This window comes from Streptomyces sp. NPDC107559, assembly GCF_055657365.1.
Genome location: NZ_JBVKBD010000025.1, coordinates 21,538 through 79,081 on the forward strand (window position 1 = coordinate 21,538; position 57,544 = coordinate 79,081).

Consider the following 57,544-nt stretch of genomic DNA (forward strand, 5'->3'; position numbering starts at 1 on the left):
CCCGGCCGGTTCTGGCGTCCGTACCGGGACCGGCCGGTTCTGGCGTCCGTACCGGGACCGGCCGGTTCTGGCGTCCGTACCGGGACCGGCCGGTTCTGGCGTCCGTACCGGGACCGGCCGGTTCCGCCGTCCGTACGGGGGCCGGGAGCTCTTATGCGCGTGTAACCGGCGACCCAGCACACTGGGCGCCATGCGTGTACTGCTGGCCGAGGACCACCGGGAACTGGCCGAGACCGTGGCCGCCGGGCTGCGCCGGGAGGGCATGGCCGTCGACCTCGCGCTCGACGGTTCGACCGCCCTGGAGCGTGCCGAGGTCAACGGCTACGACGTCGTCGTGCTCGACCGGGACCTGCCCGTGGTCCACGGCGACCAGGTGTGCCGGACGCTGGCGGCCGGCGGCGGACGGGCCCGGGTCCTGATGCTCACCGCGTCCGGCACCGTGGCCGACCGGGTCGCCGGGCTCGGACTCGGCGCCGACGACTATCTGCCCAAGCCGTTCGCCTTCGCCGAACTGGTCGCCCGGATCCGGGCGTTGGCCCGCCGTGCGCAGCCCGCCCTGCCGCCGGTGCTGGTCCGCGGCGAACTGCGGGTCGACCCGGCCCGGCGCGAGGCGAGCCGGGCCGGGTTCCGGCTGCCGCTCAGCCCCAAGGAGTTCGCCGTGCTCGAACTGCTGCTCTGCGCGCAGGGCGCGGCCGTGTCCACCGAGGAACTCCTGGAGCGGGCCTGGGACGAGGCCGCCGACCCCTTCAGCCAGACCGTCAAGGTGACCGTCAGCAGACTGCGCCGCAAGCTGGGGGAGCCACCGCTGATCGAGACGGTGGACCGGGCCGGGTACCGCATCCGATGACCGGCTCCGCCCAGTGGTTCGCGCGCAGCATCCGGTGGCGTCTGACGCTCCTCTACAGTGCGCTGTTCGTGGTGGCCGGCGCGCTGCTGCTGGCCTTCGTCTACTTCCTCGCCGCCCACTCCGAGTCCGGCGCCAGGACGGTCACCTCCGTGCAGGGCCCCGGCATCTCGGGCAGCGCCCTCGGCCCGGCGGCCCCGGGGGCTCCGGCGGCGACCATCAGCGCCGTCGCCGAGATCCTGCACGAGGGCCAGCTGCACGACCTCCTCGTCGAGGGTGCTGTCGCGCTCGCCGTGATGGCGCTGGCCTCGCTCGCGCTCGGCTGGCTGATGGCCGGCCGGGTGCTGGCTCCGCTGCGGACCATGACGGCCGCCGCCCGCCGGATCTCCGCCGACAACCTGCACGAGCGGCTCGCCGTACCCGGGCCCGACGACGAGCTGAAGGCCGTGGCGGACACCTTCGACGACGTACTCGCCCGGCTGGAGGGCGCGTTCGAGGCGCAGCGGCAGTTCGTCGCCAACGCCTCGCACGAACTGCGCACCCCGCTCACCCTCCAGCAGACCATCGTCGACGTGACCCTCGCCGACCCCGACGCCCGCGCCCCTGAGTTGCGGGCGGCGCTGCTGCGGGTGCGGGCGGCCGGGCAGGAGCAGGAACGGCTGATCGAGGCGCTGTTGACGCTGGCCCGCAGTCAGCGGGGCCTGGAACGACGGGAGTTCGTGGACCTGGCGGCGATCGTGCGGGAGCATCTGCCGCGCTCGGGCCCGCGCGTCGAGGCCCGTATCGAGGCCGCCCCCGTGCTCGGTGACCCGCAACTCGTCGAGCGGCTCGTGGTCAACCTCACCGAGAACGCCGTACGCCACAACCTTCCGGCGGGCGAGGGGGGTTGGGTCAGCGTGTGGACGGGGGTGGACGCGGCCGGCCGGGCCGGGCTGCGGATCGAGAACAGTGGTCCGGTGATCCCGGCCGACCGGGCCGAGGGACTGTTCCAGCCCTTCCGCCGGCTCGGTCCGGAGCGCGTCCACAGCCGGGACGGGCTGGGCCTCGGCCTGTCCATCGTGGCGGCCGTGGTCGGCGCGCACGGCGGCCGGGTGCTGGCCAGGACCCGGCCCCCGGGAGGTCTGGTGGTCGAGGTCGGCCTGCCCCGCTTTCCCGGTGCCCAGCCCGTCGCCGCGATCGGGCCGGGGGTGGCGGCGGCCCGCAGGGTCCGCTGACCGCCCGGCCCGGACGTGCGGGACGACCTGCGGCGTACTTGGTCGACAAGGTGTCGGGGCCGGGCCGCCGAGCTCGACGCAGCGTCGATTGTCCGGCCGTGCACGGGACGGGCATGCTGTCCCGCATGTCCCCCATGTCGCTGTCCCGCAGCACCTCGCCCGTCGCCCGTCGGACCCTCCTGCGCGCGCTGGGCGGCGGTGCGCTGCTGGGCGGACTCGCCGGCTGCGGTGTGCCCGCCGCGTACGTGGCGCCCGGCGACCGGGCGGCCGCCGACCGCTCCGCCTCCGACAAGAGACTGACCTGGGCGAACTGGCCGCTGTACATCGACACGGACGACGACGACACGACGCGGCGGCCCACGCTGGAGGCCTTCGGCAAGCACACGGGGATCTCCGTCGACTACGTCGAGGAGATCAACGACAACGACGAGTTCTTCGGGAAGATCAGCCCCGCGCTGATGAACCATCAGCCGACCGGCCGCGATCTGATCGTCGTCAGCGACTGGATGTGCGCGCGGTTCGTCCGGCTGGGCTGGGTGCAGAAGATGGACCGGGCCCGCCAGCCCCGGGTGGCGGAGCACCTCGACCCGCTGCTGCGCTCACCCGCCTTCGACCCCGGCCGCAGGTTCACGGTGCCGTGGCAGTCCGGCATCACCGGTATCGCGTACGACCGCCGCAGGCTGGGCCGGGAGATACGCCAGGTCTCCGACCTGTGGGCGGACGATCTGAAGGGCCGGGTCACCCTGCTGTCCGGACTCGACGAGTCGTTCGCGCTGTTGATGCAGGGCAACGGGGTCGACGTCACCCGCTGGACGGCCGACGACTTCCACACCGTCTGCGACCAGGTCGAGAAGTACGTCCACCAGGGCCGGATACGGCGCTTCACCGGCAACGACTACACCAAGGACCTGGTCAGCGGGGACGTGCTGGCCTGCCAGGCGTACTCGGGCGACGTCATCCAGCTCCAGGCCGACAACCCCGACATCCGCTTCGTCGTCCCCGAGTCGGGCGCCGAACTGTGGTCGGACTCCCTGATGATCCCCGACCTGGCCCGGCACAAGGCGAACGCCGAGCGGCTGATCGACTTCTACTACGATCCCGAGGTCGCCGCGGAGCTCGCGGCCTGGGTGAACTACGTCTGCCCGGTCCCGGCGGCCCAGGCCGTCCTGGCCGCCTCCGACGACGAGGACACCGCCGCCCTCGCGGAGAACCCGCTGATCTTCCCCGACGCGACCATGCGCGAGCGGCTCGCGATCGCCCGGGACATCACCTCCGCGGAGCGCGTGGAGTTCGCCAAGCGGTGGAACACGATCGTCGGCCTGTGACGGCGCCGGCCGCGGGGCCCTCGGCCGTGGAGTCCTCGGCCGTGGAGTCCTCGGCTGTGGAGTCCTCGCCCGTCGAGTCCTCGAACGCGGAGTCCTCGGGCGCGCAGTCCTAACGACCCGCCAGGTCCAGGGGGTGGGCGGCCGGGCCCGGGCGGGTGCGTGCCTGGGGCGGGTCGAGCGTGCCGTGTCCGGCCGTGCAGACGACCACGGCCTCCACCGGCCCGCCGCACTCGCGGTGCACGACCTCCAGGGGGCTCCCCTCCGGGTCGGCCGCATGGCGGTCGCCCCACTGCTTCAGGGCGATCATCGCGGGCCACAGCTCCCAGCCCTTGCGGGTGAGCCGGTACTCGTGGCGGGTGCGGCTGCCGGGCTCGCTGTAGGGGACGGTGTGCATGATCCCCGCGGCGACCAGCTTCCGCAGCCGGTCGGCCAGCACGCTCTCGGACAGACCGACGTGCCGGCGGAAGTCGTCGAAGCGCCGCACGCCGTTCATGGCGTCCCTGAGGACCAGCAGCGACCACTTCTCGCCGACCAGGTCGAGGGTCCGCTGGAGCGTGCAGTTGTCGGTGCTCGTCTCAAGCCACGTCATACGGCCATCGTAGGCAGACTTCGAGATTGACATCCAGAGAGGGGATTCTCGAACAACGCTTTTGAACATGTTCAATAAAGGCGTACGCTCTGGCCATGAGCGACAGAGCCGCCCTGGTGAAGGGCATTCGCGTGTGGCTGGTCATCTTCGTCGTCTGCCTGGTGCTCAGCGGCGCCACGGCCTTTCCCCTGGTGCACGAGCTCCGCTGGACCGAGGACCTGTTGCGGGCCCTGTCCGTGCCGGAGCACCTGCCCGCCCTGATGAGCTGGATCGAGCGGGTGCGGACCGGGCTGGACACCGCCGACGCCGAGTACCCCTTCCTGCTGTACGGCACGGACTGGCTGGCGTTCGCGCACCTCGTCATCGCGGTCGCCTTCTACGGCCCGTACCGCGACCCCGTACGCAACATCTGGGTCGTGGAGTTCGGGATGATCGCCTGCGCCGGGATCATCCCGCTCGCGCTGATCTGTGGCCCGGTGCGGGGGATCCCCTTCTGGTGGACGGTCGTCGACATGTCCTTCGGGGTGTTCGGCGTGATCCCGCTGTACGTCGTGCGCAGGCGGATCAAGCTCCTGGAAGCACTGACCCCCGCTCCCGCCCCCGTGCCGGCTACTTGAGCGCGGCCAGGGCGATCCGCAGGGACACCGGGTTCATCTCCTCGCCCTTGGCGTCCGTCGAGCCGACCGAGTAGACCACGGTCCGGCTCAGGTCGCGGGTCGCGGCGACGACCGTGCTGTAGCCGTACCGGGCACCGGACTTGAGCCAGTACTCCCGCCCCTGGTACTCGAACCGCTGGAGCCCGGCGCTGTACGAGGCACCCGGGACGCCGGACGGGACCGTGAACATCTCCGCCAGCTGCGGGCCGGGCACGATCCGGCCCCGGAACAGCGAGGTGATCAGCCGCTCCAGATCGGCGGTCGTGGAGATCATGTCCCCGGCCGCCCAGCGGTCCGCCTGGTTCCACTCCGTCACGTCGACGAACTCCGTCGTCCCGTCGGCCCGCCGCACCGCCTGGTAACCGTGGTTGTGCGGGCCGCGGATCCGGGGGTCGGTGCCGGGGAAGTACGTGTCCCGCATACCGGCGGGGCGCAGTACGAGCCGGGTGGCCTCCGAGGCGTACGAGTGTCCCGTCACCTTCTCGACCAGCAGGCCGAGCACCGTGTAGTTGATGTTGAGGTAGTCCTGTCCGTGCCCGGGGCGGAACTCCGGCCCCTTGGCCACCGCCGACCGCACGACCTGCCGTGGGGTCAGGGTGTCGAAGCGGTGCGCGTACTGCTCCTCGAAGGAGTCCCCCCAGCCGTCGCCCGCCCGGATGCCACTGGTGTGGTTCAGCAACTGCCGTACGGTGATCGGCTCGAAGGCGGAGGTGAACAGGCCGGGCAGATAGTGCTGGACGGGCGCGCCCAGGTCGATCCGGCCCTGCGCGGCCAGCTTCAGCACGACCGCCGCCGTCACCACCTTCGTCGTCGAACCGGCCCGGAAGCGGGCGTCCGGGTCCGCCGCCCGGCCGCTCGCCAGGTCGTGCACGCCCGCGCTGCCGCGCCAGGCGCCGTCGGTACCGCCGATCCGGACCAGCGCGGCGGTGGCGTCCGCGTCCGGCAGACCCGCGATCGCGGCGCGCAGTGCCTCGGCGTCCGGGCCGGGCGTGGCCTCGGCGGCGGACGCCCGGGTGGCCGGTGCCGGGGCGGCGAACGCCGGGGCGGCCAGCGGGCCGGCCGTCAGCGCGAGGACGACGGAGGCGGCGAGGGCGATGGTGCGGCGGTGAGCGCGCATCGGATGCTCCTGAGGAGGTCGAGGCCGGATCTGCGAGCGGTTCGCGATCATCCTCGTGCCGTGCGCGGGCCGCCGGATCGTCGTCGGGGAGGGCGTCCGCCCCTGGTTCGACCCGGTCGATTCACCTGCCGTGTAAGGGACTTGTCCGGGTGGATCCCCCTAGGGGACGGGCCGGGAGGCGGCGTGGGGGTGGTCCCGGCCGTCCCGTTGTTCCACGCCGTCCCGCAGCACACGGAGCGCGTCGATGCGGTTGGTGGTGATGGAGTCGACGCCCAGGTCGATCAGACGGCGCATCGAGCGGCGGGTGTCGGGGGTCCAGACGGAGAGCAGCCGGCCGCCGTGGTGGACCCGGGCGGCGAGCTCACGATCCACCAGGGTGAATCGGTAGTTGAGCCACCGCGGGCGTACGACGTCCAGCAGCGCGGGCCGCGGCGGCGCGAGGGAGGTCCAGGTCAGGGCGATCTCGGCGGCCTGGTCGGCGGCTCTGACGGCGAGCATCGCCTCGGCGTCCGCGCAGTAGTAGGCGCGGTCGCGCGCACCGCACCCACGCACGACGTCCAGGACAGCCTCGGCCGAGCGGCGGCCGCTCAGGCCCGGCAGGTCGATCATCACCCGCAGTCCGTCCGTCGCGGCCAGCGCCTCCGCGAGCGTCGGCACCCCGCCCGCGGTCAGTGCCCGCACCTCGTCCGCGGTCAGGGAGCGAAGCGGCCGGTCGTGTCCCCACAGCCGCTTCAGCGTCTCGTCGTGCAGCAGCACGGGGACGCCGTCGCGGGTGAGCCGTACGTCGAACTCCACCGCGTCCGCGCCCTGTTGGAGCGCGGAACGCAGCGAGTCGACCGTGTTCTCACGGAAGCGGTAGGGGTCGCCGCGGTGGGCCACGGCGGTCAGGGTCTGCATGGACCCCATTGTGCGCGAGTCAGCGCGCGAGCCACGCCGAGGTGTGGGCGTCGATCTCGGCGGCGATCCGGGCCTTGCCCGCCGCGTCCAGGAAGGACGCCTCGACGGCGTTCTTCGCCAGGTCGGCCACACCCCGCTCGTCGAGGTCGAGCAGCCGCGCGGCCACGGCGTACTCGTTGTTGAGGTCGGTGCCGAACATCGGCGGGTCGTCGGAGTTGATGGTGACCAGGACCCCGGCCCGGGTGAACTCCTTGATCGGGTGCTCGTCCAGCGTGCGGACCGCGCGGGTGGCGATGTTGGAGGTCGGGCACACCTCCAGCGCGATGCGGTGCTCGGCGAGATGGGCCAGCAGCCGGGGGTCCTGGGCGGAGCTGGTGCCGTGGCCGATGCGCTCGGCGCCCAGGTGGTTCAGGGCGTCCCACACCGTCTCGGGCCCGGTGGTCTCACCGGCGTGCGGTACGGAGTGCAGCCCGGCCGCGATCGCCTGGTCGAAGAAGGGCTTGAACTGCGGCCTCGGTACACCGATCTCCGGTCCGCCGAGCCCGAAGGACACCAGGCCCTCGGGCCGCAGCCGGTCGTCGGTGGCCAGCCGTACCGTCTCCTCGGCCGACTCCAGCCCCGCCTCGCCGGGGATGTCGAAGCACCAGCGCAGCACGGTCCCGAACTCGGCCTCGGCCGCCTTGCGGGCGTCCTCGATCGCGTCCATGAAGGCGGCCTCGTCGATACCGCGGCGGGTCGAGGAGAACGGGGTGATGGTCAGCTCGGCGTAGCGCACCTGCTGCCGGGCCAGGTCCCGGGCCACCTCGTAGGTCAGCAGCCGGACGTCCTCCGGGGTGCGGATCAGGTCGACGACGGACAGGTACACGTCGATGAAGTGGGCGAAGTCCGTGAACGTGAAGTAGTCGGCCAGGGCCTCGGGGTCGGTGGGGACCTTGGAGTCGGGGTGCCGGGCGGCGAGTTCGGAGACGATCCGGGGCGAGGCGGAACCGACGTGGTGCACGTGCAGCTCGGCCTTGGGCAGTCCGGCGATGAAGGCGTGCAGGTCGTGCGGGGCACGCGGGTCGCGTCCGGCGTCGGTGCGGATGGTCATGGGGTCCTCCCCGGGGCGGGCGTCCCGGACGCTGTGGCGCCGGGCGGGACGCGGGTGATCGGCTGATCGATGACTCGGGGATCATCGTAGGCCGGGCCCCCGCCGCGAGAGCGTGGGCCTTAGCATGACGGCACGTACAACAGAGGGGATCCCGCGCATGTCCGACGACGCGTCGACGCCGGAGACAGCGGAGAACGCGGCCGCACACGGCCCGGTTCCGGCCGGTGGCCCGGTTCCCCCGGTGTCCCTCGGCAAGCGGGCGGCGGACGGGCCGGTGGACGGGGTGCCCGCGGACGCCGCGCCGACGGACGGGGCGCCCACGGCTCCCGGGACCGCGGAAGCCGCCGGGACCGGTGCGGCGAACCCCTGGGCACCGCCGACGGCCCCGGCCGCGGGCGACGGACCCGGCCACACCGTCGCGACGCCCACCTGGCCCGCTCCCGCCCCGCCGGCCGGCCACGACCGGCAGACGGCCGTGACCATGCCCGACGCGGGCAACGTCACGGTGCCCGGCGCGCCGTTCGGCGGCCCGGGCGGAACGCACCCCGCAGTGCCCGGCGCCGGGACGGACCGGCAGTGGACCGGTCCGTTCGCCCCGCCCTCCCCGGCCGCTCCCTCCCCGGCCGGGCCCGGCGGTCCGGCCGGCGCCTATCCGCCGCCGTACCCCGGGGCGACGGCGGGCGGTCCGGCCGGTGCCCCCGGCAACCCCTTCGCACCTCCGGCCCAGGGCGGTGAGCCGGTCCCGCCGCCGCCCATCGCGCCGGACGGCCCCGGCCAGACGCCGTACGGCTACCCCGGCGGCTTCGGCTATCCGGCGCAGCCGGGCTACGGCGGCGCCCACGGACCGCAGGCCCCGGGCACTCCGGGCCTCCCCGGCTACTACGGCTGGCCCGGTATGCCGCCCATGGCGGACAACGGGATGGGCACCGCAGGTCTGGTGCTGGGCATCCTGTCGGCCATCGTGTTCTGCCTCTGGCCCATCGCCATCATCATGGGCGTCCTCGGACTGATCTTCGGCCTGATCGGCCGCAGGAAGGCCAACCGGGGCGAGGCCACGAACGGGGGCCAGGCCCTGGCCGGTGCCATCTGCGGTGGTGTGGGCATCTTCCTCGGCATCGGAATGATCGTCCTGATGTTCGTCGCCCCCTGATAACGCCCCCGATCCGCCCTTTGAGCCGGTCCCCTGATCCGGCTCTCTGGTCTCGCCCCCCATCCCGGCCGAGGCGGGGCGGGGGCCCTATGCCCTCGCGCCCGGTTCCGTGCTCCCCTGTGCCCGTATCCGATCCCGGGCCTCCATCAGCGCGAATCCCAGCAGGTTCGGCCCCCGCCACCGCCGCGGGTCCGCCGCCGCCTCGTCGTCCGCGGCGAGGCCGATGCCCCAGATCCGGTCGACCGGACTCGCCTCCACCAGGACCCGGTCGCCCGTGCCCAGCAGGAAGTGCCGCAGCCCGGGGTCGGAGCCGAACTTGTGGACGCTGCCCTCGACCACGATCCGGAACCGCTCGCGTTCCCACACCGTCTCGTCGAAGCCGCGCACCAGCCGCCCGGCCTTCTTCGCCTGTGCGGGGTGCCCGGCGGCCAGTACGAGCCGCTCCGCCTCCGGGTCGCCGAAGAGCCGTGCCTTGCCGGCCATCATCCAGTGCTCGGCGGTCGCGTAGGCGACGCCCTCGACCATGAACGGTGACGGCCACCACTGGCTCAGACAGCTCGCCCCGAGCCGGCCGTCGGGCCGGGGGCGGTGGCCCCAGAACCGCAGATATTTGATCCCCGCTCCCGCGTGGACCTCCCTGACCAGGGTCTCCCAAGAATCGATCTTCCCCATGCACGCGAGTCTGGCAGGTGCCACTGACACTCCGTCCTTCCTTTTCCGCGTCGACTCGACACCTGGTCGACAGATTCCGTCGCGTAACCAAAAGGCAACAACGGAATCACTTGTTGGAGTCCTTTTGCTCTGCCAGGATCGGCACTCAAATCGAGCTGGAGCTACGCCACCCGCCCCCCCGTACGACCGGTACGAGTGGGCCGACGGCGGAGGAGAGCGACATGCAGAACCCGGGCACAGCCAACGCCACCCCGGACCGGTTTCCCGCCCAGGAACGCCTGGCGGACGGTGCGCAGTTCATCGCCGGCCGTCTGACCAAGGGCACCTCCGGTCGCACCCACGCGGTCGTCGACCCCGCCACCGGTGAGGAGGTCTACACCTTCGAACTGGCCGGACCCGACGACGTGGACGCGGCCGTCGCCGCCGCGCGCGAGGCGTTCCCCGGCTGGTCCGGTGCCACGCCCGGCGAACGCTCCGAGGCGCTGCACCGCTTCGCCGCCGTGCTCGCCGAGCGCGCCGAGGACTTCGCGCGCGCCGAGTCGCTCCAGTGCGGCAAACCGCTCAAGCTGACCCGCGAGTTCGACGTCCCGGGGACCATCGACAACACGGCGTTCTTCGCCGGTGCCGCCCGGCATCTCCAGGGGCAGTCCGCGGGCGAGTACTCCGGCGACCACACGTCGTACGTCCGCCGTGAGGCGATCGGTGTGATCGGCTCCATCGCGCCCTGGAACTATCCGCTCCAGATGGCCGCCTGGAAGATCCTCCCGGCGATCGCCGCGGGCAACACCGTCGTGCTGAAGCCGGCCGAGCTCACCCCGCTGACCGCACTGCTCTTCGCCCAGGCGGCGACCGACGCCGGACTGCCGGACGGGGTCGTCAACATCGTCACCGGCACCGGCCTGGAGGCGGGCGAGCACCTCGTCGCGCACCCCGACGTGGCCATGACCTCCTTCACCGGTTCCACCGCCGTCGGCAAGCGGGTCGCCGAGATCGCGACCGCCACCGTCAAGCGGATCCACCTGGAGCTGGGCGGCAAGGCCCCCTTCGTCGTCTTCGACGACGCCGACCTCGAGGCCGCCGCCAACGGCGCCGTCGCGGGCGCGCTCATCAACACCGGCCAGGACTGCACGGCCGCCACGCGCGCGTACGTGCAGCGCCCGCTCTACGAGGCGTTCGTCGCGCGCACGGCCGAACTGATGGAGACCGTACGGCTCGGTGACCCGTTCGCCCCCGGCACCGACCTCGGTCCGCTGATCTCGCACGTCCAGCGCGACCGCGTCGCCGGATTCGTCGACCGGGCCCGCGCCTACGCGCGCGTGGTCACCGGCGGCGAGGCGCCCGCGGGGGACCTCGCGGACGGCGCGTACTATCGTCCCACCCTTGTCGCGGACGCCGTGCAGGACAGCGAGATCGTCCAGTCGGAGATCTTCGGTCCGGTACTGGTCGTTCTGCCGTTCGACAGTGATGATGAGGGCCTCCGGTTGGCCAACGACACCCCGTACGGCCTTGCCGCCTCCGCGTGGAGCCGGGACGTCTACCGGGCGAACCGGGCCACCCGTGAGATCAAGGCGGGCTGCGTGTGGGTCAACGACCACATTCCGATCATCAGTGAGATGCCGCACGGCGGATACAAGCAATCCGGCTTCGGCAAGGACATGTCCGCGTACTCGTTTGAGGAATACACCCAGGTCAAGCACGTCATGTTCGACAACACCGCGGTGGCCAGGAAGGACTGGCACCGCACCGTCTTCGGGGACCGGCCGTGACCGCCGCCCGGCGGTAGCCGGATGCGCGACGGCCGGACACCCGAGACGACCGGCCGTCGCCGAGTGAGAAACCAGGCCGCCTGACCCGCGGCCGCCCATCCTCCCGAAAGGGCACCACGCGCATGGAGCAGTACGAGCCCGACCGCCTGACCCCGGCCCAGACGGCCGCCATGCGGCGCAGCCTCCGCAACGGCAGGGCAGCCATGACCCGCCGTTCGCTGCTGCGCGCCTCCGCGGGCGGCGCGCTCGCGGTCGGCGGAATCGGGGCGCTGAGCGGCTGCGGGATCCCCGCGGCCGGCAAGACGCAGGGCGGCACCTCGGCAGAGGACCACTCGGCCACGGAGAAGACCCTCAACTTCTCCAACTGGACCGAGTACATCGACCTCGACGACAGCGGCAAGCACCACCCGACGCTGGAGACGTTCCTCAGGCGGACCGGAATCTCGGTGAAGTACACCGAGGACATCAACGACAACAACGAGTTCTTCGCGAAGATCAAGCCGCAGCTCGCCGCGGGCCAGGAAACCGGCCGCGACCTGATCGTCCTCACCGACTGGCTGGCCGCACGCGTGATCCGCCTGGGCTGGGTGCAGAAACTCGACCCGTCCCACCTGCCGCACGCCTACACCAACCTGTCGCCGCAGTTCCGCAACCCCGACTGGGACCCGGGACGCGCCTACTCGTACCCGTGGCAGGGCATCCCCACCATCGTCGCCTTCAACAAGAAGGCCCTCGACGGCATCGAGGTGAAGTCGGTCTCCGACCTCCTCGACAACCCCAAGCTCAAGGGCCGCGTCTCGTTCCTGTCCGAGATGCGCGACACCATGGGCATGACCCTGCTGGACATGGGCAAGGACCCGGCGAAGTTCACCGACGACGACTTCGACGCCGCCATAGCCCGGCTCCAGAAGGCCGTCGACAACGGCCAGATCCGCCGCTTCACCGGCAACGACTACACCTCCGACCTCACCAAGGGCGACATCGCGGCCTGTGTCGCCTGGGCCGGCGACATCGTCCAGCTCAAGAACGACAGCCCGGACGTCGACTTCGTCATCCCCGACAGCGGCTACATGACGTCGACCGACAACCTGCTGGTGCCCAACAAGGCGCGTCACAAGACGAACGCCGAGCGGCTGATCGACTTCTACTACGAGCCGGAGCAGGCCGCCGAGCTCGCCGCGTACATCAACTACGCGACGCCGGTCGAAGGCGTGAAGCCCTACCTTGCCAAGATCGACCAGGACGCGGCGAACAACCCGCTGATCGTCCCCGACAAGGACATGCAGGCCAGGTCCCACTCCTTCCGCGCGCTGAGCCAGAAGGAAGAGACGGCCTACGAAGAGAAGTTCGCGAAGCTCACAGGGGCGTGACGATGATGACGACAGAGAACAGCGGCGACGTCCGCCTCACCGGGATCAGCAAGACCTACGGCTCCTTCACCGCCGTGCACCCGCTCGACCTGACCGTGCCTCAGGGCTCCTTCTTCGCCCTGCTCGGCGCCTCGGGCTGCGGCAAGACCACCACCCTGCGCATGATCGCCGGTCTGGAGGAACCTTCCTCCGGCACCGTGCACCTCGGCGACGAGGAGGTGACGCACCTGCCGCCGTACAAGCGGCCGGTGAACACCGTCTTCCAGTCGTACGCCCTCTTCCCGCACCTGGACATCTTCGAGAACGTCGCCTTCGGCCTGCGCCGGCGCGGGATCAAGAGCGTCAAGAAGCAGGTCGAGGAGATGCTCGACCTCGTCCAGCTCGGCGAGCAGGCGCGCAAGAAACCCCACCAGCTCTCCGGCGGCCAGCAGCAGCGCGTCGCCGTGGCCCGCGCGCTGATCAACCACCCCAAGGTGCTGCTGCTCGACGAGCCGCTCGGCGCCCTCGACCTCAAGCTGCGCCGCCAGATGCAGCTGGAGCTCAAGCGCATCCAGACCGAGGTGGGCATCACCTTCGTCCACGTCACCCACGACCAGGAGGAGGCCATGACCATGGCCGACACGGTCGCGGTGATGAACGCGGGCCGGGTCGAGCAGCTCGGCTCGCCCGCCGACCTCTACGAGAACCCGCAGACGACGTTCGTCGCGAACTTCCTCGGCACCTCCAACCTCATCGAGGCCGAGGTCGACGCCAAGACCGGCGCCGAGATCGTCCTGAAGGCCGGCGGCGGCAGGCTCGTCCTGCCCGAGGCGCGCTGTTCCGCGCCCACGACGACCGGCGGCAAGGTGCTCGTCGGGGTCCGCCCGGAGAAGATCTCCCTCACCCACGCCGACGAGGCGGACAAGATACCCGACGGCCGCAACCGCGTCACCGGCAGGATCGCGCAGTCCAGCTTCATCGGGGTCTCCACGCAGTACGTGATCGACAGCCCCGTCTGCCCCGAGTTCGAGGTCTACGTCCAGAACATCGACCGCGACTCCCGGCTCGCGCCCGGTGCCGAGGTCGTCCTGCACTGGAGCCCGGAGCACACCTTCGGCCTCGACGCCGACCAGGACATCGACGCGGGCGTCGAGACGGCCGAGGAGGAGGCCGCCTGATGACCACCACCGTCACCGAGGCCGAAGCGCCACCCCTCGCGCCGCCGGCCGACCGGAAGCCGCCGAAGCAGCGGGGCCGCCTCGTCCCGTACTGGCTGCTGCTGCCCGGACTCCTGTGGCTCCTTGTCTTCTTCGCGCTGCCGATGATCTACCAGGGCTCCACCTCCGTGCAGACGGGCTCCCTGGAAGAGGGCTACAAGGTCACCTGGCACTTCGCGACCTACTGGGACGCGCTGAGCGAGTACTGGCCGCAGTTCCTGCGGTCGGTCTTCTACGCGGGCGCCGCCACCGTGCTGTGCCTGGTGCTGGGCTACCCGCTGGCGTACCTGATCGCCTTCCGCGCGGGCCGCTGGCGCAACCTGATCATGATCCTGGTGATCGCGCCGTTCTTCACCAGCTTCCTGATCCGCACCCTCGCCTGGAAGACGATCCTCGCGGACGGCGGCCCGGTCGTCGGCGCCCTGAACACGCTGCACGTCCTGGACGTCACCAGCTGGCTCGGCTGGACGGCCGGCGACCGCGTCCTGGCCACCCCGCTGGCGGTGGTGTGCGGTCTGACGTACAACTTCCTGCCGTTCATGATCCTGCCGCTCTACACCTCGCTGGAGCGCATCGACGGACGGCTGCACGAGGCGGCGGGCGACCTGTACGCCAGGCCGGTCACGACCTTCCGCAAGGTCACCTTCCCGCTGTCGATGCCCGGGGTGGTCTCCGGCACGCTGCTGACCTTCATCCCGGCGGCCGGCGACTACGTCAACGCCGAACTGCTCGGCTCCACCGACACCCGCATGATCGGAAACGTCATCCAGACGCAGTTCCTGCGCATTCTCGACTATCCGACGGCCGCGGCGCTGTCCTTCATCCTCATGGCCGCGATTCTCCTCATGGTCACTTTCTACATCCGCAGGTCCGGGACGGAGGATCTGGTCTAAATGCCCTTCGTCAACTGGCTCAAGCGCCATCTCGTGGTCATCGCGGGACTGCTGACGCTCTCCTATCTGCTGCTGCCGAACATCGTCGTCACGGTGTTCTCCTTCAACAAACCGAAGGGCCGCTTCAACTACCAGTGGCAGCAGTTCTCCACGGACGCCTGGAAGGATCCGTGCGGCGTCGCCGACATGTGCGGCTCGCTGTCGCTCAGCCTCCAGATCGCCTTCTGGGCGACGGTCGGCGCCACCGTCCTGGGCACGATGATCGCCTTCGCGCTGGTCCGCTACCGCTTCCGCGCCCGCGGCGCGGTGAACTCGCTGATCTTCCTGCCGATGGCGATGCCCGAGGTCGTCATGGCCGCCTCGCTGCTCACCCTGTTCCTCAACATGGGCGCCCAGCTGGGCTTCTGGACGATCCTGATCGCCCACATCATGTTCTGCCTCAGCTTCGTCGTCACCGCGGTCAAGGCGCGCGTGATGTCGATGGACCCGCGTCTGGAGCAGGCGGCCCAGGACCTCTACGCCGGACCGGTGCAGACGTTCCTGCGGGTCACCCTGCCCATCGCGGCCCCCGGAATCGCCGCCGGCGCGCTGCTGTCCTTCGCGCTCTCCTTCGACGATTTCATCATCACCAATTTCAACGCGGGTTCGACCGTCACGTTCCCCATGTTCGTCTGGGGTTCGGCACAGCGCGGCACGCCCGTCCAGATCAATGTCATCGGTACGGCCATGTTCCTGCTCGCCGTACTGTTCGTCCTGGTTTCCATGCTCATCGGAAACCGCCGCGGCAGGCAAAAGGCATGAGCCTTTCGCGGTAATCCCGTTTCGATAGACCCTTCGTAGGGAGTTGAAATCATGGCCCCAAGCGCCATGACCCGGTGGACAAAGTCTCTTTCCGAAGCACAGCCGGTCCCGTACTGGCTCGAAGACCCCGGCAAGCCCCACCCCGAGCCCGCGCTCACCGGCCCCGAGACCTGCGACCTGCTGGTCGTGGGCGGCGGCTACAGCGGACTGTGGACCGCGCTGATCGCCAAGGAACGCGATCCGCACCGTGACGTGGTGCTGCTGGAAGGCCGTGAGGTGGGCTGGGCCGCCTCGGGCCGCAACGGCGGTTTCTGTGCCGCCTCCCTCACGCACGGCCTGCCCAACGGCCTCACCCGCTGGCCGGACGAGATCCACAAGCTGGAGGAGCTGGGCGCCCGCAACCTCGACGAGATCGAGAAGGCGGTCGCCCGCTACTCCCTCGACTGCGACTTCGAGCGCACCGGCGAGATCGACGTCGCCACCGAGACGTACCAGGCGTGGGAGCTGCGCGACTGGTACACGGAACTGGAGCGCAAGGGCCTCGCCGACGGCATCGAGTTCCTGGACGCCGACGCCGTGCGCGAGCAGGTCGCCTCGCCGACCTTCCAGGCCGGTCTGTGGGACCGCCGGGGCGTGGCCATGGTCGACCCGGCCAAGCTGGCCTGGGGCCTGAAGAAGGCCTGCCTGGAGTCGGGCGTACGGATCTACGAGCACACCCCCGCCCTGACCCTGAAGCCGTACGGCGCCGGCATGGCCGTGGGCACCCCGTACGGCGAGGTCCGCGCCCGTCGGGTGGCACTGGGTACGAACATCTTCCCGAGCCTGGTCAAGCGGGTACGGGCGTACACCGTGCCGGTCTACGACTACGCCCTGATGACCGAGCCGCTGACCGACGCCCAGCTGGCGTCGGTCGGCTGGAAGAACCGGCAGGGCCTCGGGGACTCGGCGAACCAGTTCCACTACTTCCGGCTGTCGGCGGACAACCGGATCCTGTGGGGCGGCTACGACGCGATCTATCCGTACGGCGGCCGGGTGCGCGCCGAGTACGAGGACCGGCCGGAGACGTACGCCAAGCTCGCCGGGCACTTCTTCACCTGCTTCCCGCAGCTGGAGGGCGTCCGCTTCACCCACGCGTGGGGCGGCGCGATCGACACCTGCTCGCGCTTCTCGGCCTTCTTCGGCACGGCCCACCAGGGGAAGGTCGCCTATGCGGCCGGCTTCACGGGGCTGGGCGTCGGCGCGACCCGGTTCGGTGCCGACGTGATGCTGGACCTGCTGGCGGGCGAGCGGACCGAGCGCACGGAACTGGCGATGGTGCGCAGGAAGCCGCTGCCCTTCCCGCCGGAGCCGTTCGCCTGGACCGGGATCGCGCTCACCAAGTGGTCGCTGGCACGGGCCGACGCGCACGCCGGCCGGCGCAACCTGTGGCTGAAGACGATGGACCGGCTGGGCCTCGGCTTCGACAGCTGACCGGCGGCGTGCCCGTCACCGGGCGCAGGTCGGCCGACGGGTGTGACCGGGTTCACTCCTTCGAGGAGCCGCAACCCGCGTAATGCCGACGGGGGACCTCCCTCTCCCTCGTGACGCGACAGCGTCCACGAGACACGGGGAGGTCCTCTCATGACCGGCGCGAAGACGGCCGTCGACTGGCTGGCATCCGTCGCACCCGACCCCGAGGCCTGCCGCTTCGAGTGGGAGCGCAACCCCCGAGGGATCGCGTTGCTGCCGGCCGGCAAGGCCTGGGACGTACTGATCCTGCCGGGCGAGCTGGGCCTTCCGACGCTCGACGTGCTCACCCGCATCCTCGACCAGCCGGGTCCGGTGCTGGCCGACTTCGGCGACGCGCGCGTCGGCTTCCTGGTGCCGCCCGGCACCGCGGCCCGCTGGCTCGGCACCGGCATCCGTACGGTCGGCGCCGGAAGCTGGATCGTCGTGCCGTATCCGGGCAGATCCACCGGCAAGGTCCGCTGGCTGGTCCCGCCGGACGGCACCGGCACCGTCACCGACCCGGCCCTCCTGGAACTGGCGATGCACGAGGCGGCGGCGGGCCTGGCGATGGAGGAGGGCGGTTAGGGCCGCCGCCGGGGGGTGTTGTTCAGGGGAGTGTTCCCCGAGGACAGCCGGAGGAGAAGGCGCCACAGCGCGAAGAGCAGCACCGTGCCCAGGCACCAGCCGGCCACGACGTCCAGCGGCCAGTGGTAGCCGCGCCGGACCAGGCCGTAGCCGACGCCGAGCACCAGGACGAGGCAGCCGCCGAGCAGCGCGCGGCGGGCCGGGCCGGGGCGCAGCAGGGGCAGGAGCAGCAGGGTCGCGGCACCGTAGGCGACGGCGGCGGTGACGGTGTGGCCGGAGGGGTAGTAGCCGACCGCGGGCGGCACGGCCGGGGTGCCCGGGCGGGCGGTCCACTCCTTGAGCGGGACGACGACCGCCGGGACCAGGATCATCAGCGCGGCCGCGGCCAGCGGCGGCAGCCACCAGCGGGGCGCTCCCGCGGCCCGGCCCGCCCGGGCGGCGTACACCGCGACCAGGGCCAGGACGGGCACAGCGACCGGGACGCCGCCGAGGTCGGAGAGCAGCTCGCCGAGGCGGTCGGGACGGACCAGGGCGTGGCTGACCCGTTCGTCCACGCGCAGCAGCGGTCCGTCGGCGAGGACCTGCCAGGTGATGAGGGCGAACAGGAGCGCGGGTACCCCGGGCACGAGCAGCAGGAGCGGGCGTGGTCGCCGCCCGGTCGGCGCCGTCGCGGCGACGGGCGCTTTCGCGACAGCGGACGGTGTCGTCACGGTCGGCGGCGTCGCGACAGTGGGCGGTGTCGTCACGGTCGGCGGCGTCGCGACAGTGGGCGGTGTCGTGACGGTCGGCGGTGTCGTGACGGTGGGCGGTCCTGCGGCGGTCGGCGGCGCGGGACCGCACTCGGGCTGCGGGTCCGGGCGGGTCGGCATGGACTCCACCCTGCCAGGTTCGAGCCGGAGCACGGGAACACCGCGGCTCCCGGACGACGCGAACCGCCCCGTTCGCCGGGGCGAGCGGGGCGGTTCGGTGGCGCGGTGACAGAGTGCAGGTCGGCCGCCCCGGAACAAGGGGGGGTGGTTCCGAGGCGGCCGTCCGGATCGGCAGGCCGCGCGCCCCGGGGGGTCTGGGGCGGGCGACTGTCCGATCGGTGAGGAAATCCGGGGCCGGGACCCCGGTTGTGTGCGCGAGGGCACGACCAGGTCGAAGCTGGGGAGGCCTCGGACCTGAGGTCACCCGCAGTCCCCTGCGGGTGAGGGTGTATCTCTCATCTGGAGAGAACCTACGGCAGCGGATCCCCCCGGGACAGCCGGAACCGGGTCCTGCCATCCACCTCGCACACGTTCTTCACACGCTCTGCCGTTCATCCCTCAGACGTGCGGGAAGTGGGCTCAGATGCGCGCGAAGGCCTGCTCGATGATGTCGAGACCCTCGTTGAGCAGGTCCTCGCCGATGACCAGCGGGGGCAGGAAGCGAAGCACGTTGCCGTAGGTGCCACAGGTCAGGACCAGCAGGCCCTCCTGGTGGCAGGCCTTGGCCAGCGCGGCGGCCGCCTCCGGGTGCGGCTCCTTGGTGGCCCGGTCCTTGACCAGCTCGATGGCGATCATCGCGCCACGGCCACGGACGTCGCCGATGATGTCGAACTTCTCGGCCATGGCGGTCAGGCGCGCCTTCATGACGGCCTCGATGTTCTTCGCCTTGGCGTTGAGGTCGAGCTCCTTCATCGTCTCGATGGCGCCGAGCGCACCCGCGCAGGCCACCGGGTTGCCGCCGTAGGTGCCGCCCAGGCCGCCCGCGTGCGCGGCGTCCATGATCTCGGCGCGGCCGGTGACGGCGGCGAGCGGCAGACCGCCCGCGATGCCCTTGGCGGTGGTGATCAGGTCCGGGACGATGCCCTCGTCCTCGCACGCGAACCACTGACCGGTGCGGCAGAAGCCGGACTGGATCTCGTCCGCGACGAAGACGATGCCGTTGTCCTTGGCGAACTTGCTGATGGCAGGCAGGAAGCCCTTGGCCGGCTCGATGAAGCCGCCCTCGCCGAGCACCGGCTCGATGATGATCGCGGCGACGTTCTCCGCCCCGATCTGCTTGCTGATCATGTCGATGGCCTGGGCGGAGGCCTCGGCGCCGGCGTTCTCCGGGCCGGTCAGCCAGCGGTAGCCGTACGCCACCGGCACCCGGTAGACCTCGGGCGCGAAGGGGCCGAAGCCGTGCTTGTACGGCATGTTCTTGGCCGTGAGCGCCATCGTCAGGTTCGTCCGGCCGTGGTAGCCGTGGTCGAACACGACGACCGCCTGGCGCTTGGTGTAGGCGCGGGCGATCTTCACGGCGTTCTCGACGGCCTCGGCGCCGCTGTTGAACAGCGCGGACTTCTTGGCGTGGTCACCCGGGGTGAGCTCGGCCAGGGCCTCGGCGACCGCCACGTAACCCTCGTAGGGCGTGACCATGAAACAGGTGTGGGTGAAGTCGGCGAGCTGCGCGGAGGCGCGGCGCACCACGGCCTCGGCGGAGGCGCCGACCGAGGTCACGGCGATGCCGGAGCCGAAGTCGATGAGACGGTTGCCGTCGACGTCCTCGATGATGCCGCCGCCCGCGCGGGCGGTGAAGACCGGGAGCGTGGAACCCACGCCGGCCGCGACCGCGGCCAGACGGCGGGCCTGAAGCTCCTGCGACTTCGGGCCGGGGATGGCGGTGACGACGCGGCGCTCCTGCGGAAGTGCGGTCATGGGGGGCTCCCTGAAGATCTTGCGAAACCGGAGAATCCGGGCGGGCGTTTTCGGACGCTTACCTCTTTTCTCGCAGGCTAGGACGGGGAGGGTGGGGTGGGCATGCTCCATGTGGGCGTTTTCCGCGGCGCCGGTTGTCCGCCGTGGACATAGAAGGCTCCCGGGGCATTGCCGCGGTCCGGCCGGGTAAGCGGTGAACTCCCCTTGCGGGGGCGTTAGATTGACTCGCTGATGGTGGACGGAGCGGCTGGTCAGGGGGCAACGGCGATGGACAGCGACGGGACGCAGGACGCGCGGGGCACGCATGCGAATCCCGTGCCGCGCCCGGCGGGACCGACGGAGGTGCCGGCCGTCCCGGCCAGGCCCACGGTGCCGCCACCGCCCGCGCGCGCCCCCGAACCGGGCGCGCGGACCCGGCCGGCCGTCGCCGACTGGCTGGACGCGCCCCGCCCGGACGCCCGGCCCGGCATCTGGCGGCTCGGCTACCGGCTGCCCAAGGCGGCCCGGGCCGCGCAGCGACTGGCCCCGGTCACCGTCGTCGGCGTGCTGGTCCCGCTGGTCGTCGCACTGCTGCTGTGGTCCCTGTGGCGCCGCGGCACGCTGCCGTACCAGTGGGCGCTGCTGCGGCTGTTCACCCCGGACGACTGGTGGTGGGGCGGCACCCTCGCGTCCCCCAAGGGCATGGACGGCGCCGAGGCCAGGGTGGTCTACGACGGCGTCTTCTTCGCCGTGCTCGTGTACGCCATGGGCCGGCTGGGCAGCTGGGGGGACATCGTCCGGCACCTGGTCACCCGGCGCGAGCAGCCCGTGCGCGCCCTGCTCGCGGCCCTGGGCGCGCTGGTCACGCTGAGCTTCGTCTTCCCGGGCGCCTTCGGTGTCGGCTGGGACGCCCTGCCCGTCGTGGACCCTTTGTTCTCCCTCGTCGTCCTGATCACCGGCGGCTACGACGTCTTCACCTCGGCGCTGACCACGGACGCGCTCTACGCCCTGATCACCCTGCTCGTCCTGTGGCCCTTCGTCAGGATCGGCGGCTGGTGGCCGCTGCTGCGGACCCGGCTCGCGGCCCGCGGCGGCACCAAGGCGGGCGCGACCCCGCAGCCGGCCCCGGACGAGTCCCGGGCGACCTGGCCCGAACTGCGCGCCGCCGGGCAGCGCGAGGCGGCGGACCTCCTCACCGCCGAGGTGCAGGCAGGCCGGATGAACGACGTGGACTGCGCCCGGGTCGCGCACGCCTGGACCCAGGCCAGGAGCCTGGCGCGGCTCACGACCTTCACCGACGCCGTGCTGCGCCAGGGCGCCGCCGCCCTCACCCACCCCTCCGGCGCCCGGGACCTGCCCGGCCGCACCGCCCGGCACGACCTGCTCGCGGGACAGGTGCGCATCGGACGGTGGGCGAGCGGCGACCGCACCCCGGCGGCGTACGGCGGGGCGGGCGCGGCCCTCGGCCCGGAGACCCTCGGCACCTCGCTCCTCGTCGTCGGCCCTTCGGGGTCCGGCAAGACCCGGCACGTGATCGCTCCCGTGGTCGAGTCCCTCGCCCTCCAGGCCCTGACCGGCCGGTGCGCGGTGGTCGCCGTCTGCGCGGCCGGGACGCCGCTCGGCCCGGACTCGGCGTTCGACGTCGTGGTGCGCGTCGGCAACCCCGCCTCCGTCCACGACCTGGATCCCTACGCCGAGTCCGACGATCCCGACGAGGCCGCCGGCCTCCTCGCCGAGGCCCTGGCCGGCGACCTGGACACCGTCGGCGCCCAGCGGGCCGCCACGACGCTGGCCCAGCTGCTCGGACCGTACCGGGCGGCGTACGGCGCGTTTCCGACCCTGCCCGTGCTGCGGGAACTGCTGGAGGGCGAGCCGACGGCGCTGGCGGCCCTGCGCGAGGCGCTGGCGGGCGAACGGCACCTCGCGATGCGCCGCGAGCTCGACGCCCGGCTCCGGCAGGCCGGCACCCCCGCCGACCCGGCCCCGGCCCTCGCCGACCGGCTCGCCCTGCTGGACCGGCCCGCCTTCGCCGACTTCTTCGGCGCGGGCGACGACACGATCCGCCCGTTCTCGCTGCGCGCGGTGGCCCACCATCCGCTGCGGGTCCGCGTCGACCTGCCCGAGCACGGGCACGAGGAGGCGGCCCGGCTGATCACCCGGCTCGTGCTGGCCCAGTTCGCCGCGGTCGTGCGCGACACCGGCCGGGCGCACTTCGCCGGGCTCGTCCTCGACGACGCGACCGGCGCGGTCACCGCCGGGTCCGTACGCCGTACGCAGGGGCTGCGCTCGCAGAACGCGGGCGTGGTGTTCGCGCTGCGCACCGTCGCCGACGTCCCCGAGGCCCTGCACGGGCCGCTGTACGGCGCGGTCGGCTGCCGGCTGGCCCTGTCCGGGGTGACGACCTGGGACGGCAGCAGGTTCGCCGCCGCCTGGGGCACCGAGTGGGTGGAGACGCGGGAGGTGGCCCAGCACACCGTCTTCGCGGACCAGCCGATGACCCGCGCCATCCACGCGCTGCGCAAGCTGGTCACGGGCAAGGCGGTGACCACGGAGGCGGTGACCGTGCGCAAGGTCGAACGGGAGCGCTGGTCGGCCTCCGAACTCGCGCACGGGGTGCCCCCGGGGCACGCGGTGCTGTCGCTCACCACCATCAAGGGCGATCACGCGCCGCCGCTGCTGGTGGATCTGGGGGACGGACGGGCGGCGCGGGGCCGCTGAGCCACATGTGTGAACGTACCGTCACACGATGACCGTACGGTGAGGCAGAATCGGCATAGGTTGTTCATACGCGGCGGCCAAAAGGCCGCGGTGACCACCGGAGCCGCCCGGACCCGTACGGACAGCGCCGGCCCGGACCCACAGACCTGAAGGCCTCATGCCCCCTACGCTCGCCTCGCTCGTCCACCACTCCGCACTCAAGCTGACCGTGCGGGCCGGGGAGGAGCGCCTGGACGTGCCGGTCCGGTGGGCGCACGTCAGCGAGCTCGCCGACCCCGTCCCGTACATGGAGGGCGGGGAGCTACTGCTGATCACCGCGCTGACCCTGGACGCGGAGGATCCGGAGGCGATGCTGCGGTACGTCAAGCGGCTCGTGGGCGCCGGGGTGGTGGGGCTCGGCTTCGCCGTCGGGGTCAACTACGACGACATCCCCAAGGCGCTGGTCGACGCGGCCGAGCAGGAGGGACTGCCGCTGCTGGAGGTGCCGCGCCGCACGCCGTTCCTGGCCATCAGCAAGGCGGTCTCCGCCGCGATCGCCGCCGACCAGTACCGGGCCGTGACCGCGGGCTTCGCCGCCCAGCGCGAACTGACCAGGCAGACCCTGAGCTCCGGCCCCGAGGGCCTGCTCGCCGCACTCGCCGCACAGGTCGACGGCTGGGCCGCGCTGTACGACGCCTCGGGCGCCGTCGTCGCCACCGCGCCGGAGTGGGCGCTGCGCCGGGCCGCGCGGCTCACCGCGGATGTCGAGCGGTTGCGCGAGCGGCCAGCCCCGGCCTCGTCGGTGGTCGGCGGCCCCGGCAACGAGGACCGCGTCGAACTCCACTCGCTCGGCACCGGCCGCCGCCCGCGGGCGGCGCTCGCCGTGGGCACGGCCGCCGCGCTCGGCACCGCCGAACGGTACGCAGTCCACTCGGCCATCGCGCTGCTCACCCTCACCACCGAGCGCTCCCGCTCGCTGCACGCGGCGGAGCAGCGGGTCGGCGCGGCCGTGCTGCGCATGCTCCTGGCCGGGGAGCCGGACCACGCCCGTGCCGTCGCCGGAGACCTCTACGGCGGGCTGCTCGACGCGCCCTTCCGGGTCATCGTCGCCGAGTCGGCGTCCGCCTCCGCCGCGCTCGCGCGCACGCACTCCGACCCGGTCGCGAGCGTGGCCGCCGCCAAGCCGTCGGCGGCCGCGCTGGTGGCCGCCGAGGCGGGCGGTGATCCGCTGGGCGGGCTGGCCGAGACCGCGGAGTCCGCCGCCGCGCGCGCCGGGGAGGCCGTCCTCGTCGTCCCGGAGGGGGAGCGGCTGGTGGTGCTGGCGGTGGACGGGGGCGCGGCCGTGGCGGCGTGCGGCGAGTACGCGACGGCGCTGGAGGCGGCGCGGGCCGCGGGGACGCGCGAGCAGACGTCGGGCGGTGAGGAGGACGAGCTCGTCGTGGGGCTGTCCGCGCCGGCCGGGCCGATCGCGGCCGGCGCGGCCTACAAGCAGGCCGAACAGGCACTGTCCGTGGCCCGGCGGCGCGGACGGGTCTTCGTCGAGCACGAGCAGCTGGCCGCGGGGTCCGTGGTCCCGCTGCTCGCCGACGACGCGGTGAAGGCGTTCGCGGACGGGCTGCTGCGGCCGCTGCACGAGCACGACGCGACCGGCCGCGGCGACCTCGTCGCCTCGCTCCGGGCCTGGCTGTCCCGGCACGGGCAGTGGGACGCGGCGGCGGCCGACCTGGGGGTGCACCGGCACACCCTGCGGTACCGGATGCGGCGGGTGGAGGAGATCCTCGGCCGGTCATTGGACGATCCGGACGTACGGATGGAGCTGTGGCTGGCCCTGAAGGCGACAGCGGCTCCGGAACCGGCCCCGCCCCGGCCCTGAGCCCACCCCCAGCCCGAGATGTCACCGGGCGCCGTGGAGGGTGCGGGGGCGACCGTGCCAAACCGTAGCGTCCCGGGCGGCCATCACTCCTGCACGGACAAACGCCCGCTCGCCCGTGCGGGCCTACCGTGGTGGAGGAAAGCCAAGAAAACCTCCAAGCGGAAGGGCCGGGAACTCGCACATGACTTCCACCTACGCCTTCTGGCTCGCCGGCCGCCAGGTCACCGGCGAGGACAGCTTCGACGTCACCTCCCCGTGGGACGGCCGGCTCGTCGGCAAGGTCAGCGTGCCGACGGACGCCCAGGTCGAGGAGGCGGTGGCCGCCGCGTACGCCGTACGGGACGAGTTCGCCGCCACCCCGGCCCATGTGCGCGCCGCCGCCCTCGACCACGTCAGCCGGCGTCTGGCCGAGCGGACCGAGGAGATCGCGCAGCTCATCTCCGCCGAGAACGGCAAGCCGATCAAGTGGGCCCGCGGCGAGGTCGGCCGCGCCGTCTCGGTGTTCCGGTTCGCCGCCGAGGAGGCCCGGCGCTTCAACGGCGGCGAGGCCCAGCGCCTCGACACCGACGCGGGCGGCCAGGGCCGTCTGGCCCTCACCCGGCGCTTCCCCAAGGGCGTCGTCCTCGGTATCGCGCCCTTCAACTTCCCGCTGAACCTGTGCGCCCACAAGGTCGCCCCGGCGATCGCGGCCGGCGCGCCCATCATCCTCAAGCCGGCGCCCGCCACCCCGCTCTCCGGCCTGATCATCGGCGACCTGCTCGCCGAGACCGAGCTGCCCGCGGGCTCCTGGTCGATCCTCCCGGTCGCCAACGACAAGATGCCCGCCCTGGTCCAGGACGAGCGCCTGCCCGTCATCTCCTTCACCGGTTCCGAGACGGTCGGCTACGCGATCATGGACTCGGTGCCGCGCAAGCACTGCACCCTGGAGCTGGGCGGCAACGGCGCGGCCGTCGTCCTCGGCGACTTCGCGAGCGACGCGGACCTGGACTGGGCCGCGACCCGGATCGCGACCTTCTCCAACTACCAGGGCGGTCAGTCCTGCATCTCCGTGCAGCGGGTCATCGTGGACTCCGCCGTCCACGACCGGCTGCTGCCGCGTATCGTCGCCGCCGTCGAGGCGCAGGTCACCGGTGACCCGAACGACGACAAGACGGACGTCGGCCCGCTGGTCAGCGAAGCCGCCGCCCAGCGTGTCGAGGCGTGGGTGAAGGAGGCCGTCGAGGCCGGCGCCACCCTGCTCACCGGTGGCGACCGCGACGGCGCCTCCTACGCGCCGACCGTGCTCACCGACGTCCCGGCCGACACCACCCTCGCCTGCGAGGAGGTCTTCGGACCGGTGCTCACCGTGCAGAAGGTGGACGGCGAGGCCGAGGCGTTCGCCTCCGTCAACTCCTCCAAGTACGGCCTCCAGGCGGGCGTGTTCACCCACGACCTCCAGGCCGCCTTCCGCGCCCACCGCGCCCTGGAGGTCGGCGGCGTCGTCATCGGCGACGTGCCCTCCTACCGTGCCGACCAGATGCCGTACGGCGGTGCCAAGCAGTCCGGCGTGGGCCGCGAGGGTGTGAAGTTCGCGATGGACGACTACACCTACGAGCGTGTCCTGGTGCTCACGGGCCTCGCCCTCTGACGCAGCACGCACCCACCCCGAAGGGGCCCGGCACCGATCGACTCGGTGCCGGGCCCCTTCTCTGCGCCGGCCTGCTCCGGACCCTCAGCCGGAGAAGCCGACGTGCGCGAGCCGCAGCGGGCCGCGCAGCCTGAGCCGCAGGTCGTGCACGCCCTCGGCGGCGAAGTCGGCGCCGAGCGTGCGGTAGTCGTACGGGCCGGAGCCGGAGCCGGAGCCGGAGCCGGAGCCGGAGCCGGAGCCGGGGCCGGGGCCGGAGTTGGAGCCGAGGCCGGGGCCGGGGCCGGGTGCGGGGAGGGCGAGGGCGGCGAGCGGCGTGCCGTCGCCGAGCGACACATCGACCGTGCCCGTGCCCGCCACGGTCACCGTCACCCGGCCGACGCGCGCGCCGAAGTCGCAGTCGCGGTAGACCAGTTCGCCGGTCCCGGCCGGTCCGGGCGTCACCGCGTCGCCGGACACCTTCGTACGGTCGACGATCACGATCCCGCTCTGCTCGTCGAAGTCGGCCGCGCCCAGGCCCCGTTCGCGCACCGGACGCGGTGCCGCGGGCTCGCCGTCGAGCGTCACGGTCGTGCGCAGCCGGACGTCCTCGCTGGAGGCGCCGACGAGCAGTTCGTACTGGCCCGGTTCCAGGCGCCACGCGCCGTGCGCCACGTCCCAGAACCCGAAGGCCGCGAGGGGGACTTCGAAGACCGGCCGCGCGCTCGCACCGGGCGCCAGGGTGATCCTGCTGTGCGCCGCCAGTTCCCGGCGCGGGCGGACCACCGACGGGTTCACCGCGCGCAGATAGAGCTGGGGGACCTCGTCGGCGGTGACGTCACCGGTGTTGGTGACCGTGCAGGAGACGCGGACCGTGCCGTCCGTGACCTCCGCCGACAGCTCCGCGTAGGCGAAGGACGCGTACGACAGCCCGTGGCCGAAGGGGAACAGCGGGGTGCCCTCGAAGTACTGGTACGTCTGGCGGGAGCCGATCACGTCGTAGTCGAGGAGGCCGGGCAGGTCGGCGTCGTCGGCGTACCAGGTCTGCGGCAGCCTGCCCGCGGGGGAGACGTCGCCGGCCAGCACCCGGGCCAGGGCGGTGCCCGCGGCCTGCCCGCCGTGCGCGGTCCACAGCACGGCGGACAGCGCGTCCGGCGCGAACGCGTAGGGGTACGCCGAGACCAGCGCCAGCACCGTGCGCGGGTTGGCGGCGCGGGCGGCGCGCAGCAGCCGCTCCTGCTGGGCGGGCAGCCGCAGCGTCGTACGGTCCTCGGTCTCGCGGCCGTTGATGTGCGGGTCGTTGCCCGCCACCACCAGGACGGCGTCCGCCCGCGCGGCGACCCGTGCCACCGCGTCCTCGCCGCGCTCGACCAGGACGATTTCGAACGTCTCCGGGGCCGTGTCGGTCCCGTCGGCAACCCGTACGCCGTCGGCGGCGACGCACACGGGGCGGCCGGTGCCGAGGTGCCTGAGGAGGTGACCGTCGCCATGGGGTTCGAGACGGAAGGTCTCCTGGACCACCCAGCCGCCGGGCTGGTCGGCGGAGGCGCGGACGTACCCGTCGTCGGCGACCGACAGATAGCGGCCGTCGGGGGCGCGCAGGGTCAGGACGCCCTCGCCCCAGTCGGCCAGCGCGAGTTCCGTACCGAGGGCGTCGGTGGTGAGCGGGGGCAGATCGGTGCGGCCCGCGAGCAGGGCCGGGTCCAGCGCGCCCTCGGCGCCGCGCACCGCGCCGGCGTCCTCGGTGGCGTCGTCGGGGGCGGGGACGTGCAGGAACGTCCCCGCGGAGGTCCGCAGCCGTACCCGGTCCACGCCCTCCGCGAACTCGACGCGCTCGGCGCCGAACCGCTCGTACAGGGCCTCCAGGGGAGTGGAGCGGTGCAGGAGCGAGCCGCTGTACCAGTCGAGTTTGCACTCGTCGGCGAGCAGGCCGACCACCGCGAGCCGGGTGTCGGGGGCGAGGGGCAGCAGGCCGTCGTTGCCGAGCAGCACGATCGCCTGCTCGGCGCTCTCCCGGGCCAGCGCGCGGTGGGCCGGGGTGTCGAAGTCGCCGGTGCCCGTGTGCGGGTCGTGGTCCGGGTCGAACTCGCCCAGGCGGAAGCGGACGGAGAGCTGGCGGCGCACCGCGATGTCCACGTCCGCCTCGGTCAGCAGGCCCTGTTTCAGGGCGCCTCGGACGCGCGCGACGATCGTCCGGCCGTCGGTGCCGTGGTCGGTGAAGCTGTCGACGCCGGCCAGCAGGGCGGCGGCCGTCGCCTCCTCGTGGGTGTCGAAGTAGTGCTCGGAGTCGACCAGGTTGGAGGGGGCGCCCGCGTCCGAGCACACCAGGAGGTCGTCGCCGGTCCAGGCGCGCAACTGCTCGCGCAGCAGCGGCGAGACATGGTTCGGGCGGCCGTTGACCAGGTTGTAGGCGGGCATCACCCCGGCCGCCGTGCCCGCCTCGACCGTCTCGCGGAAGGCCCGCAGGTCGTACTCGTGCAGCACCCGCGGGCGCACGGAGCTCGACGCGGTGTCCCGGGCGGTCTCGTTGTTGTGGGCGAGCCAGTGCTTCAGGACGGGCGCGGTGCGCCAGTACACCGGGTGATCGCCGCGCAGCCCCCGGGTGTACGCGACCGCGATGGCCGAGGTCAGCCGCGGATCCTCCGAGTAGCCCTCCTCGTTGCGGCCCCACAGCGGGTGGCGCAGCAGGTTCACGGTCGGCGACCAGACGTTCAGGCCCACCCGGTCGTCGCGCAAGCGCATCGCGCGGGCCTCCTTGGACACCGCCTCGCCGACCCGTCGTACGAGCTCCGGGTTCCAGGTCGCGCCCAGGCCCACCGCCTGCGGGAACACCGTCGCCGGGCCCATCCACGCCACGCCGTGCAGGGCCTCCTGCCCGGTGCGGAAGGCGGCGATGCACAGGCGCGGCACGGCCGGTGCGAACTGGTGCAGGAAGGAGACCTTCTCGTCGAGGGTGAGCCGCCCCAGCAGGTCGTCGATGCGCTTCGCGAACGACAGTCGCTGGTCGCGAAACGGCGGTGCGGACGGGGAGGGTGCGGTCACGTGGGGATCTCCTTGCGAGGCAGCGGCATCACGCCTTCGAAGCGCTTCGATGCTCATTCGACACGGGGGTGGGTGTCAAGGTGCTTGGCGTCAACAAGTCCGGTGGGTGGCCGACTTGGCAAGCAGCGAATAAGCGGTCGAGGCGTCCGTATACCTCGGAGGAATCTTGGAAGCGACCCTTGTGCACCCCCTGCCCTTCACCTAACCTCGCAGCAACATCGAAGCGCTTCGACTGCGAGGCCGCCCCTCGGGAGGGGCACTTTCCTCGGCATTGGTCGGAGGATCCGCTTCGGCTCAGCCAGTTCCACTCGAGACACCGCAGCCGACGGCCACCGCCGGGTGTCCTGGTGCGCCACGAAGGGTTGACGCAATGACGCCGAACGCCGCTTCCGCCTCCTCCGCCCCGAGCCGGAGAAGCTTCCTCGCCTCGACGGCGGTCGCCACCGCCGCGATGGCGGGAGGGATGCCCCTGCTGGCCGCCTGCGGCGGCTCCGACAGCGGCTCGCGCGACGGCACCACGTCGGGCAAGGACGCCAAGAAGCTGCTGCCGGCCTACGTCGCGGGCAACGTCGTGACCCCCGACATCGCCGCCCGCAACGGCTCCGCGGTCGGCTTCACCGGCAAGCTCGACCTCGCCGGCCTGAAGACCTCGGTGCCCAAGAAGCTCGGCAAGGGCGGCAAGGTCTCGATCATGTCCCCGTTCTGGGGCTCCCCGCCGAAGGCCGACAACGCCTACTACACGGCGATGAACGACCTCATCGGCGTCGACGTCGTCTGGCAGAACCAGGACGGCAACACCTACGACCAGAAGCTCGGCGCGGTCCTCGCCTCCAGCGACGTACCGGACGTGGTGGTCGTCCCCGGCTGGAACATGACCGGCAAGATCCCCAGCGCCGTCATCGCCAAGTTCGCCGACCTCGGGCCCTACCTCTCCGGCGACGCCGTCAAGCAGTACCCGAACCTCGCCGCGATCCCGACGGACGCCTGGCAGCGCTCCCTGTTCGGCGGCAAGCTGCGCGGCCTGCCGATGCCGTCCTCGTACGTCACCAGCATCGTGCCCTTCTACCGCAAGGACCTCTTCGACAAGGAGGGGTACCAGGTCCCCACCTCCGCCGACGAGTTCCACGCCCTGGCCAAGGAGATCACCGACGCCAAGGCCAAGCGCTGGGCCTGCCTGGACATGAAGTGGACCGCCTTCAACATGTTCGGCGTGCTGTCCGGCGACGAGAAGTCGCTCGGCTGGAACCTCGTCGACGGCAAGCTCGTCAACCGCATCGAGACCCAGGAGTACCTCGAGGCGCTGGAGTGGACGCGCAAGCTGTTCGCCGAGGAACTCGTCCACCCCGACGCCAAACTGGGCAAGAGCCAGGCCACCGACCCGGCGCCCAAGTTCGTGGCCGGCGAGTTCCTCATCTACAACCAGGACATCTCCCAGTGGTACGGCCAGGCCGCCGCCCAGGCCACCCAGAACCCGGACTTCCGGATCTGGGGCATGGACATCCCCGGTCACGCCGGCGGCAAACCCACCCTGTGGGCCAAGAACCCGGCCGGCATCTTCGCCTTCGTCAACAAGAAGGCCTCCGAGTCGGTGATCCGGGACGTGCTGGCCGTCGCCAACGTCACCGCGGCGCCGTACGGCACCAAGGAGTACATGCTCACCAACTACGGCGTCGAAGGCACCCACTACACCGTCAAGGACGGCCTGCCGGTCAAGACCGACCAGGGCAACATCGACGTCCTCAACGCCTTCGTCATGGTCGCCAGCCCCGCCGCGACCATCGCCCACCCCGACCTGCCCGAGGTCGCCAGGGGCCAGGTCGAGTGGCAGCAGCGGATGGGCGCCTGCACCCGGAAGTCCGCCTTCTACGGCATGCAGATCACCGAGCCCGCCCGCTGGACCAATCTCATGAACGACTTCGAGCAGCTGGAGGACGACATCGTCCGCGGCCGCAAGAAGATCGGCGACATGCAGCAGGCCGTGTCCGACTGGAAGAGCAAGGGCGGTGACCAGCTGCGCGACTGGTACCGCAAGCTGCTCGACGACAACGGCTCGGCGGCGAACTGACCGGCGGCGAGACGAGGAGAACGGCGTGTCCCACAGCACGGTGCCTCGCAGCGGGACCGAGACCGACACGACGGATACGGCCCCGGTGGCGTCCGGCGGCTCTCCCGGGGCGCGGCGGGCGCGCCCGCCGGGAGAGCCGGGCCTGCGGCACCGGCTGCGACGCGACCGCGTGCTGCTCCTGATGACCCTGCCGGCCGTCGTGCTGGTCCTGCTCTTCAACTACATACCGATCCTCGGCAATGTCGTCGCCTTCCAGGAGTACGACCCCTACGTCAGCGACAACGGGATCGTCTCCATGCTGCACAGCCCCTGGGTCGGTCTGGAGAACTTCCAGCGGATCTTCGAGGACTCGGCCTTCTGGGGCGCGGTCCGCAACACGCTGGTGCTGTTCGCCCTCCAGCTCGTGCTGTACTTCCCGGTCCCGATCGCGCTCGCGCTGCTCATCAACAGCGTGGTCAGACCCAGGGTCCGGGCGATCTCACAGGCGGTCCTCTACCTGCCGCACTTCTTCTCCTGGGTCCTGGTCATCGCCGTCTTCCAGCAGCTCTTCGGCGGCGCCGGGCTCCTGTCCCAGCTGCTCCGGCAGCACGGGTACGACGGCCTCGACATCATGACCGACCCGGCGACCTTCAAGTTCCTCGTCACCGCGCAGAGCGTGTGGAAGGACGCGGGCTGGGGGATCATCGTCTTCCTCGCCGCCCTGGCCTCGGTCAGCCCCGACCTGTACGAGGCCGCCGCGATGGACGGCGCGAACCGGTGGCGGCGGATGTGGCACGTCACCCTGCCGGCCCTGCGCCCGGTGATCGCGCTGCTGCTTGTGCTGCGCGTCGGTGACGCCCTGACCGTCGGCTTCGAGCAGATCCTGCTGCAACGCGACGCGGTCGGACCGGGCGCGGCGGAGGTCCTCGACACCTTCGTGTGGTGGAACGGCGTGCGCAACCAGGACTTCGGCTACGCGGCCGCCGCCGGACTCGTCAAGGGCGTCGTCAGCCTCGGGCTGGTCCTCGCCGCGAACAAGGTGGCCCATCTCATGGGCGAGCAGGGGGTGTACCGGAAATGACCGCCACGACCGGCAGACCGGTGAGCGCGGCCGTACCCGCGTCGGGCGACGAGCCGGGGCGCGGCCCGGGACGCGGCTCCGGGCGCGGCCCGGCGCACCGACCGGGCCGGTGGGCCGCCCCGCCACGCCCGGTCTGGGAGGAGGCACCCGGCCCGGCGGGCATCGCCGGCAAGGGACTCGTCCTGGCGCTGGCCTGCCTGGGGATCCTCTTCCCGCTCTGGATCGTCCTGGTCACCAGCCTCTCCTCGCGCAGGACCATCGACCGGGCCGGCGGTCTGGTGATGGTGCCCAAGGGCATCACCTTCGTCGCCTACCGGGAACTGCTCGGCGGCGGCCAGGTCACCCGCGCCGCCGTCATCAGCGTCCTGATCACCGTGGTCGGCACGCTCTTCTCGATGGCGGTGTCCGTGCTGTGCGCCTACGGCCTCTCCCGCACCGGCTCGCTCGGCCACCGCTGGATCCTGATGACGCTGCTGGCGACCATGTTCTTCAGCGCCGGTCTCATCCCGACCTATCTGCTGGTGCAGTCCCTGGGCCTGACCGACACCTATCTCGCGCTGATCCTGCCGAGCGCGATCAGCGTCTTCAACATCCTGGTGCTGCGCGGCTTCTTCATGGGCATCTCACCGGAGCTCATCGACAGCGCGCGCATCGACGGCGCGGGCGACCTGCGCATCCTCTGGCAGATCGTGATGCCGCTCTCGCGCGCGGTCCTCGCGGTGATCACGCTCTTCTACGCCGTGGGCTACTGGAGCGCCTGGTTCAACGCCTCCCTCTACCTCAACGACCAGGACATGATGCCGTTGCAGAACGTCATGATCCAGCTGGTGCAGAAGCAGGAGGCCCCGGTCGGACTGGGGCAGGCCATCAAGACCGGTGAACTGTCGGGACTGGCCGTGCAGATGGCCGTCATGGTGCTGGCGCTGCTGCCGGTAGCCGTGCTGTCGCCCTTCGTCCAGAAGCACTTCAGGAAGGGCATGCTGACGGGCGCGGTGAAGGGCTGATGCCACGCCTCGACGACGTCACCCGCGGCCGCATCCTCTTCGGCGGCGACTACAACCCCGAGCAGTGGCCCGAGAAGACCTGGGCCGAGGACGTCCGGCTGATGCGGGACGCCCACGTCAACTCCGTGACCGTCGGCGTCTTCTCCTGGGCGAGACTCGAACCCGAGCCGGGATCGCGGGAGTTCGGCTGGCTGGACCGGCTGATGGACCTGCTGCACGAGGGCGGCATCGGGGTCGTCCTCGCCACCCCCACCTCCTCGCCCCCGCCCTGGCTGGGCCGGCTGCACCCCGAGACCCTGCCCCGCGACGCCGACGGCCGGACCGAGTGGTGGGGCGGCCGCCAGCACTTCTCCCACTCCAGCGCCACCTACCGCCACTACGCCGCCGCCATCACCGAGGACCTGGCCGCCCGCTACGCCGGCCACCCCGCCCTCACCCTGTGGCACATCAACAACGAGTACTGCACCACCGACCACGGCGACGAGGCCGCCGCCGCCTTCCGCCGCTGGCTGCGCACCCGGTACGGCAGTCTCGACGCCCTCAACACCGCCTGGGGCACGGCCTTCTGGAGCCAGGGCTACGACACCTGGGACGGCATCCTGCCCCCGCGCCGCGCCCACTACCTGCACAACCCCGCCCAGGTGCTCGACTTCCGCCGCTTCACCTCCGACATGCTCCTGGAGTGCTACACGGCCGAACGCGACATCGTCGCCCGGCACACCCCGCACATCCCCGTCACCACCAACTTCATGCCGCTGTGGATCGGCCAGGACGGCTGGCGCTGGGCCGGGCAGGAGGACGTCGTCTCCGTCGACCTCTACCCCGACCCCGGCGACCCCCTCGGCGCCCAGCACGGCGCCCTGGTCCAGGACCTGACCCGGTCGCAGGCGAACGGCCCCTGGATGCTGATGGAACAGGCGGCGGGCGCCGTCAGCTGGCGCCGGGTGAACCGCCCCAAGCCGCGCGGACTCGACCGGCTGTGGTCGCTCCAGGCCGTGGCCCGCGGCGCGGACGCCGTCTGCTACTTCCAGTGGCGCCAGTCCCGGCAGGGCGCGGAGAAGTTCCACTCCGCCATGCTCGGCCACGCCGGCGAGGAAGGCAGGTCCCACCGGGAGATCAGACGGCTCGGCGCCGAACTCGCCCTAATCGGCGGCGAGGTGGCCGGCCGCCACAGCCGCGCCGAGGTGGCGGTCCTGCACGACTGGAACGCCTGGTGGGCGGGCGTCCAGGACGGCCGCCCCTCCGCCGACGTCGACCCCGCCGCCGTCCTCGGCGCCTGGCACCGGGCCCTGTGGGAGGCGAACGTCGCCACCGACTTCGCCCACCCCGAGCACGACCTGACCGGCTACGCACTGGTCGTCGTACCCCAGCTCTACCTCCTCACCGACGCGGCGGTCGACAACCTCCTCGCCTACGTCGACGGCGGCGGCACCCTCGTCGCCGGGTTCCTGACCGGTATCGCCGACGAGGACGACCGGGTGCGCCCCGGCGGCATGGACGCCCGGCTGCGCACCCTGTTCGGCATCCGCGTCCTGCACGAGTGGTGGCCGCTGGACGCGGGGGAGACCGTCGGGTGCGACGGCTTCCTGGGCACGCTGTGGTCGGAGGAGATCGAGGCGGCCGACGACGTCGGCGAGACGGTCCCCTACCGGGGCGGCGAACTCGACGGACTGCCCGCCGTCCTGCGCCGCGGCCGCGCCTGGTACGTCTCGACGCTGCCCGAGCCCGACGCGCTGCGCGGTCTGCTCGGTGTCGTGGCCGACGACGCCGGGGTCCGGCCGGTGCTGGCCGGTCTGCCCGCCGGGGTCGAGGCCGTACGCCGCGGCGAGCTGCTGTTCCTGCTCCACCACGGCCGCGACCCGGTCACCGTCGAGGTCCCGGGCACCCACCGGGACCTGCTGACCGGGGACACGGTCACCGGCCGGCTCACCCTCGGCCGCTACGGAGCGGCGGTGCTCAAGCCATGACGTCCGGTCCCGTCCACGGCACCTGGGAGCCCGCCCCGGCCGCCCGCTGGGAGGACGCCTTCCTGAGCGGCAACGGCCACCACGGCGCACTCGTGTTCGGAGACCCCGACGTCGACCGAGTCGTCGTCACCCATCACGCCCTGGTCCGCCCCAACGGCGGCGAACACGCCAGGCCCCCCGAACTGGCCGCCGAACTGCCCGCGCTCCAGGACCGGTTGCTGGCCGGCGACCTGACCGCCGCCGAGAGCTTCACCGACGGACGGCCCCTGCAATGGGTGCAGCCGTTCCACCCCGCCTTCCGCACCGAACTGCGCGGCTCCGGCGGTCCCCGCCCCCGGGCCCGCGGCCGGGCGACGCCGGACCCGTACCGCCGCGCCGTCGACTTCACCACCGGCGAGACGACCGCCCACAGCGACGGCCGTACCAGCCGCGTCTTCGTCTCCCGCGCGGACGACGTGATCGTCCAGCACGTCACCGCCCCGGACCTCACCCAGGACATCTTCCTCGACCACCGGCTGCCCGGCGCGCCCGCGGGCCTGGCCGTCGGCCACGGTGCCGTCCGCACCCCCGAGGGCGCCCTGCTCACCCTGCGCGTCCGCTACCCCGGCAGCGACCGCGCCTACACCGGGGTGACCCTGGTGGCCGTCGAGGGCGGCCGCACCACCCTCACCCCGCCGGGCGTGCGGATCGAGGGCGCCGCCTCGGTGCTGCTGCTGACCCGGGTACGGCGGCACACCGGCGAGCCGGACGTCGCGGAGGAGGCCCGTGCCCTGCGCGCCCTGCTCACCGCACAGCCCTACCCGGACCTCCTGGCCCGTCACCTCGCGCACCACCGCACCGCCTACCGCCGGGTCACCCTCGACCTGCGCGCCGACCCGGCCGACCGCGCCCTGCCGGGCTCCGCACTGCTGCGACGGCCCGCCGGCCCGGCACTCCTGGAACGGCTCTTCGCGGCCGGCCGCTACCACCTGCTGTCCGCGTCCGGCCTGCTGCCGCCCCGCCTCACCGGCCTGTGGACCGGCGACTGGGACACCGCCTGGTCCGGAGCCCTCACCACCGACGCCAACCTCAACCTCCAGACCGCCTCCGCCGTCCCCGCCGACCTGCCCGAGGTCACCGAGGCGCAGGCCGCCCTGGTCCAGCGGCAGCTGCCGGACTGGCGCGACAACGCCCGCGCGGTCTTCGGCGCCCGGGGCGTGGTGGCGCCCGCGCACACCGACGGCGAGTCCGGGCTCTCGTACCACTTCAGCCGCGAGTACCCCCTGCACCTGTGGACCGCCGGAGCGGACTGGCTGCTCAAGCCGCTCGTCGACCACGACGACAGCCACGGCACCCGCGACCCGCGCACCGCCGCCGCACTCGCCGAGACCGCCCTGTTCTACGAGGACTTCCTCACCCGCACCGACGGCGAAGGCCGGCTCGTCGTCGTGCCGTCCTACTCGCCGGAGAACCGGCCCGCGGGCGGCAGCTGGGGCGCCCTCGACGCGGCCATGGACCTCTCCGCGGCCCGGCACGCCCTGCTGACCGCGGCCGACTACCACCCCGAGCGCGCCGACCGGCTGCGCGCCCTCGCCGGCCGGCTGCCCGCGCACCGGGTCAACACCGACGGCGCGCTCGCCGAATGGGCCCGCCCCGGACTCGACGACACCTACGACCACCGCCACCTCAGCCATCTGTACGGCGTCTGGCCGCTCGACGAGATCAACCCCTACGACACCCCGGACCTGGCCGCCGCCGCCCATCGCGCCCTCGCCCTGCGCGGTGCGGAGAACGACTCGGCGCACGGCCGTCTCCACCACGCGCTGATCGCCGCCCGGCTGCGGGACGCCGACCGGGTCGCGCACGCGCTCGCCGACGTGCTGGGCGGCGACTACTTCCACGACTCCCTGATGAGCGCCCACTACCCCGCCCGCAACGTCTACAACGCCGACGCCGCGCACGCCCTGCCCGCGGTGCTGATCGAGATGCTCGTGCAGTCCACCCCCGACCGGCTGGTGCTGCTGCCCGCACTGCCGGCCGACCGTCCGGCGGGCGAACTGCGCGGCGTGCGCACCCGGTTCGGCGCCGGGCTCGACCTGACCTGGAGCCCCGAGGGCGTCACGGCCGTGCTGCGGCCGACCCGCACCCGGCGCGTCGAACTCAGGACTTCCGGCGGCGCGCGGCCGCTCGACCTCGTCGCCGGAGAAGAGCACGTCCTCACCCTGAGGACGTGGTGACCCCACGCACCTCCCCCCACCCATGGAAAGGGACACCATGGCAACACGCACGCCCGGCCGGGCCGTCATGGCCCTGCTCGCTCCCGTCCTCGCGCTCGGCGCCACCGTCGGCCTCGCCTCGGCGCCCGCCTCCGCCGCCGTCTGGTCCTCCTGCGACCAGTGGGGCAGCACCACCCTGAACGGCTACACGCTCTACAACGACATCTGGGGCTCCGGCGCCGGCAGCCAGTGCATCTGGGCCAACTCCGGCACCAACTGGGGCGTCTGGGCCAACCACCCCAACACCGGCGGCATCAAGGCCTACCCCAACTCCAAGAAGGTGATCAACAAGTCGATCACCTCGCTCACCTCGCTGACCAGCAGCTACAACGTCACCGTCCCGTCGTCCGGCGCGTACAACACGTCGTACGACATCTGGGACACCGACTACGACTACGAGATCATGCTCTGGGTCAACAAGACCGGCGCCGTCGGACCGCTCGGCACCTCGCAGGGCAATCTGACGCTCGGCGGCCACACCTGGACCGTCTACAAGGGCAACAACGGCGCCAACGACGTCTTCTCGTTCGTCCGCACCTCGAACTCGTCCTCGGGAACCGTCAACATCCTGCCGATCCTCAAGTGGATCAAGGACACCAAGGGCTGGTTCGGCAACGAGACGATCGGTGACGTGCAGTTCGGCTTCGAGATCACCTCGTCCTCCGGCGGCCTGGACTTCGCCGCCAACAGCCTGACCGTCAGCGGCGGCTGACCGCGGTGCCGGGCCGGCGCCCGCGCGCCGGTCCGGTGACGGGGGCCGGGAACCGCCGGTCTCAGGATGCGGCGGGCGCCGGTCCCGAGCTCGCCCTGACCGTCAGTTCGGGCGCGATCAGGACCACTTCACCGGCCGCCCGGCCTTCGAGCGTCGCGATCAGACGCTCCACGGCGTACCGGCCCATGTCCGGAGCGGGGATGCCCACGGACGTCAGCCGCACCGAGGCCTGGACGGCGACCTGGTCCGGGCAGATCGCGACCACCGAGACGTCCTCGGGCACGGCGCGGCCCTGCTGGCGCAGCAGGGCGAGCAGCGGTTCGACGGCCGACTCGTTCTGCACGACGAACCCCGTGGTGCCCGGACGCTCGTCGAGGATCCGGGCCAGGGTCACGGCCATCGCGTCGTACCCGCCCTCGCACGGCCGGTGCAGCACCCGCAGGCCCAGTTCCCGGGCCCGCGAGCGCAGTCCGTCGAGCGTGCGCTCGGCGAACCCGGTGTGCCGCTCGTACACCGCGGGAGCCTCGCCGATGACGGCGATGTCATGGTGTCCCAGCTTCGCCAGATGCTCCACGCACAAGGCGCCGGTCGCGCTCCAGTCCAGGTCGACGCAGGTCAGCCCGGTGGTGTCGGCGGGCAGGCCGATCAGGACGGACGGCTGGCCGGAGCCGCGCAGCAACGGCAGCCGCTCGTCGTCGAGCTGGACGTCCATGAGGATCATCGCGTCGGCGAGCCCGCTGCCGGTGACGCGGCGGACGGCGTCGGGTCCCTCCTCGCCGGTCAGGAGCAGGACGTCGTACCCGTGCGTGCGGGCCGTGGTGGCCACCGCGATGGCGATCTCCATCATCACCGGCACATACATGTCCGTGCGCAGCGGGACCATCAGCGCGATGATGTTCGACCTGCTGCTGGCCAGGGCGCGGGCGCCGGCGTTGGGGTGGTAGCCGAGCTCCCGGATGCTCTGCTCGACCCGCAGCCGGGTGGTCGCGGAGATGGACCGCTTGCCGCTGAGGACATAGCTCACCGTGCTCGCCGAGACTCCGGCGTGCTGGGCGACCTCGGCGAGGGTGACCATCCAGCTCTCCAAGCTTTTGAAGCGCTTCGACAGTGCGCGTGACGAGTAAGGGCGGGTGGGGGTGGTTCGACAGTAGCTTCAGCGGGGATGGGTGTCCATAGGTTGTCGAAGCGCTTCGACTGCTTTTCCCGCGACGCCGGCCTCCCCCGATGACCTGTCCGGCGACAGCCGCCCCCGCGGACCGCGCCGCCCCCCCCGGAGCACGAAGGTTCTCACGGTCACGGGGGTCACCCGCACGGGGGAGTGGCGCAGGGCGGGCCCGACATCCACTGAACGGCGCACGAGGGCTGGTGGGCACGTCCGGATTCGGGTACCAACGATCCAGTAGCACCGGTCGGTAACGAACGTCCCCCAAGATCCCTATTCGCGGCGAGGTGAGCCTCATGACCGCACCAACCAGCAAACCCACCGTCACTGAGCGTGAGGCACGTCAGGTGGCGGAGGCCGCCCGGGAACAGGACTGGCGCAAGCCCAGCTTCGCCAAGGAACTGTTCCTGGGCCGCTTCCGGCTCGACCTCATCCATCCCCACCCCCTGCCCGCCGACGAGGACGCGCAACGCGGCGAGGAGTTCCTGGCCAAACTGCGCGACTTCTGCGAGACCCGGATCGACTCGGCGCGCATCGAGCGCGACGCACGGATCCCGGACGAGGTGATCGACGGGCTCAAGGAGCTCGGCGCCCTCGGCATGAAGATCGACACCAAATACGGCGGCCTCGGCCTCACCCAGGTCTACTACAACAAGGCCCTCGCCCTGGTCGGCTCGGCGAACCCGGCGATCGGCGCGCTGCTCTCCGCCCACCAGTCGATCGGCGTGCCGCAGCCGCTGAAGCTCTTCGGCACCCAGGAGCAGAAGGACACCTTCCTGCCCCGGTGTGCCCGTACCGACATCTCCGCCTTCCTGCTGACCGAACCCGACGTCGGCTCCGACCCGGCCCGGCTGGCCACCACCGCCGTCCCGGACGGGGACGACTACATCCTCGACGGCGTGAAGCTCTGGACGACCAACGGCGTGGTCGCCGACCTCCTCGTGGTGATGGCCCGGGTACCGAAGTCCGAGGGCCACAAGGGCGGCATCACCGCCTTCGTCGTGGAGGCCGCCTCCGAGGGCGTCACCGTCGAGAACCGCAACGCCTTCATGGGCCTGCGCGGCCTGGAGAACGGCGTCACCCGGCTGCACCGGGTGCGCGTCCCGGCCGCCCACCGCATCGGCCCCGAGGGTGCCGGCCTCAAGATCGCACTGACCACGCTGAACACCGGACGGCTCTCCCTGCCCGCCATGTGCGTGGGCGCGGGCAAGTGGTGCTTGAAGATCGCCCGCGAGTGGTCGGGCGTACGCGAGCAGTGGGGCAAGCCGGTCGCGCACCACGAGGCCGTCGGCTCCAAGATCAGCTTCATCGCCGCCACCACCTTCGCCCTGGAGGCCGTCGTCGACCTCTCCTCCCAGATGGCGGACGAGGACCGCAACGACATCCGGATCGAGGCCGCCCTCGCCAAGCTGTACGGCTCGGAGATGTCCTGGCTCATGGCCGACGAACTGGTCCAGATCCGCGGCGGGCGCGGCTTCGAGACCGCCGCCTCGCTGGCCGCCCGCGGCGAACGCTCCGTACCCGCCGAGCAGATGCTGCGCGACCTGCGCATCAACCGGATCTTCGAGGGCTCGACGGAGATCATGCACCTGCTGATCGCACGCGAGGCGGTCGACGCGCACCTGTCGGTCGCGGGCGACCTGATCGACCCGGAGAAGTCCCTGTCGGACAAGGCGAAGGCCGGGGCGAACGCGGGCGTCTTCTACGCCAAGTGGCTTCCGAAGCTGGTCGCGGGACCCGGCCAGCTCCCCGTCTCGTACAACCAGTTCAAGCACGAGGTCGACCTCTCCGGCCATCTGCGCTACGTCGAACGGCACGCCCGCAAGCTCGCCCGCTCCACGTTCTACGCCATGTCCCGCTGGCAGGGCCGGATGGAGACCAAGCAGGGCTTCCTGGGCCGGGTCGTCGACATCGGCGCGGAGCTGTTCGCGATGAGCGCCGCCTGCGTCCGCGCCGAGCTGCTGCGCAGCCAGGGCGACCACGGCCGCGAGGCCTACCAGCTGGCCGACGCCTTCTGCCGCCAGTCCCGCATCCGGGTCGAGGAACTCTTCGACCGGCTGTGGACCAACACCGACGGCGTCGACCGCAAGGTCGTCAAGGGCGTCCTCGCGGGTACGTACGAATGGCTGGAACAGGGCATCGTCGACCCCTCGGGAGACGGCCCCTGGATCGCGGACGCCACACCCGGGCCGAGCGAACGGGAGAACGTCCACCGTCCGATCCGCTGACGGGGCCCGCCGCACCCGGCCCGCCGCACCCGGCCGGGCGCCGGGTGCGGCGGGTGCGGACCGTGGGTGCGGCGGGAGCGGCCCGCACGTGGCGGCCCACGGGCGTGGGCGGCGGCTTTGCGGCCCCTTCGTACCCCCACGGCCCCGAGGGCCCGGGAACCCGGCTCCCCGGCGGCCCGGGGCCGTCGGCGGTCCCGCGACGAGGACGCGCTGTCAGCCGCGGTCGCGGGCCGCGCCACAATGGAGCAATGACCGAAAGCCCCGCCGGCCGCGTGAGCCCGGCCCCGCTCGCCGACCCGCACCTCGTCTTCGACCCCGTCGCGGGGGACGGGCCCAAGGACGTGGTGATCCTCGGCTCCACCGGCTCGATCGGCACCCAGGCCATCGACCTCGTCCTGCGCAACCCGGACCGCTTCCGTGTCACCGCCCTGTCCGCCGCGGGCGGCCGGGTCGAACTGCTCGCCGAGCAGGCCCACCGGCTGCGGGTGCACACGGTGGCCGTGGCCCGCGAGGACGTCGTCCCCGCGCTGCGCGAGGCGCTCGCCGCCCGGTACGGGGCGGGCGAGCCGCTCCCCGAGATCCTCGCCGGCCCGGACGCGGCCGCGCAGGTCGCCGCCTCCGACTGCCACACCGTCCTCAACGGCATCACCGGATCCATCGGCCTCGCGCCGACCCTCGCCGCCCTGGAGGCCGGCCGCACCCTCGCGCTGGCCAACAAGGAGTCGCTCATCGTCGGCGGCCCGCTGGTCAAGGCGCTCGCCAAGCCCGGGCAGATCATCCCGGTGGACTCCGAGCACGCGGCCCTCTTCCAGGCCCTGGCGGCCGGTACCCGGGCCGACGTGCGCAAGCTCGTCGTCACCGCCTCCGGCGGCCCCTTCCGCGGCCGGACCAAGGCGGAACTGGCGAACGTCACCGTCCAGGACGCCCTCGCCCACCCGACCTGGGCGATGGGCCCGGTGATCACGGTCAACTCCGCGACCCTCGTCAACAAGGGTCTCGAAGTCATCGAGGCGCACCTGCTGTACGACATTCCCTTCGACCGCATTGAGGTCGTCGTGCATCCCCAGTCGTATGTTCACTCGATGGTTGAGTTCACGGACGGATCCACCCTGGCCCAGGCGACGCCCCCCGACATGGGAGGGCCGATCGCCATCGGTCTTGGCTGGCCCGAACGGGTACCGGACGCGGCTCCCGCCTTCGACTGGAGCAAGGCTTCGACCTGGGAGTTCTTCCCGCTCGACGGTGAGGCCTTCCCCTCCGTCGGGCTCGCCCGGCACGTCGGGGAGCTCGCGGGCACGGCCCCGGCAGTGTTCAATGCGGCCAACGAGGAGTGCGTCGAAGCGTTCCTGAACGGCGCCCTGCCGTTCAACGGGATCATGGAGACGGTGACACGGGTGGTCGAGGAGCACGGCATGCCGCGCAAGGGAACTTCACTGACCGTGTCGGACGTCCTCGAAGCGGAGGCCTGGGCGCGAGCCAGGGCCGGGGAACTGACAGCACACACGACGACGGCGACCGCGGAGGCGCGTGCATGACGACCCTGATGATGATCCTCGGCATAGTCGTGTTCGCGGTCGGCCTGCTGGTCTCGATCGCCTGGCACGAGCTGGGGCATCTCTCCACGGCCAAGCTCTTCGGGATCCGCGTGCCGCAGTACATGGTCGGCTTCGGCCCGACCATCTGGTCGCGGAAGAAGGGCGAGACCGAGTACGGCGTCAAGGCCGTCCCGTTCGGCGGCTACATCCGCATGATCGGTATGTTCCCGCCGGGCGACGACGGCCGGATCTCGGCCCGCTCCACCTCGCCCTGGCGCGGCATGATCGAGGACGCCCGCTCCGCCGCCTTCGAGGAGCTCGAACCGGGGGACGAGACCCGCCTCTTCTACACGCGCAAGCCGTGGAAGAGGGTCATCGTGATGTTCGCGGGCCCCTTCATGAACCTGGTCCTGGCGGTGGCGCTGTTCCTCACCGTCCTGATGGGCTTCGGTATCTCCCAGCAGACCAACACCGTCAGCTCGGTCTCCCAGTGCGTCATCGCGCAGAGCCAGAACCGTGACACCTGCAAGGCCTCCGACGCGCCCTCCCCGGCCGCGGCGGCGGGCCTCAAGGCCGGCGACAAGATCGTCTCCTTCGACGGGGTACGGACGGACGACTGGAACCAGCTCTCCGACCTCATCCGCGCCACCCCCGGCAAGGACGTGCCGATCATCGTCGAGCGCGAGGGCCAGGAAGTCTCCCTGCACGCGAAGATCGCCACCAACCAGGTCGCCAAGAAGGACTCCAGCGGCCAGATCGTCGAGGGCCAGTACGTCACCGCGGGCTTCCTCGGTTTCAGCGCCGCCACCGGTGTCGTACGCCTGGACCTCGGCGAGTCCGTGACCTGGATGGGCGACCGGCTCGGCGAGGCCGTCGACTCCATCGCGAGCCTGCCCGGCAAGATCCCGGCCCTGTGGAACGCGGCCTTCGACGGCGCCCCGCGCGCCGCAGACTCCCCGATGGGCGTGGTCGGCGCGGCCCGCGTCGGCGGTGAGATCTTCACCCTCGACATCCCGCCGACCCAGCAGCTGGCGATGGCCCTGATGCTGGTCGCGGGCTTCAACCTCTCGTTGTTCCTGTTCAACATGCTCCCGTTGCTCCCGCTCGACGGCGGGCACATCGCGGGCGCGCTGTGGGAGTCGCTGCGCCGCCAGGCGGCGAAGGTGCTGCGCCGGCCGGACCCGGGCCCGTTCGACGTGGCGAAGCTGATGCCGGTGGCCTATGTGGTGGCCGGAATCTTCGTCTGCTTCACCATCCTGGTCCTCATCGCCGACGTGGTTAACCCCGTCAAAATTTCCTAGTCATGTGGCGTTCGTGACGGCCGGGGACCTTTGGTTCCCGGCCGTCATCCGTTGAGCGGGTTTGACCGGCGCGATGTGCCCGGGCTCGGGCGGGTGCCGTAATCTCGAAGGCCGGAGCCCGCTGAGCACGGGACCAGACCTTGATCCACGACTTGGGGTTGCACAGCAGATGACTGCGATTTCTCTCGGCATGCCGTCCGTTCCGACCAGGCTCGCCGAGCGCCGCAAGAGCCGGCAGATCCAGGTCGGGTCCGTCGCGGTGGGCGGGGACGCGCCGGTGTCGGTGCAGTCGATGACGACGACGCGGACGTCGGACATCGGGGCGACGTTGCAGCAGATCGCGGAGCTGACGGCGTCGGGGTGTCAGATCGTGCGGGTGGCGTGTCCGACGCAGGACGATGCGGACGCGCTGGCGACGATCGCGCGCAAGTCGCAGATCCCGGTGATCGCGGACATCCACTTCCAGCCGAAGTATGTGTTCGCGGCGATCGAGGCGGGCTGTGCGGCGGTGCGGGTGAACCCGGGCAACATCAAGCAGTTCGACGACAAGGTCAAGGAGATCGCGCGGGCGGCGAAGGACCACGGGACGCCGATCCGGATCGGGGTGAACGCGGGTTCGCTGGATCGTCGTCTGCTGCAGAAGTACGGGAAGGCGACGCCGGAGGCGCTGGCGGAGTCGGCGCTGTGGGAGGCGTCGCTGTTCGAGGAGCACGACTTCCGGGACATCAAGATCTCGGTCAAGCACAACGACCCGGTGATCATGGTCGAGGCGTACCGGCAGCTGGCGGCGCAGTGCGACTATCCGCTGCATCTGGGTGTGACGGAGGCGGGTCCGGCGTTCCAGGGCACGATCAAGTCGGCGGTGGCGTTCGGTGCGCTGTTGTCGCAGGGGATCGGGGACACGATCCGGGTGTCGCTGTCGGCTCCGCCGGTGGAGGAGGTCAAGGTCGGTATCCAGATCCTGGAGTCGCTGAACCTCAGGCAGCGTGGTCTGGAGATCGTGTCGTGTCCGTCGTGCGGGCGTGCGCAGGTGGATGTGTACAAGCTGGCCGAGGAGGTCACGGCGGGGCTGGAGGGCATGGAGGTCCCGCTGCGGGTCGCGGTCATGGGTTGTGTGGTGAACGGTCCGGGTGAGGCGCGTGAGGCCGACCTGGGTGTGGCGTCCGGCAACGGCAAGGGTCAGATCTTCGTCAAGGGCGAGGTCATCAAGACCGTCCCCGAGTCCAAGATCGTGGAGACCCTGATCGAGGAGGCGATGAAGATCGCCGAGCAGATGGAGGCGGACGGGATCGCCTCGGGCGAGCCCTCGGTCTCCGTCGCGGGCTGAACAACGAACGGCCGGGCCCCGGAGCAGCCGCCGGGGGCCCGGCCGACGCACACCATCGGGCTCCCGCCCGTACCGCCGGGCTTCCGTCCGTACCGCCGGGCTTCCGTCCGTACCGCCGGGCTTCCGTCCGTACCGCCGGGCTTCCGTCCGTACCGCCGGGCTTCCGTCCGTACCGCCGGGCTTCCGCCCGTAGCTTCGGCCGACGCCGTACCCGTAGCTGTACCCGTACCGCCGGGCTCCCCGCCGACCGTCGGTCCGCCGTACCGCCGGGCTCCCCGCCGACCGTCGGTCCGCCGTACCGCCGGGCTCCCCGCCGACCGTCGGTCCGCCGTACCGCCGGGTTCCCCGCCGTGCCCCGCTCGGCTCGGGTCCTTGCCTCGGCCGGGGCGTGACGGCCCGGAGGAACCGGCCCGCGGCGGCCGCATTCGGCGGGCCCGGCCCCGCCGCCGTACCGTGCTCCGCGCACTCGGCCGTCCCGTGGGGCGGCGCGCCACATTTTCGGCAGGTACAGTGCGGAGATCAGCAGACCCCAGTGTGAGGCCCCGCGCTTGTTGACCCAGACCACCTCACGGGTACTCGAACCGAGCGACCTGGACGCCGCCCTCGCCGTCCTCGACCGCGACCCGGTCACGAACGCCTTCGTGACCTCCCGGGTCCAGGTCGCGGGACTCGACCCCTGGCGTCTCGGCGGCGAGATGTGGGGCTGGTACGAGGACGGCATGCTGACGTCCCTGTGCTACGCGGGCGCCAACCTCGTCCCGATCTGCGCCACCCCCCGCGCCGTCCGCGCCTTCGCGGACCGGGCGCGCCGGGCCGGCCGCCGCTGCTCCTCCATCGTCGGCCCCGCCGAGCCCACCGCACAGCTGTGGCGGCTGCTCGAACCCAGTTGGGGCCCGGCCCGCGAGATCCGCGCCCACCAGCCGCTCATGGTCACCGACCGGATGCCCGACGACGTCGCCCCGGACCCGTACGTCCGCCGCGTCCGCAAGGACGAGATGGAGACGATCATGCCGGCCTGCGTGGCGATGTTCACCGAGGAGGTCGGCATCTCCCCGATGGCCGGCGACGGCGGCCTGCTGTACCAGGCGCGGGTGGCGGAGCTCGTCGGATCCGGCCGTTCCTTCGCCCGCCTCGACGAGCACGGGAGGGTCGCCTTCAAGGCGGAGATCGGCGCGGCCACCCCCCGGGCCTGCCAGATCCAGGGGGTCTGGGTGGCCCCGGAGTACCGGGGGACCGGCCTGGCGGCGCCGGGCATGGCGGCCGTGCTGCGGTACGCGCTGGCCGATGTGGCCCCGGTCGTGAGCCTGTACGTGAACGACTTCAACACCCCGGCCAGGCGGACCTACCTGAAGGTGGGCTTCCGGGAGGTCGGCGCGTTCATGAGCATCCTGTTCTAGCCGCGGCGTTCCCCAGGGCACCTCGCCGAGCCGCTCCGTCCGTGACGGCCCCTGTAGTCTCCCCGGCATGCTGCGCATCCCCGGTCACGGACACCGCGATCCCGACGACATCGTGATCGGCCCGCTCGACCTGTCGGCCCGCGTCGACGACGCGCTCGCCGTGCAGGCCGTCGCGTTCGGGCTGGGCCCCGACGAGGTGGCAGTGCGGCGCCAGATCGTGCTGCGGCACATGGGCTACCCCGGAGCCCGGGCGCTGGGCGCGACCACCGCCGACGGCCGGCTCGCCGGGTTCGTCTACGGCATGCCCAACGACCGTAGCCACTGGTGGTCCACCGTCGTGGAGCCGTATCTGCGGGCCCAGGGGAGCGACTTCTGGCTCGACCACGCGTTCGTGATCACCGAGCTGCACGTCCATCCGCGCTACCAGAACCGCGGTGTCGGCCGCTCCCTGATCACCGCGATCACCGACACCGCGGCCGAGCCCCGCTCGATCCTCTCCGCGATCGACACCGAGAGCCCGGCCCGCGGTCTCTACCGTTCCCTCGGTTACGACGACCTGGCCCGGCAGGTCCTCTTCCCCAGCGCGCCGAAGCCGTACGCGGTGATGGGAGCCCCGCTGCCGCTCCTGCGCAGGCAGCCCAGCCCTTAACCGATTTCCACCGGGATGGACCGCCCGGCTAACCTCCTTACCATCACCCTCAGGCAGCAGGAGATACGAGAACCATGGCGAACGCACCGGTCCAGCGCATGTCGAATCTGATGGCGAAGACGCTGCGCGACGACCCGGCGGACGCCGAGGTCCTCAGCCACAAGCTCCTCGTCCGGGCCGGCTACGTCCGCCGTACGGCCGCCGGCGTCTGGACCTGGCTGCCGCTCGGCAAGCGGGTCCTGGCCAACGTCGAGCGGATCGTCCGCGAGGAGATGGACGCGATCGGCGCCCAGGAGGTGCTGCTCCCCGCCCTGCTGCCGCGCGAGCCGTACGACGCCACCGGCCGCTGGGACGAGTACGGCCCCGAGCTCTTCCGCCTCCAGGACCGCAAGGGCGGCGACTACCTCCTCGGCCCCACCCACGAGGAGATCTTCACGCTGATCGTGAAGGACCAGGCGACCTCGTACAAGGACCTGCCGGTCATCCTCTACCAGATCCAGACCAAGTTCCGTGACGAGGCCCGTCCGCGGGCCGGCATCCTGCGCGGCCGTGAGTTCCTGATGAAGGACTCCTACTCCTTCGACCTGGAGGACGAGGGCCTGGCGCAGTCGTACGCCCTGCACCGCCAGGCCTACCAGCGGATCTTCGAGCGCCTCGGCCTGGACTACCGGATCTGTGCCGCGACCGCGGGCGCGATGGGCGGCTCCAAGTCCGAGGAGTTCCTGGCCCCGGCCGCCGCCGGCGAGGACACCTTCGCCGACTGCCCGAACTGCGACTTCGCCGCCAACACCGAGGCGATCACGTACGAGCTCGCGCCCGTCGACGGCTCCGGCGTGCCGGCCGCCGAGGAGATCCCGACCCCCGACACCCCCACCATCGAGACGCTGGCCGCCTCGCTGGGTGTCCCGGCCTCCGCCACCCTGAAGAACCTGCTGGTGAAGGTCGACGGCGAGATCGTGGCCGTGGGTGTCCCCGGTGACCGGGAGGTCGACATGGGCAAGGTCGAGGCGCACTTCGCCCCGGCCGCCGTCGAACTGGTCACCGCCGACGACTTCGCGGACCGTGCCGACCTCGTCCGCGGCTATGTCGGCCCGCAGGGCCTGGAGAAGGTCACGTACATCGCCGACCCGCGCGTCGCCCCCGGCACGGCGTGGATCACCGGTGCCAACAAGGAGCACACGCACGCGAAGAACGTCGTCGCGGGCCGTGACTTCGAGGTCGACACGTACGTCGACGTCGTCGTCGTGCAGGAGGGCGACCCCTGCCCGAAGTGCGGCACCGGCCTCAAGCTGGACCGCGCCATCGAGATCGGTCACATCTTCCAGCTGGGCCGCAAGTACGCCGACGCCCTCAAGCTCGACGTCCTCGGCCAGCAGGGCAAGCCGGTCCGGGTGACCATGGGTTCCTACGGCGTCGGTGTCTCGCGCGCGGTCGCCGCCCTCGCCGAGCAGACCGCCGACGAGCAGGGTCTGTGCTGGCCGCGTGAGGTCGCGCCGGCCGATGTGCACGTCGTCGCCGCGGGCAAGGCCCTCCAGACCGAACTCGCCCTCGACGTGGCCGAGAAGCTCGCCTCCGCCGGTCTGCGCGTCCTGTGCGACGACCGGGCCGGGGTCTCCCCGGGGGTGAAGTTCACGGACGCCGAGCTCATCGGCGTACCGCAGATCCTGGTGGCGGGCCGGCGTTCCGCCGAGGGTGTCCTGGAGCTCAAGGACCGCAGGACCGGTGAGCGCGAGGAGCTGACGGTCGACGAGGCGATCGCCCGCCTGGTGAACTGACGACCGCCGGACGTGGCCCGACCGTGGCCCGACCGTGGGCCGTTCCCCTCCGCAGGACGTGACGCCTCGTCACTGCGGAGGGGAACGGCGGCCTGTCGACGACCCCGGCCGCCGCAGCGGCGCAATTCACCCTTGACAGCACACATCGCGTGCTCGTCGGGCTGTCGTCGACCGTCCGGTCGCCGCCCTGCACCGACTGGGGCACGGGCGGATCGACGAGGGATCAGCAGACCTCGGCCGTGAGGAGGCCGCAGGGGGCGAGCTCATGCGGGAGCTCCACCCGCATGCCGCAGAAGCATCGCAACAGGTTGCCCCGTGAAGCCGGAGCGCCCAGGTCGATCATGAGGATGTCTCGTACTTCCCGGAGCACATCACTCAACTGGAAGCCTCTGGCGACCCGGATGCTGACCTCGTCAGGGTCCCAGACTGCGATTTTTGGCAGATTGTCCGCCAATGAAATGTGGATGCACACAACTGTCTCCCCAGGGATGCACAACAACAGAAGTGATCCGCTCCGGGAGGTCAGCGGCTGACTGATGGTACCGACGGCTGCCGTGGCTGGGGGGAGTTTCGGTCATATTCATCTGCGGGGAGTGGATGGTCTTGCGCGCGGGCCGGCACATCGGTGTGTCGGGCCCGGAATCCCCGCATGATGCCGTTGACCTCAGGTAATACGACTAACCTGCAACATCGCCTCGGCGTCCTTCAGGAGCGCGCGCTGACGTGCCTCTGGCAATTGCCGGTACAACTTGAGGAGCCGTGCCTCCCGTTCGTCCCCGCTCGGACCGGGTGCGGGGCGGCCGACCGCCTCGAAGAACTCCCTGGGCGTGGTCCGCACACCCCAGCGTCGGAACACTTCGACCATGGCCCGAAGCTTCTCCGGGTCGATGCGGGAGGTGCCGCGGGTCCGGTTCATCCATGCGTTGAGGGTCGGATACGAGATGCCGGCTTCTGATGCCAGGTCCTTCTGGGTCTTGCCCGGAGCCTGCGCCAGAAGGCGTTCGAGGAGAGTTGCCAGGTCCACGTCCCGGCGCGCCGGATCGTCGCCGGCTTCTGGTTCTCCTGGGCGGCTCTGCTGGTTCGTCACGCCTCAGAGGATCGGTCATCAATATCTACAAGCGCAAGTAGATCGCAGACCGGCAATTCAGGCTCTTGGGGCACGCCGGAGCATTGGTGGCCCAGCCACCTATTAGTGCGCCCCCGTGCTCCCCCTATGGCGCCTCGCGGATTTACTGCCTCCCCTTGCGCTCCGTACATAACTTGACACTGTATGCATCTACGTGAAGACTGTAGATAACTTCGGAGGCGGGTCACCGACTCCCGGTGGGATGGGTGCCCGGCGCCCTTTCCGTGGGATCTGCAGGGCGTTTATCCGGCGCCCCTGTGCAGCGGAGTTGCAGGACGGCACGTGAAATACCCCAGGCACTTACGGCATCGGCCACCCTGCTCCGTCACGGAGCGGGGCGACCGGACGTTCGCTCGCCGAAGGAATCTACATCTACATGAATATTGAAGATGCGGAGAGCCTTCGCTCCGCACCGACGACGTCGACGGGAGTACCCACTGTGTCCGCACCGAACAACGTCACCCACGCTCCGGACGGTCCGGAGCCCGAATTGGTCGCCCGGGCCCGCGCGGGCGACCGGGAGGCGTTCGCCACGCTCTACTACGAGCACTACCGCCTGGTCTACAGCTTCCTGCTCATCCGCACCCGCAACAGGCACCTGGCCGAGGACCTGACGCAAGAGGTGTTCACCCGCGCGCTGCGCCGTATCGACGCGTTCACCTGGCAGGGCACGGCGTTCGCCGCCTGGCTGATCACCATTGCGAAGAACCTTTATCTGGACGAACTCGGCCGCGGCCGCACCCGGTTGGAGACCCCCGTCGCCGAGTTCCTGGACCCGCAGGAGCCCGGCCGCGGCCCTGAGTCGCTCGCCCTGCGCGAGCTGGAGGCCGTCGAGGCCCACGAGACCGTCCGCACCGCCCTGCACACGCTCAACGCCCAGCAGCGGCACTGCGTCCAACTGCGCTTCCTCGACGAGCTGACACCCCAGGAGACGGCCGTGGCGATGGGACGCAGTGTCGGTGCCGTGAAGGCCCTGACCCATCGGGCACTCCAGAAACTGCGCTGGACGGCCGGGGCGGTGGCAGTGTGAACAGAAACGTCCCCCACGCCGCGCGCGTGATCCGTACGGTGCTGGCGACCGTCCGCACCGAACAGGCGTCGGCCCTCGCGCACGCCCTCGACTCGGCCTGCCTCCTCGTCGACCCCGAGCGCTCCTTCGGCGTGGTGCTGTACCGGACGCCGGAAGGCGGCTGGTCGCGCAGCGGCCGGCCGGTCACCGAACTCGAACAGCAGGCCCTGAACTGGGACGCCGCCTGCGTTCGTGCGCAGCAGGTCGCACAGGACATCGAGCGGCATCTCGACGACCACCCCGGCCCCCACGCCATCCGGGTCGAGGGCGACCGGGTCCGGGTCCTGCTGCGCGTCGACGGCCCCGCCGAATGGGCGCGCTGGCGTACGTACTTCGGCATCACGGTCGTCGGCGAACGGACCGATCCCCACACGCTGACCGGTGAGGGAGAGTACGACGGCGTCCGGGTGACGGTGGTGGCGCTAGGTGCGTCCACGGCGCCGCAGGGGGCGACGGACGGCGAGGAGAAGCGGCCCTTCCGGATCGGCGAGACCCTCTACGACCTCGCCTTACCGCAGCGCGACGCGTACGGCGACATCTGGTACTTCCAGGGCCGTCGAAGAGGCGACGGGATGCCCCTGATGTCCCTCGACGGCCGGCCCGAGCGGTGCTCCCTCGCCAATGTGGTTGCGTACCTGGGGCCGTTGTCGCCGGTACGGGCCGACGACGAGGGCGTCACCGCGAACCCGGCACCGAACCCGCCGGGACTCCCCGAGGTGGCGGTGCTGCCCGAACCGGTGGCGCTGCCCCAGGCACCGGCGCAGGCGGCGGCGCCGCACACGGCCGTACCGCGAGTGCTGCCGAACCTGCCGGAACCGCGCGTCATGGCGGACGCGCAGGGAGCGTGGGCGGGATCGGACAGGCCGGCGATGTCGGCGGTGCCGGACCCGGGGACAGCGGCCGGGGCCGAGGCGCGGTCGTCGGTGACACCGGGGCCGTGGGCGGCGGCCGAACCGTCGCAGCCGGCGGAGCCCGAGGTGTGGTCGCGGGCCCAGGAGTCGTGGAAGGCGGACGTGCCCCGGGCGGGGGCGCTGCCGGAGGCGTCGGGGACCCGGTCGCCGGAGGCGGGGGCCTGGGTGGCGGCGGTGCCGAGGGCGGACGTACGGCCCGAGGCGCACGGACCGTGGGCGGCGTTGGACCTGCCCGCGGCGGGCCGGTGGTCGGACGTGCCACGGCCACGGGTGATGACGGACCTGCCCGACCCGCGGACCGTCCCGCACCCGCACGACGCGCGGGTGCACGCGCGGGCGGACGTGCGGACGGTCCCGAACCTGCCGGACCCGCGGACGACGTCGGACCGGCCGGCTCCGCACCCGCACCTGGCGGCGCAGCCGGAACCGCAGCCGGAGCCGCCGTCGGCACCGCAGTCCGAGCCGCCGTCGGAACCGGTGCGGCTGCCCGATCGGCCCCAGCCGTCCTGGGCCGAACCGCGCGAACCGCTCGTCCCGTCGGCTCCGGCGGCCGGTCCGGCGAGGCCGGCCCGATGAGTGCCGGTCGGTCGAGGGGGCCGACCGGCTCCGGAGGGGGAGCGGAGGGAACACGGGCCTGGGAGTCGAGCGCAGCCTGTCGCCACCAGGACGCGGAACTCTGGTTCTCCCGCCGCTCCTCGTCCAGGGCCGTGGCCATCTGCGCGACCTGCCCCGTGCTGGCCCACTGCCGGGCCGCCGTCCTCAAACGCGAGAAGGGACTGCCCAAGTGCCATCGCAGCGGTGTCATCGCCGGCCTGACCGGCCCTCAGCGCTATGCCCTGGAAAGGCAGTCGGACCCGGCGCGGCCACGGCCGTCCGTCGAAGTGACGGCCGGCCGCGCCCCGGTCGGTGCACGGCGAGGGCAGCCCGCCCCCTGCGGGACCCGGGCGGCCTACCAACGGCACCTGCGCCTGCGCGAGACCGTCGACGAGGCCTGCCGCCTCGCCAATGCGCGCAGCGCCGGCCGGTACCGGCGCACCGGCTCCACCCGTGGCTGGAACGAAGACGCCCGGGGCCGCGACCGTGTACCGGACGCGGCCGGGACTCCCGGCAGTCCGCCCCGGAAGTGATCCCTCGTTCACCGCCACCGGAGTACTTCATGTCCGCACCTTCGACGGGCCCGCTGCCCGAAGAGCCCGTGGCCGGCGGCTTCCGCGCCCGCCGCTTTCGAGCCGACCGTCCCGCCGGCCGCACGGCCGCCCTGCTCCGTTTCCTCAGGCCGCGCGGGCGCGCCTCCCGGCAGGAGACCGAGCCACCGGAGCACCCTTCCGTCGATCTGGACAGCTGCCGACAGGAGCTGGCCCGCTGGCAGCACCACGCCGACTCCTTCGAGCGGGAGCTGAGCCGCGTCGCCTCCGAACGCGCGCACCTCCTCGCCTGGCTGGCGGCGCTGCATCCGTCGAGCGCGGTCATCACCCCGGCCGTCGGCATCGGCGGGGACGGCACACACCTGCTGCGGCTCGTGGCCGGGGAGCGGCAGTTGTCCTGGCACCTTCTCCCCAAGGACCTACCGCTGTTCGGGCACGTCCCGTACACCGAGCGCAGCACGGGACCGCTGCGACGGGACGGCCCCGGCGCCCTGGAGCAGGCCGCGCACATCCGCAGTCACACCAGACTGCTGGCCATCGAGGGAACCCTGTTCGCCGTCCCCGTCGAGAAAGAGGCGTCGGCGCGGCCCGCCGAGCACTGACACCGCCGCACGGGACGGCCCTCGGGCCCCCGCGGAACTCCGGTTGGCAGGCTCGGGAGGCACGTCGGCCGGACCAGCGCTCCCCTGCGGGAGACCTCCAGCAGGGGAGCGCTGCCCCGCCGCCAACTCCCACACCCCCGCGCCACACCCCCGCGCCGCGTCCCCGCCTGCCATGCCGCCGCCCGGCTTCGCGCCCGGTCTTGCGCGCGGCTTCGCGCCCGGCTTGGCGTCCGGTCCTGCGCCCGGCTTCGCGCCCGGCCTTGCGCCCGGCTTCGCGCTTGGCTCTGCGCCCGGTTCCGCCCGCGGCTCTGCGCCGGGCCCCGCGTCGGGTTCGGTCTGTCGTGCCGACCCGGCCTCGCGCCCGGCCCCGAGCCCGGCCTTGGCCCCGAGCCCGGTCCCGAGCCCGGCCTTGGCCCCGAGCCCGGTCCCGAGCCCGGCCTTGGCCCCGAGCCCGGTCCCGAGCTTGGTTCTGCCCGCGGCTCTGTGCCGGGCCCCGCGTCGGGTTCGGTCTGTCGTGCCGCTCCAGCCTTCGCGCCCGGCCCCGAGTCCGGCCCTGGCCCCGAGCGCGGTCCCGGCCCCGAGTTCGGCTCTGCCCGCGGCTCTGCGCCCGGTCCCGGGCTCGGCTCTGCCCTTGGTCCCGCGTCCGGTTGCGTCGGCTGTGTCGTGTCCGGTTCGCTCGCCGGGCCGCTACAACCAGCTCGCGAACTCCAGCAGCAGTTCCGCGTCCGCGGTCCGGCCCACGCGGCGTGCCCGTACCCCGGACTCCACCGCCCGGAACAGGGTCCAGCCGCGCAGCCGTTCCTGGTCCACCTCCAGCGACTCCGCGAGCCGCTTCACCCGCCGCCGGGTCGTCGACGACCCCGACGGGGAGGCGATCAGGTCCTCCACCCGGTCCCGTACCAGCCGGGCCAGGTCGAACGCGCACTCGCCGACCACCGGGTCCGGCCCCACGGCCAGCCACGGCATCCGCTCGCCCGCCAGCACCTTGCTCTGCCGGAAGGTGCCGTGCAGCAGCCGGTGCTCGGGAGGTGCCGCCAGCAGTTCCGCGCGGACCGCGAGCGCGACCTCGACGAGCGGGGCCAGTTCGGGATCGGCCGCCGCACTCGCCGCCATCGCCTCGGCCTGCCGGTCGGTCCGCTCGTCCACGGTCTCGAAGACGTGCCCGGCCGCGTCGCCCGGCGGTTCGACCCACAGCCTGCGCAGCGTGCCCGCCGCCTCCAGCAGGGCCTTCGCCTCGGGCAGCGACCGCACCGAGACGTCCGGGTGCAGCCGCTCCAGCAGGAGCACACCCTCCGTCCGGACGTCTTCGAGCAGTTGTACGGCGCCCAGGCCACCCCAGTGCGCCAGCGCGGCCCGTTCGCTCTCCGGCCGGGCCCGGCCCGGGGCCAGCTTCAGCACGGCGGGCGTTCCGTCGGCCCGCCGCACCAGCACCACCAGACTGCTCCGGCCGCCCGGCAGTTGGACCCGTTCCACGGTCAACTCGCGTAGCGCGACGGCCTGCCCGGCCGCCTCGGGCAGCCTCTCCAGCCAGGCGTCACCGTTCGGTGCCGTCTCGCCGAGCGCCCGCACCAGACGCTGCGGCGGTTCGAAAGCCATGCGCGAGTCGATTCCTTCCGCTCCAGGGTCACGCCGTCGGTGTCGCCGAGGCCGGCGTCACCGTCGAATCAGCACCCGCGGCGGCGCTCGCACCCGCACTCGTCTCCGCGGTCGCACCGGTACCCGCCCACTCGGCGAGACCAGGGAAGGCTACGCTCCCGCCGCGCCAGCGCACCGCGCGGACCGCCGCCTCGCGCAGCGCCCCGGCCGCCTCGCCGCGCTGTCCGCCCCCGCTCGCCCGCACCAGGTCGGAGTACACCCCGGCCACCCGTTCCTCCAGTTCGGCGGCGAGCCGCACGGCCGAGGCGGAGTCCGCCACGGGGAACGGCAGGGCGTACGCGGCGCTCGCCGCGACCGGATCGCCGCCCAGGTCGCGGACCTTGCGCACCAGCGCGTCCCGGCGCGCCCGGTGTGCGTCGTACGCCGTCTGCGCCTCCGCGCGCCGGTCCTCGGCGACCCGCCCGCCGACGACGCCGTACCCGTACACCGCCGCGTGCTCGGCCGCCAGCACGGCCTGCAGCGCCGCCAGTTCCGGAGTCTTCGCCCCGCTCACTTGGTCCCCTCCGTCAGCAGATACGCGTGTGCGGCCCCGGCCGCCGCCACCGAGGCCAGCAGCCGGGCCAGCTCGCCGGGCACGTCCAGCAGCGCCTTCGCACGCTGGTCCGCCAGCGCCCGTTCGGCCGCAGCCAGCCCGGTGAGCGCATCCTTCTTGCTCCCCGGTGCCGCGGCCGTCCCGGAGGATGCCGACGTGGAAGGCGTCGACCCGGCCGAAGCCGGCCCGTCGGGCGCGGACGCCGGGGAGGCCGTACCGGAGGAGTCGGTGGGGGACCCGGCGGCGGACGGCGTGGCGGACGGCTTCGCCTTGACGCCCCCGAACGCCGTCACATGCCGGAGCGTCTCGGCCCGCAGCGGCTCCAGCCGCTTCGCCAGCGCCGGATACGCGGCGATCACCAGGTCGTATCGCTCGACGATCCCCGAGCTGTCCTGTGCCGCACGTGCCCGGGCCCGTTCGGTGACAGAAGGGCCGCGGCTCGCGGTCTCCTCGGAGTCCTCACGGGCGGGGGAGCAGCCCACCAGCAGGGCGGCGCCGGCGGTGGAGGCGAGCAGGGATCTTCTGCGCGGCCCCGAGGGGGTGCGCGGTGGCGGGA

Annotated in this window: 44 protein-coding genes and 1 pseudogene (1 of these 45 cut by a window edge); 32 read left to right on the plus strand and 13 right to left on the minus strand. The window is 72.1% G+C overall.

The annotated features are described in order from the left end of the window. Nucleotides 1–190: 190 nt before the first annotated feature. The 3 genes from ACZ7OY_RS40140 (at nt 191) to ACZ7OY_RS40150 (ending at nt 3,383) form a co-directional block, all read left to right on the plus strand. A complete protein-coding gene (locus tag ACZ7OY_RS40140; RefSeq protein ID WP_152894259.1) occupies nt 191–847 on the plus strand; it encodes a response regulator transcription factor in 657 nt (218 codons plus the stop codon). Beyond that, complete coding sequence (locus ACZ7OY_RS40145; protein WP_472250498.1) at nt 844–2,058, plus strand: HAMP domain-containing sensor histidine kinase; 1,215 nt, start codon at nt 844–846, stop codon at nt 2,056–2,058. The genes ACZ7OY_RS40140 and ACZ7OY_RS40145 overlap by 4 nt, the downstream gene beginning before the upstream one ends. A 134-nt stretch (nt 2,059–2,192) precedes the next feature. Beyond that, the gene (locus ACZ7OY_RS40150) at nt 2,193–3,383 is read left to right on the plus strand and encodes a polyamine ABC transporter substrate-binding protein (protein ID WP_472250548.1); all 1,191 of its coding nucleotides are present in this window, start codon (nt 2,193–2,195) and stop codon (nt 3,381–3,383) included. A gap of 109 nt (nt 3,384–3,492) precedes the next feature. On the opposite strand, the gene ACZ7OY_RS40155 is transcribed toward ACZ7OY_RS40150, so the two are convergent. Next, nucleotides 3,493–3,972 (minus strand): winged helix-turn-helix transcriptional regulator, encoded by a 480-nt coding sequence (locus ACZ7OY_RS40155; RefSeq protein ID WP_472250499.1) that lies wholly within the window; start codon nt 3,970–3,972, stop codon nt 3,493–3,495. Nucleotides 3,973–4,067: 95 nt separating this feature from the next. Between ACZ7OY_RS40155 and ACZ7OY_RS40160 the strand changes: the two genes are divergently transcribed. Further along, on the plus strand, nt 4,068–4,589 hold the full coding sequence (locus tag ACZ7OY_RS40160) for a hypothetical protein (RefSeq protein ID WP_472250500.1): 522 nt from the start codon (nt 4,068–4,070) through the stop codon (nt 4,587–4,589). Here the strand turns inward: ACZ7OY_RS40160 and ACZ7OY_RS40165 are convergent. The 3 genes and pseudogenes from ACZ7OY_RS40165 to ACZ7OY_RS40175 form a co-directional block, all read right to left on the minus strand. Then, nucleotides 4,582–5,745: a serine hydrolase domain-containing protein gene (locus ACZ7OY_RS40165; protein ID WP_472250501.1), complete on the minus strand. Its 1,164-nt coding sequence runs from the start codon at nt 5,743–5,745 to the stop codon at nt 4,582–4,584. The genes ACZ7OY_RS40160 and ACZ7OY_RS40165 overlap by 8 nt on opposite strands. Nucleotides 5,746–5,904: 159 nt before the next feature. Beyond that, on the minus strand, nt 5,905–6,642 hold the full coding sequence (locus ACZ7OY_RS40170) for a glycerophosphodiester phosphodiesterase (RefSeq protein WP_472250502.1): 738 nt from the start codon (nt 6,640–6,642) through the stop codon (nt 5,905–5,907). Between the two features lie 19 nt (nt 6,643–6,661). Further along, nucleotides 6,662–7,803: pseudogene (locus tag ACZ7OY_RS40175) on the minus strand (adenosine deaminase). Nucleotides 7,804–7,889: 86 nt separating this feature from the next. Here ACZ7OY_RS40175 and ACZ7OY_RS40180 point away from each other — a divergent pair. Next, the gene (locus ACZ7OY_RS40180; protein WP_472250503.1) at nt 7,890–8,882 is read left to right on the plus strand and encodes a hypothetical protein; all 993 of its coding nucleotides are present in this window, start codon (nt 7,890–7,892) and stop codon (nt 8,880–8,882) included. 87 nt (nt 8,883–8,969) lie between these two features. On the opposite strand, the gene ACZ7OY_RS40185 is transcribed toward ACZ7OY_RS40180, so the two are convergent. Next, the gene (locus ACZ7OY_RS40185; protein ID WP_472250504.1) at nt 8,970–9,554 is read right to left on the minus strand and encodes an NADAR family protein; all 585 of its coding nucleotides are present in this window, start codon (nt 9,552–9,554) and stop codon (nt 8,970–8,972) included. Between the two features lie 221 nt (nt 9,555–9,775). On the opposite strand from ACZ7OY_RS40185, the gene ACZ7OY_RS40190 reads away from it, so the two are divergent. The 7 genes from ACZ7OY_RS40190 (at nt 9,776) to ACZ7OY_RS40220 (ending at nt 17,653) form a co-directional block, all read left to right on the plus strand. Further along, entirely contained in the window at nt 9,776–11,320 is a 1,545-nt protein-coding gene (locus ACZ7OY_RS40190) for a gamma-aminobutyraldehyde dehydrogenase (protein ID WP_472250505.1), read from the plus strand. A gap of 122 nt (nt 11,321–11,442) precedes the next feature. Beyond that, nucleotides 11,443–12,690 carry an ABC transporter substrate-binding protein gene (locus tag ACZ7OY_RS40195; protein ID WP_472250506.1) on the plus strand — a complete coding sequence of 416 codons (1,248 nt, stop codon included), beginning with the start codon at nt 11,443–11,445 and terminating at the stop codon, nt 12,688–12,690. A 5-nt stretch (nt 12,691–12,695) separates the two neighbouring features. Next, the gene (locus ACZ7OY_RS40200; protein WP_472250549.1) at nt 12,696–13,847 is read left to right on the plus strand and encodes an ABC transporter ATP-binding protein; all 1,152 of its coding nucleotides are present in this window, start codon (nt 12,696–12,698) and stop codon (nt 13,845–13,847) included. Continuing rightward, nucleotides 13,847–14,779: an ABC transporter permease gene (locus tag ACZ7OY_RS40205; RefSeq protein ID WP_472250507.1), complete on the plus strand. Its 933-nt coding sequence runs from the start codon at nt 13,847–13,849 to the stop codon at nt 14,777–14,779. Before ACZ7OY_RS40200 ends, ACZ7OY_RS40205 begins: the two co-directional genes overlap by 1 nt. Beyond that, a complete protein-coding gene (locus ACZ7OY_RS40210; protein WP_152892724.1) occupies nt 14,780–15,580 on the plus strand; it encodes an ABC transporter permease in 801 nt (266 codons plus the stop codon). 51 nt (nt 15,581–15,631) lie between these two features. Next, nucleotides 15,632–17,050 carry an NAD(P)/FAD-dependent oxidoreductase gene (locus ACZ7OY_RS40215; RefSeq protein WP_472250508.1) on the plus strand — a complete coding sequence of 473 codons (1,419 nt, stop codon included), beginning with the start codon at nt 15,632–15,634 and terminating at the stop codon, nt 17,048–17,050. Between the two features lie 150 nt (nt 17,051–17,200). Beyond that, complete coding sequence (locus ACZ7OY_RS40220) at nt 17,201–17,653, plus strand: bifunctional DNA primase/polymerase (RefSeq protein WP_472250509.1); 453 nt, start codon at nt 17,201–17,203, stop codon at nt 17,651–17,653. Here ACZ7OY_RS40220 and ACZ7OY_RS40225 read toward each other — a convergent pair. Next, nucleotides 17,650–18,522, minus strand: a complete 873-nt coding sequence (locus ACZ7OY_RS40225) for a phosphatase PAP2 family protein (protein ID WP_472250510.1) — start codon at nt 18,520–18,522, stop codon at nt 17,650–17,652. The two genes, ACZ7OY_RS40220 and ACZ7OY_RS40225, sit on opposite strands and share 4 nt — an antisense overlap. A gap of 459 nt (nt 18,523–18,981) precedes the next feature. Further along, a complete protein-coding gene (gene gabT / locus ACZ7OY_RS40230; protein WP_472250511.1) occupies nt 18,982–20,316 on the minus strand; it encodes a 4-aminobutyrate--2-oxoglutarate transaminase in 1,335 nt (444 codons plus the stop codon). 267 nt (nt 20,317–20,583) lie between these two features. Between gabT and ACZ7OY_RS40235 the strand changes: the two genes are divergently transcribed. From ACZ7OY_RS40235 to ACZ7OY_RS40245, 3 genes are all read left to right on the plus strand, one after another. Beyond that, complete coding sequence (locus ACZ7OY_RS40235; RefSeq protein WP_472250512.1) at nt 20,584–23,013, plus strand: ATP/GTP-binding protein; 2,430 nt, start codon at nt 20,584–20,586, stop codon at nt 23,011–23,013. Between the two features lie 157 nt (nt 23,014–23,170). Beyond that, the gene (locus ACZ7OY_RS40240) at nt 23,171–24,865 is read left to right on the plus strand and encodes a PucR family transcriptional regulator (protein ID WP_472250513.1); all 1,695 of its coding nucleotides are present in this window, start codon (nt 23,171–23,173) and stop codon (nt 24,863–24,865) included. Nucleotides 24,866–25,046: 181 nt separating this feature from the next. After that, nucleotides 25,047–26,492: an aldehyde dehydrogenase family protein gene (locus tag ACZ7OY_RS40245; RefSeq protein ID WP_472250514.1), complete on the plus strand. Its 1,446-nt coding sequence runs from the start codon at nt 25,047–25,049 to the stop codon at nt 26,490–26,492. 84 nt (nt 26,493–26,576) lie between these two features. On the opposite strand, the gene ACZ7OY_RS40250 is transcribed toward ACZ7OY_RS40245, so the two are convergent. Next, nucleotides 26,577–29,510, minus strand: a complete 2,934-nt coding sequence (locus ACZ7OY_RS40250; RefSeq protein ID WP_472250515.1) for a glycoside hydrolase family 3 C-terminal domain-containing protein — start codon at nt 29,508–29,510, stop codon at nt 26,577–26,579. Nucleotides 29,511–29,880: 370 nt separating this feature from the next. On the opposite strand from ACZ7OY_RS40250, the gene ACZ7OY_RS40255 reads away from it, so the two are divergent. From ACZ7OY_RS40255 to ACZ7OY_RS40280, 6 genes are read left to right on the plus strand one after another with little or no spacing between them, the layout of a single operon-like run. Further along, the gene (locus ACZ7OY_RS40255; protein WP_472250516.1) at nt 29,881–31,575 is read left to right on the plus strand and encodes an extracellular solute-binding protein; all 1,695 of its coding nucleotides are present in this window, start codon (nt 29,881–29,883) and stop codon (nt 31,573–31,575) included. A gap of 25 nt (nt 31,576–31,600) precedes the next feature. Continuing rightward, entirely contained in the window at nt 31,601–32,635 is a 1,035-nt protein-coding gene (locus ACZ7OY_RS40260; RefSeq protein WP_472250517.1) for an ABC transporter permease, read from the plus strand. Continuing rightward, a complete protein-coding gene (locus ACZ7OY_RS40265) occupies nt 32,632–33,639 on the plus strand; it encodes a carbohydrate ABC transporter permease (RefSeq protein WP_472250518.1) in 1,008 nt (335 codons plus the stop codon). The genes ACZ7OY_RS40260 and ACZ7OY_RS40265 overlap by 4 nt, the downstream gene beginning before the upstream one ends. After that, entirely contained in the window at nt 33,639–35,606 is a 1,968-nt protein-coding gene (locus ACZ7OY_RS40270) for a beta-galactosidase (RefSeq protein ID WP_472250519.1), read from the plus strand. Before ACZ7OY_RS40265 ends, ACZ7OY_RS40270 begins: the two co-directional genes overlap by 1 nt. After that, nucleotides 35,603–37,822, plus strand: coding sequence for a glycosyl hydrolase family 95 catalytic domain-containing protein (locus ACZ7OY_RS40275; protein ID WP_472250520.1), 2,220 nt, complete (start codon nt 35,603–35,605; stop codon nt 37,820–37,822). The genes ACZ7OY_RS40270 and ACZ7OY_RS40275 overlap by 4 nt, the downstream gene beginning before the upstream one ends. A 37-nt stretch (nt 37,823–37,859) precedes the next feature. Beyond that, nucleotides 37,860–38,573, plus strand: coding sequence for a glycoside hydrolase family 12 protein (locus tag ACZ7OY_RS40280; protein WP_472250521.1), 714 nt, complete (start codon nt 37,860–37,862; stop codon nt 38,571–38,573). A 61-nt stretch (nt 38,574–38,634) separates the two neighbouring features. Here ACZ7OY_RS40280 and ACZ7OY_RS40285 read toward each other — a convergent pair whose 3' ends face one another. After that, the gene (locus tag ACZ7OY_RS40285; RefSeq protein WP_472250522.1) at nt 38,635–39,648 is read right to left on the minus strand and encodes a LacI family DNA-binding transcriptional regulator; all 1,014 of its coding nucleotides are present in this window, start codon (nt 39,646–39,648) and stop codon (nt 38,635–38,637) included. A 383-nt stretch (nt 39,649–40,031) separates the two neighbouring features. On the opposite strand from ACZ7OY_RS40285, the gene ACZ7OY_RS40290 reads away from it, so the two are divergent. From ACZ7OY_RS40290 to ACZ7OY_RS40320, 7 genes are all read left to right on the plus strand, one after another. After that, a complete protein-coding gene (locus ACZ7OY_RS40290) occupies nt 40,032–41,963 on the plus strand; it encodes an acyl-CoA dehydrogenase family protein (RefSeq protein WP_472250523.1) in 1,932 nt (643 codons plus the stop codon). A 248-nt stretch (nt 41,964–42,211) separates the two neighbouring features. Further along, nucleotides 42,212–43,498: a 1-deoxy-D-xylulose-5-phosphate reductoisomerase gene (dxr, locus tag ACZ7OY_RS40295; protein ID WP_472250524.1), complete on the plus strand. Its 1,287-nt coding sequence runs from the start codon at nt 42,212–42,214 to the stop codon at nt 43,496–43,498. 8 nt (nt 43,499–43,506) lie between these two features. Further along, a complete protein-coding gene (locus ACZ7OY_RS40300) occupies nt 43,507–44,799 on the plus strand; it encodes a M50 family metallopeptidase (RefSeq protein WP_472250550.1) in 1,293 nt (430 codons plus the stop codon). Between the two features lie 169 nt (nt 44,800–44,968). Further along, nucleotides 44,969–46,126, plus strand: a complete 1,158-nt coding sequence (gene ispG, locus ACZ7OY_RS40305) for a flavodoxin-dependent (E)-4-hydroxy-3-methylbut-2-enyl-diphosphate synthase (protein WP_472250525.1) — start codon at nt 44,969–44,971, stop codon at nt 46,124–46,126. A gap of 548 nt (nt 46,127–46,674) precedes the next feature. Further along, entirely contained in the window at nt 46,675–47,523 is an 849-nt protein-coding gene (locus tag ACZ7OY_RS40310) for a GNAT family N-acetyltransferase (RefSeq protein ID WP_472250526.1), read from the plus strand. Between the two features lie 67 nt (nt 47,524–47,590). Beyond that, nucleotides 47,591–48,172 carry a GNAT family N-acetyltransferase gene (locus ACZ7OY_RS40315; protein ID WP_472250527.1) on the plus strand — a complete coding sequence of 194 codons (582 nt, stop codon included), beginning with the start codon at nt 47,591–47,593 and terminating at the stop codon, nt 48,170–48,172. A gap of 74 nt (nt 48,173–48,246) precedes the next feature. Beyond that, complete coding sequence (locus ACZ7OY_RS40320) at nt 48,247–49,947, plus strand: proline--tRNA ligase (RefSeq protein ID WP_472250528.1); 1,701 nt, start codon at nt 48,247–48,249, stop codon at nt 49,945–49,947. A 664-nt stretch (nt 49,948–50,611) separates the two neighbouring features. On the opposite strand, the gene ACZ7OY_RS40325 is transcribed toward ACZ7OY_RS40320, so the two are convergent. Continuing rightward, complete coding sequence (locus ACZ7OY_RS40325) at nt 50,612–51,034, minus strand: helix-turn-helix domain-containing protein (RefSeq protein ID WP_385535204.1); 423 nt, start codon at nt 51,032–51,034, stop codon at nt 50,612–50,614. A gap of 478 nt (nt 51,035–51,512) precedes the next feature. On the opposite strand from ACZ7OY_RS40325, the gene ACZ7OY_RS40330 reads away from it, so the two are divergent. The 4 genes from ACZ7OY_RS40330 to ACZ7OY_RS40345 are packed head-to-tail and all read left to right on the plus strand — an operon-like array spanning nt 51,513 to nt 54,800. Further along, nucleotides 51,513–52,103, plus strand: coding sequence for a sigma-70 family RNA polymerase sigma factor (locus ACZ7OY_RS40330; protein ID WP_384732902.1), 591 nt, complete (start codon nt 51,513–51,515; stop codon nt 52,101–52,103). Further along, a complete protein-coding gene (locus tag ACZ7OY_RS40335) occupies nt 52,100–53,629 on the plus strand; it encodes a BN159_2729 family protein (protein WP_472250529.1) in 1,530 nt (509 codons plus the stop codon). Before ACZ7OY_RS40330 ends, ACZ7OY_RS40335 begins: the two co-directional genes overlap by 4 nt. After that, nucleotides 53,626–54,180, plus strand: a complete 555-nt coding sequence (locus ACZ7OY_RS40340; protein WP_472250530.1) for a WhiB family transcriptional regulator — start codon at nt 53,626–53,628, stop codon at nt 54,178–54,180. The genes ACZ7OY_RS40335 and ACZ7OY_RS40340 overlap by 4 nt, the downstream gene beginning before the upstream one ends. A gap of 29 nt (nt 54,181–54,209) precedes the next feature. After that, nucleotides 54,210–54,800: a hypothetical protein gene (locus ACZ7OY_RS40345; protein WP_472250531.1), complete on the plus strand. Its 591-nt coding sequence runs from the start codon at nt 54,210–54,212 to the stop codon at nt 54,798–54,800. Nucleotides 54,801–55,487: 687 nt separating this feature from the next. Here ACZ7OY_RS40345 and ACZ7OY_RS40350 read toward each other — a convergent pair. The 3 genes in view from ACZ7OY_RS40350 to ACZ7OY_RS40360 are tightly spaced (at most 28 nt apart) and all read right to left on the minus strand, a layout consistent with a single transcriptional unit that may run on beyond the window. Next, nucleotides 55,488–56,396: an aminoglycoside phosphotransferase family protein gene (locus ACZ7OY_RS40350; RefSeq protein WP_472250532.1), complete on the minus strand. Its 909-nt coding sequence runs from the start codon at nt 56,394–56,396 to the stop codon at nt 55,488–55,490. A gap of 28 nt (nt 56,397–56,424) precedes the next feature. Then, entirely contained in the window at nt 56,425–56,949 is a 525-nt protein-coding gene (locus tag ACZ7OY_RS40355; protein WP_472250533.1) for a ferritin-like domain-containing protein, read from the minus strand. Next, nucleotides 56,946–57,544, minus strand: partial view of a hypothetical protein gene (locus ACZ7OY_RS40360; RefSeq protein WP_472250534.1) — the 3' portion only. The gene runs 10 nt beyond the window's last position; only the last 599 of its 609 coding nucleotides appear in the window; its start codon lies off the right edge, out of view — the gene reads right to left on this strand; the stop codon is at nt 56,946–56,948. The genes ACZ7OY_RS40355 and ACZ7OY_RS40360 overlap by 4 nt, the downstream gene beginning before the upstream one ends.

Excerpts from the sequence above, each read along its gene's own strand:
- ACZ7OY_RS40190 (WP_472250505.1), top strand. The coding sequence starts at position 9,776 with ATGCAGAACCCGGGCACAGCCAACGCCACCCCGGACCGGTTTCCCGCC.
- ACZ7OY_RS40150 (WP_472250548.1), top strand. The coding sequence starts at position 2,193 with ATGTCGCTGTCCCGCAGCACCTCGCCCGTCGCCCGTCGGACCCTCCTG.
- ACZ7OY_RS40185 (WP_472250504.1), bottom strand. The coding sequence starts at position 9,554 with ATGGGGAAGATCGATTCTTGGGAGACCCTGGTCAGGGAGGTCCACGCG.
- ACZ7OY_RS40145 (WP_472250498.1), top strand. The coding sequence starts at position 844 with ATGACCGGCTCCGCCCAGTGGTTCGCGCGCAGCATCCGGTGGCGTCTG.
- ACZ7OY_RS40340 (WP_472250530.1), top strand. The coding sequence starts at position 53,626 with ATGAGTGCCGGTCGGTCGAGGGGGCCGACCGGCTCCGGAGGGGGAGCG.
- ACZ7OY_RS40210 (WP_152892724.1), top strand. The coding sequence starts at position 14,780 with ATGCCCTTCGTCAACTGGCTCAAGCGCCATCTCGTGGTCATCGCGGGA.
- ACZ7OY_RS40180 (WP_472250503.1), top strand. The coding sequence starts at position 7,890 with ATGTCCGACGACGCGTCGACGCCGGAGACAGCGGAGAACGCGGCCGCA.
- dxr (WP_472250524.1), top strand. The coding sequence starts at position 42,212 with ATGACCGAAAGCCCCGCCGGCCGCGTGAGCCCGGCCCCGCTCGCCGAC.
- ACZ7OY_RS40290 (WP_472250523.1), top strand. The coding sequence starts at position 40,032 with ATGACCGCACCAACCAGCAAACCCACCGTCACTGAGCGTGAGGCACGT.
- ACZ7OY_RS40345 (WP_472250531.1), top strand. The coding sequence starts at position 54,210 with ATGTCCGCACCTTCGACGGGCCCGCTGCCCGAAGAGCCCGTGGCCGGC.
- ACZ7OY_RS40170 (WP_472250502.1), bottom strand. The coding sequence starts at position 6,642 with ATGCAGACCCTGACCGCCGTGGCCCACCGCGGCGACCCCTACCGCTTC.
- ACZ7OY_RS40155 (WP_472250499.1), bottom strand. The coding sequence starts at position 3,972 with ATGACGTGGCTTGAGACGAGCACCGACAACTGCACGCTCCAGCGGACC.
- ACZ7OY_RS40300 (WP_472250550.1), top strand. The coding sequence starts at position 43,507 with ATGATGATCCTCGGCATAGTCGTGTTCGCGGTCGGCCTGCTGGTCTCG.
- ACZ7OY_RS40220 (WP_472250509.1), top strand. The coding sequence starts at position 17,201 with ATGACCGGCGCGAAGACGGCCGTCGACTGGCTGGCATCCGTCGCACCC.
- ACZ7OY_RS40160 (WP_472250500.1), top strand. The coding sequence starts at position 4,068 with ATGAGCGACAGAGCCGCCCTGGTGAAGGGCATTCGCGTGTGGCTGGTC.
- ACZ7OY_RS40240 (WP_472250513.1), top strand. The coding sequence starts at position 23,171 with ATGCCCCCTACGCTCGCCTCGCTCGTCCACCACTCCGCACTCAAGCTG.
- ispG (WP_472250525.1), top strand. The coding sequence starts at position 44,969 with ATGACTGCGATTTCTCTCGGCATGCCGTCCGTTCCGACCAGGCTCGCC.
- ACZ7OY_RS40280 (WP_472250521.1), top strand. The coding sequence starts at position 37,860 with ATGGCAACACGCACGCCCGGCCGGGCCGTCATGGCCCTGCTCGCTCCC.
- ACZ7OY_RS40195 (WP_472250506.1), top strand. The coding sequence starts at position 11,443 with ATGGAGCAGTACGAGCCCGACCGCCTGACCCCGGCCCAGACGGCCGCC.
- ACZ7OY_RS40265 (WP_472250518.1), top strand. The coding sequence starts at position 32,632 with ATGACCGCCACGACCGGCAGACCGGTGAGCGCGGCCGTACCCGCGTCG.
- ACZ7OY_RS40140 (WP_152894259.1), top strand. The coding sequence starts at position 191 with ATGCGTGTACTGCTGGCCGAGGACCACCGGGAACTGGCCGAGACCGTG.
- ACZ7OY_RS40320 (WP_472250528.1), top strand. The coding sequence starts at position 48,247 with ATGGCGAACGCACCGGTCCAGCGCATGTCGAATCTGATGGCGAAGACG.
- ACZ7OY_RS40215 (WP_472250508.1), top strand. The coding sequence starts at position 15,632 with ATGGCCCCAAGCGCCATGACCCGGTGGACAAAGTCTCTTTCCGAAGCA.
- ACZ7OY_RS40225 (WP_472250510.1), bottom strand. The coding sequence starts at position 18,522 with ATGCCGACCCGCCCGGACCCGCAGCCCGAGTGCGGTCCCGCGCCGCCG.
- ACZ7OY_RS40245 (WP_472250514.1), top strand. The coding sequence starts at position 25,047 with ATGACTTCCACCTACGCCTTCTGGCTCGCCGGCCGCCAGGTCACCGGC.
- ACZ7OY_RS40255 (WP_472250516.1), top strand. The coding sequence starts at position 29,881 with ATGACGCCGAACGCCGCTTCCGCCTCCTCCGCCCCGAGCCGGAGAAGC.
- ACZ7OY_RS40315 (WP_472250527.1), top strand. The coding sequence starts at position 47,591 with ATGCTGCGCATCCCCGGTCACGGACACCGCGATCCCGACGACATCGTG.
- ACZ7OY_RS40270 (WP_472250519.1), top strand. The coding sequence starts at position 33,639 with ATGCCACGCCTCGACGACGTCACCCGCGGCCGCATCCTCTTCGGCGGC.
- ACZ7OY_RS40205 (WP_472250507.1), top strand. The coding sequence starts at position 13,847 with ATGACCACCACCGTCACCGAGGCCGAAGCGCCACCCCTCGCGCCGCCG.
- ACZ7OY_RS40285 (WP_472250522.1), bottom strand. The coding sequence starts at position 39,648 with ATGGTCACCCTCGCCGAGGTCGCCCAGCACGCCGGAGTCTCGGCGAGC.
- ACZ7OY_RS40165 (WP_472250501.1), bottom strand. The coding sequence starts at position 5,745 with ATGCGCGCTCACCGCCGCACCATCGCCCTCGCCGCCTCCGTCGTCCTC.
- ACZ7OY_RS40200 (WP_472250549.1), top strand. The coding sequence starts at position 12,696 with ATGACGACAGAGAACAGCGGCGACGTCCGCCTCACCGGGATCAGCAAG.
- ACZ7OY_RS40235 (WP_472250512.1), top strand. The coding sequence starts at position 20,584 with ATGGACAGCGACGGGACGCAGGACGCGCGGGGCACGCATGCGAATCCC.
- gabT (WP_472250511.1), bottom strand. The coding sequence starts at position 20,316 with ATGACCGCACTTCCGCAGGAGCGCCGCGTCGTCACCGCCATCCCCGGC.
- ACZ7OY_RS40275 (WP_472250520.1), top strand. The coding sequence starts at position 35,603 with ATGACGTCCGGTCCCGTCCACGGCACCTGGGAGCCCGCCCCGGCCGCC.
- ACZ7OY_RS40350 (WP_472250532.1), bottom strand. The coding sequence starts at position 56,396 with ATGGCTTTCGAACCGCCGCAGCGTCTGGTGCGGGCGCTCGGCGAGACG.